General features: G+C 71.6%; 42 protein-coding genes and 1 riboswitch (1 of these 43 running past the window's edge). Of the genes, 20 read left to right on the plus strand and 22 right to left on the minus strand.

Annotated features, from left to right (window positions below; all coding sequences use genetic code 11):
* Positions 1-261, minus strand: the 5' end (the start) of a protein-coding gene (locus ACH4RC_RS33800) for an HAD family hydrolase (protein WP_398207675.1). The gene continues 375 nt to the left of window position 1, outside the view; the window shows 261 of its 636 coding nt (coding positions 1-261); its start codon is at positions 259-261; its stop codon lies beyond the left edge, outside the window.
* Positions 262-496: 235 nt separating this feature from the next.
* On the minus strand, positions 497-1,534 hold the full coding sequence (locus ACH4RC_RS33805) for a hypothetical protein (RefSeq protein ID WP_398207677.1): 1,038 nt from the start codon (positions 1,532-1,534) through the stop codon (positions 497-499).
* Positions 1,535-1,645: 111 nt separating this feature from the next.
* Between ACH4RC_RS33805 and ACH4RC_RS33810 the strand changes: the two genes are divergently transcribed.
* On the plus strand, positions 1,646-4,090 hold the full coding sequence (locus ACH4RC_RS33810; RefSeq protein WP_398207679.1) for a helicase-associated domain-containing protein: 2,445 nt from the start codon (positions 1,646-1,648) through the stop codon (positions 4,088-4,090).
* 108 nt (positions 4,091-4,198) lie between these two features.
* The gene (locus ACH4RC_RS33815) at positions 4,199-5,842 is read left to right on the plus strand and encodes a DNA repair helicase XPB (RefSeq protein WP_398207681.1); all 1,644 of its coding nucleotides are present in this window, start codon (positions 4,199-4,201) and stop codon (positions 5,840-5,842) included.
* Here ACH4RC_RS33815 and ACH4RC_RS33820 read toward each other — a convergent pair.
* Both ACH4RC_RS33820 and ACH4RC_RS33825 read right to left on the minus strand, forming a co-directional pair.
* The gene (locus ACH4RC_RS33820) at positions 5,794-6,936 is read right to left on the minus strand and encodes a glycosyltransferase 87 family protein (RefSeq protein ID WP_398207683.1); all 1,143 of its coding nucleotides are present in this window, start codon (positions 6,934-6,936) and stop codon (positions 5,794-5,796) included. The two genes, ACH4RC_RS33815 and ACH4RC_RS33820, sit on opposite strands and share 49 nt — an antisense overlap.
* Before the next feature lie 68 nt (positions 6,937-7,004).
* Complete coding sequence (locus tag ACH4RC_RS33825; RefSeq protein WP_398207685.1) at positions 7,005-9,227, minus strand: heavy metal translocating P-type ATPase; 2,223 nt, start codon at positions 9,225-9,227, stop codon at positions 7,005-7,007.
* A 192-nt stretch (positions 9,228-9,419) separates the two neighbouring features.
* Between ACH4RC_RS33825 and ACH4RC_RS33830 the strand changes: the two genes are divergently transcribed.
* Both ACH4RC_RS33830 and ACH4RC_RS33835 read left to right on the plus strand, forming a co-directional pair.
* On the plus strand, positions 9,420-10,274 hold the full coding sequence (locus ACH4RC_RS33830) for a hypothetical protein (RefSeq protein WP_398207687.1): 855 nt from the start codon (positions 9,420-9,422) through the stop codon (positions 10,272-10,274).
* 57 nt (positions 10,275-10,331) lie between these two features.
* Complete coding sequence (locus tag ACH4RC_RS33835; RefSeq protein WP_398207689.1) at positions 10,332-11,033, plus strand: copper homeostasis protein CutC; 702 nt, start codon at positions 10,332-10,334, stop codon at positions 11,031-11,033.
* A gap of 309 nt (positions 11,034-11,342) precedes the next feature.
* Here ACH4RC_RS33835 and ACH4RC_RS33840 read toward each other — a convergent pair whose 3' ends face one another.
* A complete protein-coding gene (locus tag ACH4RC_RS33840; protein ID WP_398207749.1) occupies positions 11,343-13,310 on the minus strand; it encodes a HelD family protein in 1,968 nt (655 codons plus the stop codon).
* A gap of 446 nt (positions 13,311-13,756) precedes the next feature.
* Between ACH4RC_RS33840 and ACH4RC_RS33845 the strand changes: the two genes are divergently transcribed.
* Entirely contained in the window at positions 13,757-13,945 is a 189-nt protein-coding gene (locus ACH4RC_RS33845; RefSeq protein WP_398207691.1) for a hypothetical protein, read from the plus strand.
* Positions 13,946-13,973: 28 nt separating this feature from the next.
* Entirely contained in the window at positions 13,974-14,618 is a 645-nt protein-coding gene (locus ACH4RC_RS33850; RefSeq protein ID WP_398207693.1) for a hypothetical protein, read from the plus strand.
* Positions 14,619-14,631: 13 nt separating this feature from the next.
* Here the strand turns inward: ACH4RC_RS33850 and ACH4RC_RS33855 are convergent, their stop codons facing one another.
* Together ACH4RC_RS33855 and ACH4RC_RS33860 are read right to left on the minus strand one after the other, a co-directional pair.
* Positions 14,632-14,895 (minus strand): DUF4031 domain-containing protein, encoded by a 264-nt coding sequence (locus tag ACH4RC_RS33855; protein WP_398207694.1) that lies wholly within the window; start codon positions 14,893-14,895, stop codon positions 14,632-14,634.
* 12 nt (positions 14,896-14,907) lie between these two features.
* The gene (locus ACH4RC_RS33860; RefSeq protein ID WP_398207696.1) at positions 14,908-15,288 is read right to left on the minus strand and encodes a hypothetical protein; all 381 of its coding nucleotides are present in this window, start codon (positions 15,286-15,288) and stop codon (positions 14,908-14,910) included.
* A gap of 54 nt (positions 15,289-15,342) precedes the next feature.
* On the opposite strand from ACH4RC_RS33860, the gene ACH4RC_RS33865 reads away from it, so the two are divergent.
* From ACH4RC_RS33865 to ACH4RC_RS33880, 4 genes are all read left to right on the plus strand, one after another.
* Positions 15,343-16,272 carry a MurR/RpiR family transcriptional regulator gene (locus tag ACH4RC_RS33865; RefSeq protein WP_398207698.1) on the plus strand — a complete coding sequence of 310 codons (930 nt, stop codon included), beginning with the start codon at positions 15,343-15,345 and terminating at the stop codon, positions 16,270-16,272.
* A gap of 283 nt (positions 16,273-16,555) precedes the next feature.
* Positions 16,556-17,500, plus strand: a complete 945-nt coding sequence (gene murQ / locus ACH4RC_RS33870) for an N-acetylmuramic acid 6-phosphate etherase (RefSeq protein ID WP_398207700.1) — start codon at positions 16,556-16,558, stop codon at positions 17,498-17,500.
* Between the two features lie 51 nt (positions 17,501-17,551).
* On the plus strand, positions 17,552-19,063 hold the full coding sequence (locus tag ACH4RC_RS33875) for a PTS transporter subunit EIIC (RefSeq protein ID WP_398207701.1): 1,512 nt from the start codon (positions 17,552-17,554) through the stop codon (positions 19,061-19,063).
* A 61-nt stretch (positions 19,064-19,124) separates the two neighbouring features.
* Positions 19,125-19,253 (plus strand): type II toxin-antitoxin system RelE/ParE family toxin, encoded by a 129-nt coding sequence (locus ACH4RC_RS33880; protein ID WP_398207703.1) that lies wholly within the window; start codon positions 19,125-19,127, stop codon positions 19,251-19,253.
* 18 nt (positions 19,254-19,271) lie between these two features.
* Here ACH4RC_RS33880 and ACH4RC_RS33885 read toward each other — a convergent pair whose 3' ends face one another.
* A complete protein-coding gene (locus ACH4RC_RS33885) occupies positions 19,272-19,475 on the minus strand; it encodes a hypothetical protein (protein WP_398207704.1) in 204 nt (67 codons plus the stop codon).
* Positions 19,472-19,690: a hypothetical protein gene (locus ACH4RC_RS33890; protein WP_398207706.1), complete on the minus strand. Its 219-nt coding sequence runs from the start codon at positions 19,688-19,690 to the stop codon at positions 19,472-19,474. Before ACH4RC_RS33890 ends, ACH4RC_RS33885 begins: the two co-directional genes overlap by 4 nt.
* Before the next feature lie 115 nt (positions 19,691-19,805).
* On the opposite strand from ACH4RC_RS33890, the gene ACH4RC_RS33895 reads away from it, so the two are divergent.
* From ACH4RC_RS33895 to ACH4RC_RS33910, 4 genes are all read left to right on the plus strand, one after another.
* Entirely contained in the window at positions 19,806-20,654 is an 849-nt protein-coding gene (locus ACH4RC_RS33895) for a helix-turn-helix domain-containing protein (protein WP_398207707.1), read from the plus strand.
* A complete protein-coding gene (locus tag ACH4RC_RS33900; RefSeq protein WP_398207709.1) occupies positions 20,626-20,838 on the plus strand; it encodes a DUF397 domain-containing protein in 213 nt (70 codons plus the stop codon). The genes ACH4RC_RS33895 and ACH4RC_RS33900 overlap by 29 nt, the downstream gene beginning before the upstream one ends.
* A 267-nt stretch (positions 20,839-21,105) precedes the next feature.
* Positions 21,106-21,933 (plus strand): hypothetical protein, encoded by an 828-nt coding sequence (locus ACH4RC_RS33905; RefSeq protein ID WP_398207711.1) that lies wholly within the window; start codon positions 21,106-21,108, stop codon positions 21,931-21,933.
* 83 nt (positions 21,934-22,016) lie between these two features.
* Positions 22,017-22,295: a hypothetical protein gene (locus tag ACH4RC_RS33910; protein WP_398207712.1), complete on the plus strand. Its 279-nt coding sequence runs from the start codon at positions 22,017-22,019 to the stop codon at positions 22,293-22,295.
* Between the two features lie 16 nt (positions 22,296-22,311).
* Here the strand turns inward: ACH4RC_RS33910 and ACH4RC_RS33915 are convergent, their stop codons facing one another.
* From ACH4RC_RS33915 to thrC, 8 genes are all read right to left on the minus strand, one after another.
* Entirely contained in the window at positions 22,312-23,475 is a 1,164-nt protein-coding gene (locus ACH4RC_RS33915; RefSeq protein WP_398207713.1) for a mannosyltransferase family protein, read from the minus strand.
* Positions 23,476-23,516: 41 nt separating this feature from the next.
* The gene (locus ACH4RC_RS33920; protein ID WP_398207715.1) at positions 23,517-24,014 is read right to left on the minus strand and encodes a hypothetical protein; all 498 of its coding nucleotides are present in this window, start codon (positions 24,012-24,014) and stop codon (positions 23,517-23,519) included.
* Positions 24,007-24,504: a SigE family RNA polymerase sigma factor gene (locus ACH4RC_RS33925; RefSeq protein ID WP_398207716.1), complete on the minus strand. Its 498-nt coding sequence runs from the start codon at positions 24,502-24,504 to the stop codon at positions 24,007-24,009. The genes ACH4RC_RS33920 and ACH4RC_RS33925 overlap by 8 nt, the downstream gene beginning before the upstream one ends.
* Before the next feature lie 110 nt (positions 24,505-24,614).
* Positions 24,615-25,313, minus strand: a complete 699-nt coding sequence (locus tag ACH4RC_RS33930; RefSeq protein ID WP_398207718.1) for a DUF6215 domain-containing protein — start codon at positions 25,311-25,313, stop codon at positions 24,615-24,617.
* A gap of 137 nt (positions 25,314-25,450) precedes the next feature.
* A complete protein-coding gene (gene groL / locus ACH4RC_RS33935) occupies positions 25,451-27,076 on the minus strand; it encodes a chaperonin GroEL (RefSeq protein WP_398207719.1) in 1,626 nt (541 codons plus the stop codon).
* A 330-nt stretch (positions 27,077-27,406) separates the two neighbouring features.
* A complete protein-coding gene (locus tag ACH4RC_RS33940; protein ID WP_109445992.1) occupies positions 27,407-27,616 on the minus strand; it encodes a cold-shock protein in 210 nt (69 codons plus the stop codon).
* A gap of 432 nt (positions 27,617-28,048) precedes the next feature.
* Entirely contained in the window at positions 28,049-28,324 is a 276-nt protein-coding gene (locus ACH4RC_RS33945; protein ID WP_164323599.1) for a MoaD/ThiS family protein, read from the minus strand.
* A 104-nt stretch (positions 28,325-28,428) separates the two neighbouring features.
* Positions 28,429-29,748 (minus strand): threonine synthase, encoded by a 1,320-nt coding sequence (gene thrC / locus ACH4RC_RS33950; protein ID WP_398207720.1) that lies wholly within the window; start codon positions 29,746-29,748, stop codon positions 28,429-28,431.
* A gap of 18 nt (positions 29,749-29,766) precedes the next feature.
* Positions 29,767-29,921, minus strand: a riboswitch (SAM riboswitch).
* 176 nt (positions 29,922-30,097) lie between these two features.
* Between thrC and ACH4RC_RS33955 the strand changes: the two genes are divergently transcribed.
* Genes ACH4RC_RS33955 through ACH4RC_RS33965 form a run of 3 tightly spaced genes read left to right on the plus strand, consistent with a single transcriptional unit; the run spans position 30,098 to position 32,808 of the window.
* Positions 30,098-31,045, plus strand: a complete 948-nt coding sequence (locus ACH4RC_RS33955) for a glucosyl-3-phosphoglycerate synthase (RefSeq protein WP_398207721.1) — start codon at positions 30,098-30,100, stop codon at positions 31,043-31,045.
* A 39-nt stretch (positions 31,046-31,084) separates the two neighbouring features.
* On the plus strand, positions 31,085-31,390 hold the full coding sequence (locus tag ACH4RC_RS33960) for a hypothetical protein (RefSeq protein WP_398207723.1): 306 nt from the start codon (positions 31,085-31,087) through the stop codon (positions 31,388-31,390).
* A gap of 29 nt (positions 31,391-31,419) precedes the next feature.
* Positions 31,420-32,808, plus strand: a complete 1,389-nt coding sequence (locus tag ACH4RC_RS33965; protein ID WP_398207724.1) for a trehalose-6-phosphate synthase — start codon at positions 31,420-31,422, stop codon at positions 32,806-32,808.
* Positions 32,809-33,081: 273 nt separating this feature from the next.
* Here ACH4RC_RS33965 and otsB read toward each other — a convergent pair whose 3' ends face one another.
* The 3 genes from otsB to ACH4RC_RS33980 form a co-directional block, all read right to left on the minus strand.
* Entirely contained in the window at positions 33,082-33,957 is an 876-nt protein-coding gene (otsB, locus tag ACH4RC_RS33970) for a trehalose-phosphatase (RefSeq protein WP_398207726.1), read from the minus strand.
* Between the two features lie 71 nt (positions 33,958-34,028).
* Complete coding sequence (locus ACH4RC_RS33975) at positions 34,029-34,256, minus strand: DUF3263 domain-containing protein (RefSeq protein ID WP_398207728.1); 228 nt, start codon at positions 34,254-34,256, stop codon at positions 34,029-34,031.
* A gap of 10 nt (positions 34,257-34,266) precedes the next feature.
* Positions 34,267-35,481, minus strand: coding sequence for an ABC transporter substrate-binding protein (locus ACH4RC_RS33980; protein WP_398207751.1), 1,215 nt, complete (start codon positions 35,479-35,481; stop codon positions 34,267-34,269).
* Between the two features lie 241 nt (positions 35,482-35,722).
* Here ACH4RC_RS33980 and ACH4RC_RS33985 point away from each other — a divergent pair, with 241 nt between their 5' ends.
* The 3 genes from ACH4RC_RS33985 to ACH4RC_RS33995 all read left to right on the plus strand — a co-directional run bounded on the left by ACH4RC_RS33985 (position 35,723) and on the right by ACH4RC_RS33995 (position 38,895).
* Positions 35,723-36,673: an ROK family protein gene (locus tag ACH4RC_RS33985; protein WP_398207729.1), complete on the plus strand. Its 951-nt coding sequence runs from the start codon at positions 35,723-35,725 to the stop codon at positions 36,671-36,673.
* The gene (gene nagA, locus ACH4RC_RS33990; protein WP_398207730.1) at positions 36,673-37,818 is read left to right on the plus strand and encodes an N-acetylglucosamine-6-phosphate deacetylase; all 1,146 of its coding nucleotides are present in this window, start codon (positions 36,673-36,675) and stop codon (positions 37,816-37,818) included. The genes ACH4RC_RS33985 and nagA overlap by 1 nt, the downstream gene beginning before the upstream one ends.
* A gap of 147 nt (positions 37,819-37,965) precedes the next feature.
* On the plus strand, positions 37,966-38,895 hold the full coding sequence (locus ACH4RC_RS33995; RefSeq protein ID WP_398207731.1) for a 1-phosphofructokinase family hexose kinase: 930 nt from the start codon (positions 37,966-37,968) through the stop codon (positions 38,893-38,895).
* A 27-nt stretch (positions 38,896-38,922) separates the two neighbouring features.
* Here ACH4RC_RS33995 and ACH4RC_RS34000 read toward each other — a convergent pair whose 3' ends face one another.
* Positions 38,923-39,894: a carbohydrate-binding protein gene (locus tag ACH4RC_RS34000; RefSeq protein WP_398207732.1), complete on the minus strand. Its 972-nt coding sequence runs from the start codon at positions 39,892-39,894 to the stop codon at positions 38,923-38,925.
* Positions 39,895-40,005: 111 nt separating this feature from the next.
* Positions 40,006-41,751 (minus strand): diguanylate cyclase CdgB, encoded by a 1,746-nt coding sequence (gene cdgB, locus ACH4RC_RS34005; protein ID WP_398207734.1) that lies wholly within the window; start codon positions 41,749-41,751, stop codon positions 40,006-40,008.
* Between the last annotated feature and the right edge of the window lie 365 nt (positions 41,752-42,116).

The raw sequence follows: 42,116 nt of genomic DNA on the forward strand, positions 1-42,116 counted from the left end.
CGCAAGGGTGGCCTCGATGGCGTACGCGGGATACATCCCACGGTAGAGCTCGGCCATCGCGGGAATCCGCTCCGCCGGAAACCACTCGGCGAGCTCGTCCACCAGCGGCGGCCCGAGCCGCGAGACGGCGAGATCGGCATCGACGTGGACGCCGGTCCGCTCGGAAAGAGCGAGCCACGTGGCCCGGATACCGGGACGCGAGTCGATCAGCGTCATATCGAGATCGAACCCGACGGTGGGACCTATGAGGGGAGCAGCCATGCCCCCAATTGTGCCCGCTACACGGACCGGCCGTTCAGCCGCGTACGAGACGGGAGGGGCCGCCCGGGGCATGTGCGCGCGCAGCACAGTTCACGCGGTGACAAGGCCCGAAGCAGCGGGCGAGGCCATCAAGATGGCGAGCACGGACATGCCCCGGGCGGCCCCGTACCCACCCCGACACCTGTCGGATCGAAACGGCCGGCCGCTGACGTGCCCTCAGGCGGCCACCCTCCCTTCATCGCGCGGCGCGCTGCGACCGCCACACGAGATACAGGGCGGAGGCAACGGCGGCACACCGCAGAACCCACGGCCAGGTCTCCCCGAACGCCCCGCTCATCTCGCCCTCACCGATGGCCGCGCCCCACTTCCCGGCGCTGCGCCCCCACAGCCAGGCGATACCGCCCGCGGCGGCGAGCCCCGGCAGCACGAAGACGGCGAGCTTCTTCTGCCCGAGGGTGAGCCGCCGGGACAGATAGACGACAGCCCACCCCAGCAGCAGAGCCAGCACGTTCCCGAGGACGGCACCGGCGACAAGAGCGGCAGCGGCAAGCAGGAGAAGCGGATTGACGAGCCCCCCTTCGGGCACGAACCGCCGCACCTTGGTCTCAGGAACCGGCTTCCCCGGCGCAACCGGCACACCCGGCACACCCGGCACACCCGGCACACCCGGCACACCAGGCTCGACCGCCTCGACAGAAGGCCCCGGCTTCCGCGGACCGGGCCCCCCACCGGCCTCCGGCGGCCTCAGAATCTCCGGAATCTCGATCCCCCCGGTGAACCCGGGCACGGAGTCCGTGTCGGCGAGCGACTGCCCGGCCCCGACCCGCCACCAGTCGGTCTCCCCGCCGGAGGCGCCGAGCTCGTCGGTCCCGGCGAGATGCGGCGGAGAGGGCGCGTCGGAAAGAGGCGCCTCACGCTGCTGGGGCGGCACTTTCCGAAGCAGCCTGCCCATACCGGGTCTACTCGGGGCCGGAGCCCCGGGCTGCTCGGGCACGGGCCGGGAAAGGGAGGCGGCGGGATCAGCACCGGCAGGGGAAGGGGCCGCCCCTCCCTGCGCCCCGCTGACGACCCGGTCGGGATCCCCGAGCCGGTCGATGATGCGACGCACGGCGGCGGGGCTGTCGACGGTGACCTTGGCGCGACGCCGGTCGATCTCCCCGCGCAACTCGCTGACGAGCCGCATCCGGGTGGCCGAGGGCAGCTGCCGCTGCTGGGCCAGGTCGCCGACGCGGCTCAGATAGTCGAAGACGAGCTGATCACTCTCGATCCCCACGAAGTCCCCTCCGGGGTGCAGCAGTTGTTGCGCCGACCGTATCGCGAATGCCGGGGCCCGTCAGAGCACGGGATCCCCGCCCCGGAGAACGGGCCCGCTACCGTGGGTCGAATGAGCCCGAACGAGCAGATCCCGGCGGCGCCGACGTCAGCCCCCCGCTCCTTGGCGGAGGCATTGCGCGCGAGGGACGACGCGTCTCTGGCCCGCCTGCTGCGCGCCCGCCCGGACCTGCTCGGCCCGGTCCCGAACGACCTGACGCAGCTGGCGACGCGCGCGGGCACGAGAGCGTCGGTGGTGAGGGCGCTGGACCGCTTGGACCGCTTCACGCAACAGGTGGCGCAGGCGCTGGCGGTGTCCCCGGAACCGACCACGTACGAAACGCTGGAAACACTGCTCCCGGCGCAGGAGGCGACCCGAGTCCTGCCGAAGGCGGTGGCGACCCTCCGCGAACAGGCGCTGCTCTGGGGCGGGGACGACCAGCTGCGCCTGGTGCGAACGGCGAGGGAACTCCTGGCCCCGACGCCCCAGCACCCGTCCCCCACGGGCCTGGGCCCGACGATCGCGGAGGCCACGGCGGGCATCTCGCCGACCCGCCTCCAGGAGATCATCACGTCAGCGGGTCTGCCCACCACGCACGACGGGGTGTCGGCGGTGGCGGAACTGCGGGAGCTGTTCACGGACGCGGAGCGGATGTCGGCGTTGCTGGACGAGGCGCCGATGGAGTCCATCGACGTACTGAACAGGCTGGTGTGGGGGCCGCCGTACGGGCAGGTGACGGCGCAGCCGGCGGCGCATCTGCGCTGGCTGCTCGACCGGGGCCTGTTGTTGCCGACGGCGCCCGGCACGGTGGTGCTGCCGAGGGAGGCGGCGCTGCATCTGCGCGGCGGGCGGGCGCACAGGGAGCTGGAGCCGGTGGCGCCGGAGGTGCGGGAGCGGGCGGCGCACCGTCCACAGGTGGTGGACGCGACGGCGGCGGCGCAGGCGTACACGGCGCTGTCGACGGTGGAGGAGCTGCTGAAGGACTGGGACGAGGGCGGCCCGGTGGTGCTGCGGGCGGGCGGCCTGAGCGTGCGGGACCTGAAGCGCACGGCGTCGGCGCTGGACTGCACGGAGCCGCAGGCCGCGTTCTGGGTGGAACTGGCGTACGCGGCGGGTCTGGTGGCGTCGGACGGTGAGGCGGACGAGCGGTACGCGGCGACACCGGCGTACGACGCGTGGCTGGAGCGCCCGCCGGCGGAGCGCTGGACGCGGCTGGCGCAGGCGTGGCTCGCGGCGACGCGCACGGCGGGGGTGGTGGGCGGCAGGGACGGCAAGGACAGGACGCTCTCGGCGCTGGGCCCGCACCTGGACCGCTCGGCGGCGCCGGAGGTCCGCCACCGCGTGCTCACCCTGCTCTCGTCGCTCCCGGAGGGCACGGCCCCGGAGCCGGAGTCGATCATGGAACGGCTGACGTGGGAGCGCCCGTCACCGGCGGCGCGGGAGCTGCGCACGAGGCTGGCGGAGTGGACGCTGTCGGAGGCGGAGTTCCTGGGCATGACAGGCCGGGGGGCGCTGTCGGCGCACGGCAGGGCGCTGCTGACGGACGTGGACGCGACGCCCGCCGAGAGGGCGGCGGCGACGGCGCGGGCGGAGAAACTGATCACGCCGTTGCTCCCCGACCCCTTGGACCACGTCCTGCTGCAGGCGGACCTGACGGCGGTGGCCCCGGGCCCGCTGGTCCGTCCGCTGGCGGACGCGCTCGCGGTCTTCGCGGACGTGGAGTCGAAGGGCGGAGCGACGGTCTACAGGTTCACCCCGGGCTCGGTGCGCCGCGCGCTCGACTCCGGCCGCACAGCCTCCGACCTGCACGTGTTCCTGACGGAACACTCCCGCACCCCGGTCCCCCAGCCCCTCACGTACCTGATCGACGACGTGGCGAGGCGCCACGGCCACCTGCGCATCGGAGCGGCATCGGCCTACGTCCGCTGCGACGACGACGCGGTGCTCGGCGAGATCCTCGCGGACAGCAGGGCGGCGGCCTTGCGCCTGCGCCGCCTCGCCCCGACGGTCCTGGCCGCACAGGTGGACCCGGGCAGCCTGCTCGAGGGCCTGCGCGCGATGGGCTTCGCCCCGGCGGCGGAGACACCGGAGGGCGACGTCCTGATCACCCGCGCCCACGCGCACCGCACGCCGCCGCGCACGGCCCCCGAGCCGGTGCCGGACGGCCCGGCGCTGCCCGACGGCACGCTGCTCGACGCGGCGATCAGGGCGATCAGGGCGGGCGACCTGGCGGCGACGGCGCCGCGCAGAACGGCGCCCGCGCACCCCGGAGGAGGCGAGCTGCCGCGTACGACGGCGGCGGAGACCCTCGCCACGATGCAGGCGGCGGTGATGACCGGCGACGCGCTGTGGATCGGGTACGTGAACGCGGAGGGCGCGGCGAGTCAGCGGGTGATCGCGCCGATCAGGGTGGAGGGCGGCTACGTGACGGCGTACGACCACACGGCGGACGAGGTCCGCACGTATCCGCTGCACAGGGTGACGGGAGTGGCGGAACTGGCGCCGGACGCGAGCTGACCCGCCCCGCTCGGGCAGCACTCCGCGCACCACCCGCCATGCGGCACACTGGACGTTTGGCCACACCGAGTCCGGGAGGCCTGGCCCATTGCAGAAAGGGTGCCGCGCGTGAACGGTCCACTCATCGTCCAGTCGGACAAGACCCTGCTCCTCGAGGTCGACCACGAGCAGGCCGACGACTGCCGCCGCGTGATCGCCCCGTTCGCGGAGCTGGAGCGGGCGCCGGAGCACATCCACACCTACCGTCTGACGCCGCTCGGCCTGTGGAACGCGCGGGCGGCGGGCCATGACGCGGAGCAGGTCGTCGACGCGCTGGTGCAGTACAGCCGCTATCCGGTGCCGCACGCGCTGCTCGTCGACATCGCGGAGACGATGGACCGCTACGGGCGGCTGACGCTCTCCAAGCACCCGGCGCACGGCCTGGTCCTGACGAGCACGGACCGCCCGGTCCTGGAGGAGATCCTGCGCTCGAAGAAGGTGCAGCCGCTGGTCGGCGCCCGGATCGACCCGGACACGGTGGCGGTGCACCCCTCGGAGCGGGGCCAGATCAAGCAGACGCTGCTGAAGCTGGGCTGGCCGGCCGAGGACCTCGCCGGGTACGTGGACGGCGAGGCGCACCCGATCGAGCTCGACGAGGACGGCTGGTCGCTGCGCCCGTACCAGAAGCAGGCGGTGGAGGGCTTCTGGCACGGCGGGTCCGGCGTGGTCGTCCTCCCCTGCGGCGCGGGCAAGACGCTGGTGGGCGCGGGCGCGATGGCCGAGGCCAAGGCGACCACCCTGATCCTGGTCACGAACACGGTGTCGGCGCGCCAGTGGAAGCACGAGCTGGTGAAGCGGACGTCGCTGACCGAGGACGAGATCGGCGAGTACAGCGGTACGAAGAAGGAGATCCGCCCGGTCACGATCGCCACGTACCAGGTGCTCACGACGAAGCGGAAGGGTGTCTACCCGCACCTGGAGCTGTTCGACTCCCGCGACTGGGGCCTGGTCGTCTACGACGAGGTGCATCTGCTGCCCGCGCCGGTCTTCAAGTTCACGGCGGACCTCCAGGCGCGCCGCCGCCTGGGCCTGACGGCGACCCTTGTCCGCGAGGACGGCCGCGAGTCGGACGTGTTCTCCCTGATCGGCCCGAAGCGGTTCGACGCGCCGTGGAAGGAGATCGAGGCGCAGGGCTACATCGCGCCCGCCGACTGCGTGGAGGTCCGGGTCAACCTCACCGACTCCGAGCGGCTCGCGTACGCGACGGCGGAGACGGAGGAGAAGTACCGCTTCTGCGCGACGACGGCGACGAAGCGGAAGGTGACCGAGGCGCTGGTCCGCAAGCACGCGGGTGAGCAGACCCTGGTCATCGGCCAGTACATCGACCAGCTCGACGAGCTGGGCGCCCACTTGGACGCGCCGGTCATCAAGGGCGAGACGACGAACGCGGTGCGCGAGAAGCTGTTCGAGTCCTTCCGCCAGGGCGAGATCTCGGTCCTGGTCGTCTCGAAGGTCGCGAACTTCTCCATCGATCTCCCCGAGGCGACGGTCGCGATCCAGGTGTCGGGCACGTTCGGCTCCCGCCAGGAGGAGGCGCAGCGGCTCGGCCGCGTACTGCGCCCGAAGGCGGACGGCCACGAGGCCCGCTTCTACTCGGTGGTCGCGCGCGACACGATCGACCAGGACTTCGCGGCGCACCGCCAGCGGTTCCTGGCGGAGCAGGGTTACGCGTACCGGATCGTGGACGCGGACGAGCTCCTCGCGGAGGGCTGACGGAGGCCGGCGGCGAGGAGAAGCCCGACGCCGAGAACCGGGTAAGGGGCGGCCAACGGCTGCTGCCACCAGGGAAGATGCAGATCGAGTCCGCCCTGGTGGGGCAGCAGCCACATGCTCCGAGCGGTGAAAAGGAAAGCGACGGCCACGGTCGTACGCCGATGACCGCCGGACCACAGGAGCGCGAGGAGCGGCACGCACCACACCCAGTGGTGCGACCAGCTGATCGGTGAGACGAGAAGACCGGTGAGCGCGGCGAGGACGACGCCGTGGGCGTCGTCGCGGGCGCGGACGGCGACGCAGAGCCCGCCGAGGGCGACGAGGCCGGCCGGAACGGCCCAGAGCAGCCCGGGTTCGGCGGTATGGAGCAGGCGGGCGACCGCCCCCTGCAGCGCCTGGTTGTCGACGATCCAGGCCTTCCCGACCCGCCCGGTCTCGAAGACCCGCCGGCCCCAGAACTCCCGGCTGGCGTACGGGAGAACGAGCGCGCCCAGTGCCGCTGTACCGGCAGCGCCCGCGACCGCGTACGAGGCCTCACGTCGCCGCCCGCGGAGGAACAGGTAGACGATGAAGACGGCCGGGGTGAGCTTGACGCCGGTCGCGATGCCGAGGGCGATCCCCTTGCCGCGGGCGCCGACGGGCCGCCCCAGGTCCCAGAGGATCAGGCAGGCCAGGCCGAGGTTGATCTGCCCGAACAGAACGGTCTGGAGAACGGGCTCGAACCACAGGGCTCCGCCCGTGACCGCGCACAGGGTGGCCGGGGCGGGCCGCAGCCCGGCCGCCCGGCAGGACAGTTGGACGAGGAGCCCGGTGAGGGCGATGTTGCCGAGGAGGAACGCCCCTTTGAGAAGGGTGAGCGGCACCCAGCCCAGGGGCACGAAGACAAGCGCGGCGAACGGCGGATAGGTGGCGGGCAGCCCCCACTCCGTGACCGTGAACCCGTACAGCCCACCGCCCCCGCTCGCGGCGGCGACGCCTTCGGCCCGGTAGACGAGGAGATCGGCCATCGGGACGTGCCGGGCGACGCAGAGGGCGAGGAGGGCGGTGACGGAGGCGCCGAGAAGGACGATCGCGTAACGGGTTCGCTTGAACACGGAGAGCAACACTAATTCAAGCCCCTCCGGCGATCGGGGAGCGGGGACCGGGGCGGAGCCCCGCGTCCTCAGCCGAAACGCCGCAGCCGCAGGCTGTTCCCCACCACGAACACCGACGAGAACGCCATCGCCGCCCCCGCGATCATCGGGTTCAGAAGCCCCGCCGCGGCGAGCGGCAGCGCGGCCACGTTGTACGCGAACGCCCAGAACAGATTGGACCGGATCGTGCCGAGGGTCCGCCGCGCGAGCCGAATGGCGTCGGCGGCGACCCGCAGGTCGCCCCGGACCAGAGTCAGGTCACCCGCCTCGATGGCCGCGTCCGTCCCGGTCCCCATGGCAAGCCCCAGATCCGCCTGCGCGAGAGCGGCCGCGTCGTTCACACCGTCCCCCACCATGGCGACGGAACGCCCTTCCGCCTGAAGCCGCTTGACGACATCGACCTTGTCCTGGGGCAGCACCTCGGCGACGACATCCTCCGCCGCGATCCCGACTTCGGCGGCGACGGTACGGGCCACGGCCTCGTTGTCCCCGGTGAGCAGCACCGGCCGGAGCCCCAGCCCCCGCAGCCGCCGCACGGCCTCCGCGCTGGTCTCCTTCACCGCGTCGGCGACTTCGAGAACGGCGCGGGCCTCCCCGTCCCAGGCCACGCAGACGGCCGTACGCCCGGCGGCCTCGGCGTCGGACTTGGCGCGGGCCAGCCCCCCGGGCAGCCGGATCTCCCACTCGGCGAGGAGCTCCTCCCGCCCGACGAGAACGGCGTGCCCGGCGACGACGCCCCGCACGCCGCGCCCGGCGACGTTCGCGAAGTCCTCGGGGACGGGGAGCGCCCCGACCCGCGCGGCGGCACCGTCCGCGACGGCGCGGGCGATCGGATGCTCGGAGGAGCGCTCCAGGGCGCCCGCGAGCCGCAGGACCTCGTCGTCGCGCGTGCTTTCGGCGGCATGCGTCGCGAGCAGCGTCATCCGCCCCGTCGTGACGGTCCCCGTCTTGTCGAGGACGATCGTGTCGACCGTACGCGTACTCTCCAGAACCTCCGGCCCCTTGATCAGAATGCCGAGCTGCGCCCCGCGCCCCGTACCGACCATGAGCGCGGTCGGCGTGGCGAGCCCGAGGGCGCACGGGCAGGCGATGATCAGTACGGCGACGGCGGCGGTGAACGCGGCGGTCAGACCGGCCCCGTTGCCGAGCCAGAAGCCGAGCGTGGCGACGGCGAGCGCGATGACGACGGGCACGAAGACGGCGGAGATGCGGTCGGCGAGCCGCTGGGCGGCGGCCTTGCCGTTCTGCGCGTCCTCGACGAGCCGCGCCATACGGGCGAGTTGCGTGTCGGCGCCGACGCGGGTGGCCTCGACGACGAGCCGCCCGCCGACGTTCAGGGTGGCCCCGGTGACCGCGTCACCGACGGCGGCCTCGACCGGTACGGACTCCCCGGTGAGCATGGACGCGTCGACGGCGGACGCCCCCTCGACGACGACACCGTCGGTGGCGATCTTCTCCCCGGGCCGCACGAGGAACCGCTCGCCGACCGTCAACTCGCCGACCGGCACGGTCACTTCCCGCCCGCCTTCCCGTACGAGGGTGACGTCCTTGGCGCCGAGTTCGAGCAGCGCCCGCAGCGCGGCGCCCGCCTTCCGCTTGGAGCGGGCCTCGAAGTAGCGGCCCGCGAGGATGAAGGCGGTGACTCCGGCGGCGGCCTCCAGGTAGATGTTTCCGGCGCCGTCGCCGCGCGCGATGGTGAGTTCGAAGGGGTGCGTCATGCCCGGCTCGCCGGCCGTGCCGAGGAACAGGGCCCACAGCGACCACAGGAACGCGGCCGACGTGCCGACGGAGATCAGCGTGTCCATCGTGGCGGCGCCGTGGAGCGCGTTCGTGAACGCCGCTTTGTGGAAGGGCCAGGCCGCGTAGGTGACGACGGGCGCGGCCAGGGTGAGCGAGAGCCACTGCCAGTACTCGAACTGGAGGGCAGGGGCCATGGCCATGGCGATGACGGGCACGGCGAGCACGACGGCGGTGATCAGCCGCTGCCGCAACGGCCGCGACTCGTCCGGCCCGGCGTCCGGGGCGTCCGTGGCCCGCGGCTCCGGCGGCGCGGGCTCCTGGGCGGTGTACCCGGTGGCCTCCACGGTGGCGATCAGGTCCGCGACCTGTACGTCACCGTCGACGGTGACCCGCGCCTTCTCGGTGGCGTAGTTGACGGTCGCCTCGACGCCGTCCATCCGGTTCAGCTTCTTCTCGATACGGGCGGCGCACGACGCGCAGGTCATGCCGCCGATGACGAGCTCCGCCTGCATGGTGGCCTCCTTGTGGAATCGATACCCGGGGCGGGTACCCCGGAACGGTTCCAACTTATACCCCCTAGGGGTATCCGCCGCAAGCGCGGACGGGCCTTGACTTGGTACCCCGGGGGGGTATCGTCACTCGGCACGCGGCAGTCAGCACCCGGCCGGCGCCCATGAGCCCGAAGAACCGACGGAGGAGTTCGCATGCACACCGGACTGAAGATCACCGCTTTCGCCGCCGGTCTCGCGACAGCGTTCGGCGCCGCGTACGGGGTGGGGACGGGCGTCACCCCCGTCACCGCGAAGGAGTCGCCGGCACCGGAGCACGGCGCCCACGCGGAGCCGGTCGCCGCCGCGACCCCGCCCGGCGGGCTCCAGATCTCCGAGCGCGGCTACACGCTCGCCCTGGAGCGCGACCGGCTACCGGGCCGCACCGGCGAGATCCGCTTCACCATCCGCAAGGACAGCACCGGCGCACCCGTGACCTCGTACAAGAAGGAGCACGACAAGGAGCTGCATCTGATCGTGGCCTCGCGGGACCTGACCGCGTACCGGCATCTGCACCCCGTGCGCGACGCCGACGGCACGTGGTCGACGCCCGTCTCGCTGCCCGGGGCCGGCGACTACCGGGTCTTCGCGGACTTCACGCCGAGCGGCGAGGAGGAGGGGCTCACGCTCGGCGCGGGCCTGGGGGTCGCCGGGCGGTACGCGCCCGCCGCGCTGCCCGCGCCGTCCGCGACGGCGCGCGTCGCCGACGGGTACGAGGTCCGGGTCGAGGGCGCGCTGCGACCGGGCAGGGCGAGCGAGCTGACGCTCGGTGTCAGCCGGAACGGGCGGCCGGTCACCGACCTGGAGCCGTACCTCGGCGCGTACGGGCATCTGGTCGCGCTGCGCTCGGGCGACCTCGCCCACCTCCACGTTCACCCGCACGACGGCGAGGCGGGGCCCGGGGTCGCCTTCACCGCGACGGCGCCCAGCGAGGGGACGTACCGGCTTTTCCTGGACTTCAAGCACGGCGGGAAGGTCAGGACGGCTGCGTTCACGGTGCACGCGGCGTAGGCTGAGCCACGTTATTGGACTAGACCTGTGTGACGAGATGACGAAGACGGGAGCCCGATGAGCGAGCGCGCAGTCCTGGAGGTGATCGCCCTCAACGCCCAGGACGCGACCGCGGCCCAGGCCGGGGGCGCGGACCGCCTGGAGCTGGTCACCGACATGGCGGCGGACGGTCTGACGCCGTCGGTGGAGACGTTCGCGGCGATCCGCGCCGCCGTGGACATCCGGCTGCGCGTGATGCTGCGGCTCACGGACGGTTTCTCGGCGGGGGGCTCCGCGCGGGTGGCGGAGCTGGTGGCGGCGGCGCGGGCGCTGCGGGCCGAAGGGGCCGAGGAGTTCGTGCTCGGGTTCCTCGACGAGCAGGGCGGGGTCGATCTCGCGGCCGTCGAGGCGATCGTGGGCGAGCTGGACGGGTGCCGGTGGACGTTCCACCGGGCCATCGACCGGGCCGCCGACCGGGATGCCCTGCGCAAGCAGCTGGCGTTCCTGCCCGGCCTCGACACGTATCTGACCGCCGGGTCCGCGGAGGGGGTCGACGCGGGTCTGGGCGTGCTCGTCGCCGAGGCGGCGCGGTCCGGGGAGCCCGGGTACGAGCAGCAGCTCCTCGTCGGTGGCGGGTTGCGGCTCGACCACGTCGCGGGGCTGCGGGCCGCAGGGGTCTCGGGGTTCCACATCGGCGGGGCGTCCCGGCCCGACGGGTGGGACGGCCCGGTCTCCGCGGAGGCCGTACGGACCTGGCGCGAGGCGCTCGACTCGGCCTGACAGCTGTCGCGCCGGGCCCCCCGCACCTCGCGTCGTGGCCGGCCGCGCAGTTCCCCGCGCCCCTGAAGCATGCGGCTCCGCCGCAGCCCCATCAGGACGCACGCCAGTGCTGGGCCTCTGAGATGCCGCACGAAGTGCGCATCCCAGGGGCGCGGGGAACTGCGCGACCAGCCACGACGAGCCCGCACCCAGCAACGGACCGACAAATGCCGCACGAAGTGCGCATCCAGGGGCGCGGGGAACGGCGCGACCAGCCACGACGAAACCCGCACCCGGGAACGGGCGAAGCCTCGTGGTGCAGGGGCGATGTCAGGTCAGCTGGAGCGGTAGCGGTCCCGTGTGGGTTACCACCAGCCCCGATACCGCCCGGGTCAGCGAGACGTACAGACGGCGCAGGCCCGTGCGATCGTCCGGCTCCCCGCTGACGATCGACGCGGGATCGTCCAGGACCACGTAGTCGTATTCGAGCCCCTTGGCCAGGGAGGCCGGGACGAGAGTGAGGCGGGCGTCGGCCGTCGTCTCCTCACCCGGGGCGAGGAACGACAGGCCCGCCTCCGTCAACGCCTCCGCCAGCGCAGCGCACCGCGCATCCGCCGCGATCAGCCCCACCGACCCCTCGTTCGAGAGGGACTCGACGCAGGCCGCCACCACCTCGCCCGGCTCCGCCACCTCCCGTACCTCGAACGCGCCCGGGTTCTCACGGACCGACTCCACCGGGGCCAGGCCCGGAGCGATGGACGGCAGGAGCCGGGACGCGTACGTGATGACATCCGTCGGAACGCGGAAACCGGCCGTCAGCTCCTCGATCACCGCGTCGGGTTTGCCGAGGTGGCCCAGCGCAGCGCCCCAGCTCCGCGTCGCCCACGGCGTGGTCCCCTGGGCCAGGTCCCCGAGGACGGTGACCGAGCCGGTCGTCGCGCGCCGCCCGACCGCCCGGTACTGCATCGGCGAGAGATCCTGCGCCTCGTCGAGGACGACGTGCCCGAGCGAATGCGTACGCGCGACGAGATCGCTCGCCTCGTCGATGAGCACCGCGTCCGCGACGGACCACTTGGCACTCTTGACGCTCCGCGCGGGCTTCACCCACAGCACGGACTTCTGCTCCTCCGAGCCCAGCACACCTTCCGCGTGCTCCGCCAGGAACTCCGCGTCCGACAGCAGGCGCAGCACCAGCTTCGCCGGGTCGACCGCCGGCCAGACCCGCTTCACCACGGCCTTGACCGCCGCGTTGCGCGCGACCGCGTCCTGCACCCGGTCGTCCGGCGCCTCCCCCGCCCGCTCCATCTGGACGAGCACAGCGTGCGCGATGCGCTGCGAGAGGGCGTCGCGCGCGGCCCCGTACCGCATGTCACGGCCCATCAGCTCGCGGACGATGTCCGCCAGTTCGTACGAGGCGACGCGCCACCGGCGCGAGCCGCGTACGACCACGACGCCCTCGGCCGGCATCGTGATGTGCGAGCGCAGCGCCCGCCGCACCACCTCCGCCATGCGGGCATCACCCTTCACGAGGGCCGCCTCGGCGCTGTCCGTACCCCGCACCTCCACCAGCGCTCCCACGAGTTCGTCGACGGTGGCCTGCTTCACCTCCAGCTCGCCGAGCGCTGGCAGCACTTGCTCGATGTAGTGGAGGAAGGACGCGTTCGGGCCGATGACGAGCGTGCCGGTGCGGGCGAGCCGCTCGCGGTGCGCGTAGAGGAGGTAGGCGACCCGGTGCAGGCCGACCGCCGTCTTCCCGGTCCCCGGCCCGCCCTGCACGCACACCGATCCGGCGAGCCCGCTGCGGACGATCTCGTCCTGCTCGGGCTGGATGGTGGCGACGATGTCGCGCATCGGGCCGACGCGGGGCCGCTCGATCTCCTGCTGGAGCAGCTTGCTGGTGCGCTCGGCCTCGGCCGGGTCGGAGAGGCGCTCGTCCTCGTACGCGCTCAGCTCACCCCCGGTGTAGCCGAAGCGGCGGCGCAGCGCGATGTCCATCGGGTCCTTCTTCGAGGCCCGGTAGAACGGCTGCGAGACGGGGGCGCGCCAGTCGATGACCATCGGGTCGCCCTCGGCGTCGTGCACGTGGCGGCGCCCGATGTAGAACTGCTCGCCCCCGGCGCCCTCGGCGAGGTCCGTGCCGGGTGCGTGCAGGTAGTCGAGGCGGCCGAAGAAGAGCGGGGTGTGGCTGAGGTCGGCGAGCGCCTTGATCCGGTCGTCGATCTGGCGCTGGAGCACCTCGGCGTTGACCCAGTTCGCGGTGACGTCGCGGATGTCGAGCGCCTCGGCGTCCTCGCGCATGGCGCGCAGGGCGGCGCGGGACGAGTGAAGATGCGCGCGCTCACGGTCGAGCGGCGTGGACGTGCTCACGGGTAGTGCCTCCGGCTCCAGATGCGCGAGTCCGCGGGTCCACAGGTACACAGGTACACAGGTATGCGGCTACGCGGCTACGAGGTCCGGCCGGTTTCCGTCCGGTCGGCGGCGCTCCGGCTTCGGCGACCGCTTGCGGAAGCGGTGAAGGGAGGCGGGCAGACGCGCGAGTGTACGGGACGGGTCGCTGCCGGGGCCAACGGTTTTCCCGCCCCACGCCGACCCCGCCCCATGCCGCCCCGCCCCGGCCCCGCGCCCCCGGTTCCCCACCCGTCGCACTCCCCGGGGTTCCTCAGGGTCGGCATCCCCCGCAGGTCGTACCCGGGTTCCCTCCCGGGACCGATGTGCGGGTATGCCCGGATTCGCATCATGGATACATGAGTACAGCGACCTACACCACGGCCCCCTCCGGCGCCACGGCGGCGACCGGAGTCCACCATCCGCACCCCGTCGGCGGCGCCGCGCGGGCCGTCCGGGCGTTCGCCTCGGCGGTGTTCTCGGTCGTCGTCCTGGGCGACACCGACAGCACCCTGTACCGGGACGCGGGCGTCGTCCGCCGCCACTGACACCTGCCCTGCCCTCTAGGGTCGGGGCATGACCAACCAGGAACTGCGTGAGCACTGGGCCCGCGCCCTGCGCGCGGCGAGCGGCGCGGCGACGGACGCCGACCCGTACCCGTACGCCGACAACCTGCTGTCCCGCTGGGCCGAACCCCAGCGCAGGTACCACACGACCCAGCACCTGGCCGCCGTCCTGGACCGCGTCGACCTTCTGGAGGACCACGCGGCCGACCCGGCGCTGGTGCGGCTCGCCGCCTGGTTCCACGACGCGGTGTACCGCCCGGACCGCTCGGAGAACGAGGAGCGCTCGGCGGCGCTCGCCGAACGCGCCCTGACGGAGGCCGGTCTGCCGGAGGCGGCGGTCACGGAGGTCGCCCGCCTGGTCCGCCTCACAACCGGGCACGACCCGGCCGGCGGCGACACCAACGGCGAGACCCTCTGCGACGCCGATCTGGCGATCCTGGCCTCGCCGCCGGAGGCGTACGCCGCGTACACGAAGGCGGTCCGCGAGGAGTACGCCTTCGTGCCGGACGAGGCGTTCCGCGAGGGCCGCGCGGCCGTCCTGCGTCAGCTCCTGGCCCTCCCCCGCCTGTTCCGCACACCGCACGGCGCGGCCCACTGGGAGTCCCCGGCCCGCGACAACCTGACGACGGAGCTCGACCTGCTGGCCTCGGACTGAACCCCCGGCCGTCCTACCGGGGGTGCTTCGGCCGCCGCAGCCCCGCCTCGGTGATCCTGCGGACCAGCTCCTTCGAGCCGATCGCCACGGCCCCGGCCCGCAGCGCGTCCTCGTAGCGGTGGGACGGGATGTCGTAGTGGTCGCGTTCGAAGGCGCGGCGCGGGGCGCCCAGGCGTTCGGCGAAGACGTGGAGTTCATCGAACGAGACGTCGCTGACCAGGTGGGACCACATGCGGCCGTGGCCGGGCCAGGTCGGCGGGTCGATGTACACGGTCATCGGGGCGGCCCGCTATCCCGTGACCGTGCCGAGCGACCCCACCGGGGCCACCACCACGCCCGCCTCCGAGCACACCCAGTGCGGGTCGGCGCCCAGCTCCGGCTCGACGTCCAGGGCGTGCGGCCCCTCGGAACCCGATCCCGGGCCGCACACCGGGCACAGCGGCCAGCGCCCGTGCCGCTCCAGCAGACCGTCCTTGACGTCCTGCGCGACGAGCCCGGAGACGTACTCCACGCCCTCCGGCCATTGCTCGACCCACCAGCGGCGGGACGCTATCGACTCCTCGACGAGCGAGACGACGTCCGGCTCGGCGACGTCCGCCGCCTTCAGATCCGCGAGCACGAGCGCGCGGGCCGCGTGCAGGGCCTGCTCCAGGGGGCTGATCGTGTCCATGTCTCTCATTGTGCGCCTCTTGACCCCTCACCCTTTTGAAAATATCTTTCAGCCGTGAGCAATGACGTGAAGGAAAGTTTCTCGAACGACGCGCCGCCCGCCCCCGCGGCCCTCGCCGCCAAGGTGCGCACCCTCGCGCCGTCGATGACCCGCTCCATGCAGCGGGTCGCCGAGGCCGTCGCCGCCGACCCGGCGGGATGCGCCGCCCTCACCGTCACCGGCCTCGCCGAGCTCACCAGCACGAGCGAGGCCACGGTCGTCCGCACCGCCCGCATCCTCGGCTACCCGGGCTACCGTGACCTGCGCCTCGCGCTCGCCGGGCTCGCCGCCCAGCAGCAGTCGGGGCGGGCGCCCGCCGTCACGGCCGACATCGCCGTCGACGACCCGATAGCCGACGTGGTCGCCAAACTCGCCTACGACGAGCAGCAGACCCTCGCCGACACCGCGGCCGGGCTGGACACCGTGCAGCTGGCCGCCGCCGTGAGCGCGCTTGCCGGGGCCCGGCGGGTCGACGTGTACGGGGTCGGCGCGTCCGGGCTCGTCGCCCAGGACCTCGCGCAGAAGCTGCTCCGCATCGGGCAGGTCGCGCACGCGCACTCCGATCCCCACCTGGCGATCACCAACGCGGTGACGCTCCGCTCGGGGGATGTGGCCGTGTCGATCACGCACTCCGGTGCGACGGGTGACGTCATCGAGCCGCTGCGGGTCGCCTTCGAGCACGGCGCCACGACGATCGCGATCACCGGGCGGCCCGACGGTCCGGTCTCGCAGTACGCCGATCACGTCCTCACCACCTCCATCGCCCGCGAGAGCGAGCTGCGTCCCGCCGCGATGTCGTCCCGGACGAGCCAGCTCCTCGTAGTGGACTGCCTGTTCGTAGGGGTGGCCCAACGCTCCTACGAGACAGCGGCCCCGGCGTTGTCAGCGTCCTACGAGGCCCTGGCCCACCGCCACCGCGTCTCACCGCGGGGTGCACGGTCATGAACCCGGACCGCCGCTCAGCCGCTTTCGTGACCGGCCGTCCGCCCCGCCGTCGTGGCTGGTCGCGCAGTTCCCCGCGCCCCTGGGGTGCGTCACGCACGACCCTCTGAGACGGCGCACGCAGTGCGCATCTCAGGGGCGCGGGGAACCGCGCGAGCGGCCACGACGGGACCCGCACCCGAGAACGGGCGGGGAACCGCGCGACCAGCCACGACGAGACCCGCACCCGGCAACACCGCCGAGCACACCCCTACCGACACCGCCGTACCGGAGAGAGCCGCCCGAGATGACGAACACCGACTACACCGCCCTCCAGGCCCAGCTCGCCACCCTCACCACAGAGGCCTTCCGGCCGGACCTCGCCGAGATCGACCAGCGCTCCACCCTGGAGATCGCCCAGATCATGAACGGCGAGGACGCCACAGTCCCCACCGCGGTGGCGGCCCAGCTCCCCCGGATCGCCGCCGCCATCGACGGCACGGCGGACCGCATGGCCCGAGGCGGCCGTCTGATCTACGCGGGCGCCGGCACGGCAGGCCGCCTGGGCGTCCTGGACGCCTCCGAGTGCCCGCCCACCTTCAACACCGCCCCGGACGAGGTCATCGGCCTGATCGCGGGCGGCCCCTCCGCGATGATCACGGCAGTGGAAGGCGCCGAGGACTCCAAGGAGCTGGCGGCCAAGGACTTGGCCGCGCTGAACCTCACCGAAAACGACATCGTCGTCGGCATCTCGGCCTCGGGCCGCACCCCGTACGCGATCGGCGCGGTGGAGCACGCCCGCACGAGCGTCGGCGCCCTGACCATCGGCCTGTCCTGCAACGCGGACAGCGCCCTCGCGGCGGCGGCGGACCACGGCATCGAGGTCGTCGTCGGCCCCGAGCTGCTGACCGGCTCGACCCGCCTCAAGGCGGGCACCGCGCAGAAGCTCGTCCTGAACATGCTGTCGACGATCACCATGATCCGGCTCGGCAAGACGTACGGAAACCTGATGGTCGACGTACGCGCGTCGAACGAGAAGCTGCGGGCCCGCTCCCGCCGCATCGTCTCCCTGGCCACGGGCGCCGAAGACGACGTCATCGAGGCCGCACTCGCCGCGACGGACGGGGAGGTGAAGAACGCGATCCTCGTCGTGCTCGGCGAGGTCGACGGGGAGACGGCGGCCCGTCTCCTGGCCGACTCCGGCGGCCACCTGCGCGCGGCGCTCGCCGCGGCGACCACCGCGACCCCCTGAACCGGACCACCCCTCCATCCGCACCACCCGCACAGCAAGGCAGCACGCACCATGGCTGAGAACAAGAACCGCGACGTGGCGGCCTCGATCCTCCCCCTTGTGGGCGGCGCCGCGAACGTCACCTCCGTCGTCCACTGCATGACCCGGCTCCGGCTGGGTCTGGCAGACCGTTCGCTGGTCCAGGACGAGGCGCTCAAGGCGCTGCCCGACGTCATGGGCGTGGTGGAGGACGAGACGTACCAGATCGTCCTCGGCCCGGGGAAGGTCGCCCGGGTGACGCCGGAGTTCGAGGCGCTCGTGGAGGAGGAGAGGGCGCAGGCCCCCGCCACGACGGCCGCCCGCACCACCACCACCGCTGATGAACTGGCCGCACAGGGCGCCGAGCTGAGGGCGGCCCGCAAGGCCAGGAACGCCACCCCCTTCAAGCTCTTCCTGCGCCGCATCGCCAACATCTTCGTGCCGCTGATCCCGGCCCTGATCGGCTGCGGCATCATCGCCGGCATCAACGGCCTGCTGATCAACCTGGAGTGGCTGCCCGGCGTGACCCCCGCGCTCGCCGCGATCGCCTCCGGCTTCATGGCGCTCATCGCGGTGTTCGTCGGCTACAACACGGCGAAGGAGTTCGGCGGCACCCCGATCCTCGGCGGCGCGGTCGCGGCGATCATCGTGTACGCGGGCGTCGCGAACATCTCGGCGTTCGGCCAGAAGCTGTCCCCGGGACAGGGCGGTGTCCTCGGCGCGCTCGGCGCGGCGGTCCTCGCGGTGTACGTGGAGAAGTGGTGCCGCAAGTGGGTCCCGGAGGCGGTGGACGTCCTGGTCACCCCGACCCTCACGGTCCTGGTCTCCGGCCTGGTCACGATCTTCGGCCTGATGTACGTCGCCGGTGAGGTCTCCACGGGTATCGGTACGGCGGCGAACTGGCTGCTCGACAACACGGGCGCGTTCGCGGGCCTGGTCCTGGGCGGCCTGTTCCTCCCCTTGGTCATGCTGGGCCTCCACCAAGCCCTCATCCCGATCCACACCACCCTGATCGAGCAGCAGGGGTACACGGTTCTCCTCCCCATCCTGGCGATGGCGGGCGCGGGCCAGGTCGGCTGCGCGATCGCGGTCTTCAAGCGCCTCAAGCACAACAAGTCGATCCGTACGACGATCAAGTCGGCGCTCCCCGCCGGTTTCCTGGGTGTGGGCGAGCCCCTCATCTACGGTGTCTCGCTCCCCCTGGGCCGCCCCTTCATCACGGCGTGCGTCGGCGGCGCGGCGGGCGGCGCGTTCGTCGGCCTCTTCTCGATGCTCGGCACGAAGGTCGGCTCGACGGCGATCGGCCCGTCCGGCTGGGCCCTCTTCCCGCTCCTCAAGGGCAACCACGGCCTGGGCACGACATGCCTGATCTACGGCGGCGGTCTCCTCATCGGCTACGCGGTCGGCTTCCTGGCCACGTACTTCTTCGGCTTCAGCAAGCAGATGCTCTCCGAGCTGAACCGGGACGTCGACGCGGGCGAGTCCCCGTCGGCCCGCGCGGAGGCCACCCCGGGCGCCCCAGCCCCGGAACCGGCGAAGGTCTGACCCGGCGCGCAGCCGTGGGTGGCGCCCTCAGGGCATGGCGCCACCCTCACTGTGTACACATGTGGGCGTACACAGCGGGCACGAGGGACTGTTCCGCCTCCGGATCGGCAGCTTCCGCGTCGTCTACGAGATCCATGACGACGTGGTGACCATCCTGGGTAACCGCAGGGATGTCTACCGCAACCTGTGACGTCCTGACCGAACCCGTTCACGGCAGCCGCCCCTCCTGATTGACCACCCGCACCCGCGCCCGCAGCTCATCGAGCACCGGCGCGGGTGACACCGCCTCCGGCGGACAGTCCCACTCCACGCCGCCGCCCGGTGGACGCAGTTGCACGAACCCGCCCTCGCGCGCCATCACCTGCCCGACACGCCCGTCGCGGATGTCGATCACGTACGGGCCGAGGCTCATCGCACGTTCCTCTCGTGCAGCACCGCCACCATCCGCAACGTCATGTCCAGGTTGACACACCCCAGGTTGACCAGCGGATACGCGGCCTCCCCCGCCGCCGACACGGGATCGACCCGCAGGGACGGCAGCGTCACGCCCAGCACCGCCAGCTCCGCCCGTAGCTGCTCGATCGCGTCCTCGACCACCCGCAAACGCTCCGCGTCCCGCACCACCATGCTCCGCTCCTTCACACCAAGTATCGCTTTCACCACACAGCGTGACGGCTACACCCTTACGGTGACCAGGGGGCATCCCCCAACAGCCGCACCTGCTGCACCGGAGCTGATGCAGATGACCGGACCGAAAGACCTCGACCCCACCGCGCGCCGCGTCATGATCGGCGAAGAACTCCGCCATGCCCGCGAGAGAGCGGACCTGACCCAACAGGCGCTGGGCGAGCGGCTGTTCGTCAGCGGCTCCTACATCGGCCAGATGGAGGCGGGCACCCGCAGAATCCTGCCGGACATGGCGCCACGCCTGGACGAGACGCTCGGAATGGGCACGTTCTTCGTACGCCATTGCGTCAAGGCGAACGCATCGAAACACCCCGAACACTTCGCCGAAGCCGCAGAAGCGGAGGCCTTGGCGGTCGAGATCAGGCAGTACGAGTCGCTGCTGATCCCCGGTCTGCTCCAGACTCCGGCCTACGCCCGTGCGGTCTTCCTGGCCTACCGGCCGACCGCTCCGGAGGAGGACATCGGCAACCTGGTGGCCACCCGCATGGAGCGCGCCCACCTCCTCGACGACCCAGCAAAGCCGTTGTTGTGGGCGGTCATTGACGAGGCTGCCCTACGGCGGCCTGTCGGCGGCGCCGCAGTCATGGCCGAGGCGCTGCGCCACGTCGCCGACCTGGCGCGCAAGCGGCGAATCATCGTGCAGGTGGTGCCATTCGCGGTGGGCGCGCACGCATCGATGGACGGCTCGCTCAAGCTCATGTACTTCGAGGACGCGCCCCCGCTGTCCTTCTTCGAAACGTCCGGCATCGGGCAGCTGACGGACGATCCGGCGACGGCGGCACGCCACCACCTGTCCTACGACCTCCTCAGGTCCGACGCACTCACTCCGAAACAATCCCTGGCCCTGATCTCCTCAGTGGCGGAGGATTACGCGCATGAAGATCACGGCAACCCCCGCACCTGACCTGGCCTCGGCTACCTGGCGAAAGTCCACCTACAGCGGCGGCAGCGGCGGCGACTGCCTGGAAGCTGTCACCGACCTCCCCGGATGGGTCCCCGTCCGGGACTCCAAGAACCCCAGCGGCCCGAAGCTCGTGCTCCGGGCGGAGACCTGGTCCGCGTTCGTCGCCGACCTGCGGCGGAGCTGACCCGGGGCTCAAGCCCCGAGGTCCGAGCGCTGCTAGTAGGGATTGGGAGGTGGGTCTCAACCCACCCTCCCTCCCTGCGCGTTCGCGACACCCGGCACTTTCCGGCACCGGCTTGCCACGCAGGGTGACGAAGCCCTAACGTGCCCGAATAACGAACAACCCCCGCGGTGCTACCAACACACGCGGGGGCCTAACCAACAAGATCTAACTCCAGGAGATCTCGTGGCTGAGGCCAAGTTTAGTGGCGCCCCCGTCCCGTCGCACCCAATGGCGAATCCGGGCTACGGAAAACGTTCCGCGCCCGACCAACTCCCCCGCACAGGACACGACTTCACGCACCTCCCGGAGAGGGAAGCGCACATCGCGGGGTTCATCGACCGGCTGCCCGACGGCTCGGAGATGTCGGTGAAGCTGCTGTCGCGCTGCCTCCCGTACGGCCAGGCGGCGATGCGCACGGCGCTCAACAACCTCCAGCGCGCCGGACACTTGCGGCGGGGCCGCGAACACGTGCACGGGTCGGGGAGCGCGCGCTGGGTGACGCGGACGTGGTTCTCCCGTACGGCGCGGGGCGACGCGTGGTGGGCGGCGTACGCGATGGGCGACGTGCCGGAGGAGACACCGGAAGAGGCCGAACCGACGCAACGCCCGACGCGGACCCGCGCGTTCCTGCTGCTCGCGGCGCTGGGGCGGCATGCCCCCTCGCTGGCGCTGTCGGCCGCCGAGTGCGCGCGGCTCGCGCCGGAGGCGGAGCGGTGGTTCACGCGCGGCGCGAGCGAGGACGACATGCGGCACGCGCTGACCGCCGGACTACCGGCACGGGTCCACAGCCCGGCGGCCCTGCTGCACCGCCGCCTCGTCGACAAGCTCCCGCCCCCGGCGCCCGTCTCGACCCGCCCGATCCTGCGCATGATCGAGTGCGGCAAGTGCGGCACCCCCGGCCACCCCGAAGTCCTGCCCGGCGGCTTCTGCTCCCTGTGCCGAGGCGCTGAACCCGCACCCACGCTTCTCACCACTCTCGCCCCCGAGACCGTCCGCGCCCACGCGGCAACGGTCCGCAGGGCGATGTCGTACGGCCGAGAAGGGACACGGGTATGACCTCCTCTCCAAGGACTGCGCCGACTGAACCACGTCGCCGCGCTCCACATGCGCCCCCGCCGCCCCTCCCGCATTCTGGCCCCATGGCTGACAGCACGTTTTCGAAGATTTCCTGGACGGAGTTCCGGCCGGACCAGCGGCGGCTCGTCACCGGGGCCACCCTGTGGGGCGCCGGACTGCTCGTCTCCGCCGTAGGCATGGGCGTACTCGCGTACGAGGTGGTGCGGGCCGGTCGCACGTGGACCGGCGGCTGGGAGGTACCGCCCACCGAGATGGCGTCGCGCGCCTTCCACCAGGCGCAGAGCGCGGCGCAGGCGGGCCGGGACGCCTGGCTGAGCTACCAGGAGACGCCGCTGCGCTAGAGCGCGCCGTGCGTCGCTACCCCGCCCAGCGGCCCGACAGGAACGTCACCGCGTACAGCGTCGACATCGGCGCGAGCACGCACAGGCAGACGTACATCACCCGCTGGCTGCGGAGCGTCCACGCGGCGAGGCCGATCCACAGCGGCCACCAGAGCAGCGTCGCGCGCGGCACGGACGTGTACCAGTAGGACGTGCCGAGCGCCCACAGGCTCAGCGCGACGTACGTCGCCTCGGCCCAGCGGCGACGGCGCAGCAACCAGCCGAGCAACCCGAGCCCGAGCAGCATCGCGAGGAGTTCGGCCTGGCACATGACGGCGTACCCGGTGGCGTAGCCGCCGTCGAAGGCGGCGTCCCACGTGTGCGACCACGCTTCCCACGGCGAGTGGAACGTGCGGTACCAGCCGCGCTCCTCCGCGTGCTTCCACGCCATCCAGTCGCCGGTTCTCGCGTGCAGGTACGCCGAGTAGGCGAGCGGGGGCACGGCGGGCAGCGTCAGCCACGGCAGCCGACGCCACCGCCGCCCGGGGCCGTGCGCCACGAGGAACTGCACGAGCAGCGCCGCCGCGAGGAAGAGCCCGCTGACCCGTACGGCCGTCGCGAACGCGGTGAGGAGCGCCGCGAAGGCCCACTTCTCGCGCCGCGCCGCGAGCCACGCGGGCAGGGCGAACGCGAGGAACAGCGACTCGGTGTACCCGGCGGCCAGGAAGACGGCGCAGGGCGACATCAGCAGGAGCAGCACGGCCCGCCCGCCGAGCACGGGACCGGCTGTGCGGGCGAGGGCGAGCACGGCGACGCCGCCCGACACGAGGGAGATGAGCAGCCCGGCCGCGTTCCAGTCGGGTACGACCACGTGCACGGCGCGCAGCACGAGCGGGAAGCCGGGGAAGAACGCCTCGGAGTTGTCCTTGGTGTGGAAGTAGCCGAACTCGGCTATGGACCGGTAGTGCGTCCAGTCCCACTGCTGGAACGCCGAGAGCAGCGGCCGCGCCTCCTTGGCGTCGGGGGACGCGGGGAAGAGCCGGGTCACGCAGTACGCGGTGAGGAGCAGCCCGAACCGGGTGAGCAGGTAGATCCGCAGCACCGTCCGGTCGAGCGGGTTCAGCCGCGGGCGTCTCGACCGGCGCTGCGGTACAGCGGGCGGGGTGGATATGGACGGCGCTTCCAGAAGGGCCGCGGGCATACGGGAGCTCCGTTCGGGTGGTGCGGGTGTGGGGGGATGCCTCAGCGTCGGCTGGGCGGCGTGGTGTCCGGCGGAGACGTCCGCTGCGGGTCGGAGGTGGGGGGCGACGAGGTCCGCTGGGAGGTCGGCGGCGCGGAGGAGCCGGACGAGGCCGACGAGGAGGAGGTCTCGTTCGAGGACGAGGTCTCGGTCGATGCAGCGGTCGCGTTCTCGGTCGAGGTCGGTGACGCGTCCGGTGGCGTCGTCGCCGTGGCCGGTGGCGTCGACGGCGGGCCCGAGGACGGCGCGGGCCGCGGCACCCCCGTCCGCGCGGGCCGCACCGTACCGGGCCCGTCCGCGAGGAGATTGGCGACGCCGCCGCCCGCCCCGGCGCACAGCACCGCGGCCGCGGCCGCCGCCACGGCGAGGCGGCGCCGCCGCAGCCGGTCGCCGCGGGCCCGGATCACCGCGCCCGGCGGGGGCACGGACCCGCGCCGGCCGGACGCGGCCAGTTCCTTGAGCGCCTCGGCGAGGCCGGGCTCGTCGCGGTGGTCAGTCACGGTGTGCCTCCTGCGCGCGCGGGTCCTGCATACGGGCGGCCAGGGCGGTACGGCCCCGGGACAGATGGGTCTTCACGGTGCCGGTCGCAAGACCGGTCTCGCCCGCTATCTGCTCGACGGAGAGATCGCAGATGTAGTGCAGGGCGACGACCCTGCGCTGTTGCGCGGAAAGCTCCTTGAGCGCTTCGACGAGAGCCACGGTGCCGGGGTCCGGCGCGCCCATGTGCGGCGCGCCGCCGTACCGCTGCCAGGCCAGTTCGCTGCGGCGCAGCTTCTTGGAGCGCCGTATCGCGAGCCGCCAGGCCACGGTCCGGATCCACGCCTCGGGCGCGGCCTCCCGGTCGAGGCGCCCGCGCCGGCTCCACGCCTTCACGAACGCCTCCTGCACGACGTCCTGCGCCTCCTGGGCGTCGCCGAGCATGACGTACAGCTGCCCGGTGAGCCGCCCGACCGCATGGGCGTAGAACTCCTCGAACTCCTCTGCGGTCAACGCCGTGCTCCCTGTGGTTCCCGACCGTGCTGACGTGCTGACGTGCGGTCGTGCTGTCGTGCTCTATAGACCTGGCGGCCGGACGCCGGTTGACACGTGCAAGAAGAAATTCAGGAATTCCACCCGGGGATCGACGGCAGGACGCGCTCGGCGACGTCGAAGAGCACCGTGTCGTCCGGCACCCCGCCGTCCTCGCGCCAGAGCGTCAGCTCGTAGGAGCCGCCCTTGTCCCTGGCGTCCTGCGCCACGGAGAGGACGCGGGCGGGCACGCCCGGAGCGCTGCTCGACTCACCGCCGTCGAGCCGGAAGCTGAAGCTGATGGTGCGGTCCGAGTAAAGGACCGCGCGGTGGCTGTGGAACGTCCGGTTCTTCTGCGGATCGTCGAAGAGGCCCGCGGTGAGCGCGACCGGACGGCCGTCGTAGGTCGCCTCGAGGTTCACGGTGTACGTGTCGAACTCGATCCGCGCCGAGGGCGTGGGGATGTCACGGCCACCGGCCGACCCGATCGAACTGTCGCCACCCGTCGCCGCCTTCGGGATCTCGGTGGGTGTGCCGAGCAGGGTGGCGAGGTCCTTCCGGTTGAGGGCCGCGCACAGCTCGGCCCCGGAGACCCGCCCCGCCGCCTTGTTCTTCTTCCCGTACTCGTCCTCGTTCGAGCACGTGGCGGGCTTCGGCGCGGCGCTGCTCCGCCCGCCCGGCTTCGCCATCACCCAGAACCCGAGGGCGAGCGCGGACACCAGGGCCACGGCCGCGATCGCCTGTCCCGCGGCCCCCGCGACGGTGCCGGATCTGTCGCTGCCGTCTTCCATACGTGCCCCCCGGTCATGCCGCGCCTTGTCATATGCCCGGGGACCTTAACCCGACAACGCCCGAGGGCGGCACCCCCTCCTGAAGAGGAAGTGCCGCCCTCGGAACGAACAGACGAGCTGAACCGGAACGAACCGGATCAGAAGTCCATGTCACCGCCCGGCATGCCGCCCGGAGCGCCGCCGGCGGCGGCCTTCTCCGGCTTGTCGGCGATGACGGCCTCGGTGGTGAGGAACAGCGCGGCGATGGAGGCGGCGTTCTGCAGAGCAGAGCGGGTCACCTTCGCCGGGTCGAGGATGCCCTCGGCGATCATGTCGACGTACTCACCCGTGGCGGCGTTCAGACCGTGGCCGACGGCCAGGTTGCGCACCTTCTCCACGACGACGCCACCCTCGAGACCACCGTTGACGGCGATCTGCTTGAGCGGGGCCTCCAGGGCGAGCTTCACGGCGTTGGCGCCGGTCGCCTCGTCACCCTCGAGCTCCAGCTTCTCGAAGACCGCGGAGGCCTGGAGCAGGGCCACGCCACCACCGGCGACGATGCCCTCCTCGACGGCCGCCTTCGCGTTGCGAACGGCGTCCTCGATGCGGTGCTTGCGCTCCTTGAGCTCGACCTCGGTGGCGGCACCGGCCTTGATGACGGCCACGCCGCCGGCCAGCTTCGCCAGACGCTCCTGGAGCTTCTCGCGGTCGTAGTCCGAGTCGCTGTTCTCGATCTCGGCACGGATCTGGTTGACGCGACCCTGGACCTGGTCGGTGTCACCGGCGCCGTCGACGATCGTCGTCTCGTCCTTGGTGATGACGACCTTGCGGGCGCGGCCGAGCAGGTCGAGACCGGCGTTCTCCAGCTTGAGGCCGACCTCCTCGGAGATGACGGTGCCACCGGTGAGGATGGCGATGTCGCCGAGCATGGCCTTGCGGCGGTCACCGAAGCCCGGGGCCTTGACGGCGACGGACTTGAAGGTGCCACGGATCTTGTTGACGACCAGGGTCGACAGGGCCTCGCCCTCGACGTCCTCGGCGATGATCAGCAGCGGCTTGCCCGACTGCATGACCTTCTCCAGGAGCGGCAGCAGGTCCTTCACGTTGCCGATCTTGGAGTTGACGATGAGGATGTACGGGTCGTCGAGCGACGCCTCCATCCGCTCCATGTCGGTGGCGAAGTACGCCGAGATGTAGCCCTTGTCGAAGCGCATACCCTCGGTGAGCTCCAGCTCCAGACCGAAGGTCTGGGACTCCTCGACGGTGATGACGCCTTCCTTGCCGACCTTGTCCATGGCCTCGGCGATGAGCTCGCCGATCTGGGTGTCGGCGGCGGAGATGGAGGCCGTGGAAGCGATCTGCTCCTTGGTCTCGACATCCTTGGCCTGCTCGAGCAGGGCGGCGGAGACGGCCTCGACGGCCTTCTCGATGCCACGCTTGAGGGCCATCGGGTTGGCACCGGCGGCCACGTTGCGCAGACCCTCGCGCACGAGGGCCTGGGCCAGGACGGTCGCGGTCGTCGTGCCGTCACCGGCGACGTCGTCCGTCTTCTTCGCGACCTCCTTGACCAGCTCGGCGCCGATCTTCTCGTACGGGTCCTCGAGCTCGATCTCCTTGGCGATGGACACACCATCGTTGGTGATCGTGGGGGCGCCCCACTTCTTCTCGAGGACGACGTTGCGACCCTTGGGGCCCAGGGTCACCTTGACGGCGTCGGCGAGCTGGTTCATGCCGCGCTCGAGGCCGCGCCGTGCCTCCTCGTCGAACGCGATGATCTTGGCCATGTGAAGTGGTCCTCCCGGACGGGGTGGAAAAGCAAGCAAACGGACCGTGCTGGTGCCCGCGACGGACGGACCTCGAGCCCTGTGGTTCCTTGCCCCACCGGCCCTCGGACCTCACCGACCCGATCCAAGTTCTGTCACTCTCACTGGGAGAGTGCTAAGCCCAATGATTAGCACTCGACCCATGCGAGTGCAAGCGGCTACCACACATCCGGCGGGGGCGCGCGCAGCGCGGAGCGCGGTGCGAGCGCCCCGAGCACGACGAAGGGCCCGCGCCCCCTCGGGGAACGCGGACCCTTCGTCTCGTACGAAGCCTGTCAGTCGCGACGCGCTTCAGCCGGCGGCGGCCAGACGGACCATGTCCGCCTGCGGCCCCTTCTGGCCCTGCGAGATCTCGAATTCAACTCGCTGACCCTCTTCGAGGGTGCGGTAGCCGTCCATCTGAATCGCGCTGTAGTGGACGAATACATCCGCACCACCGTCGACCGCGATGAAGCCGTACCCCTTCTCCGCGTTGAACCACTTGACGGTGCCCTGAGCCATGCCTAACTCCCCTATTACTGGCCCTTGCACAGACCCGCACTTCGCGGATCCGGGTCAGACCTCACCCTCCCCAATGGGTGGGGGTGTGCGCCGGAACGCGTCGACCGCGGCTGAATGTATCTGCCCAACTGCCGTCTGCAACAGGTCAATCGGACGAGAAATCTGGGCACCCTCGAACGGGGAAACCGGGCCAACTCACCGGATCCCAGGGCAAGTCGGGCCGGGTAAATGCCATAAAAGGCCCGAAGGGGCTGGACACTTTGGCTGCTTCTTGTCGCGTCGCGAGCGGAAACTCATATGCGCCCGTCATGCACCACACGGGGAAACGAAGCAACTTCCCCAACTGTACCGCGCTCAACCAAGCAGAATTGCCCCCTCCGTTTCTCTCGCGGAGGGGGCAATCGGGGTAACTCAGCGTGCAGCGGGGGAAGATCAGCCGCCGGCGACGGCGGGAATGATCGATACTCCGGCGCCGTCCGGCGTAGCGGTCTCCAGACCCTGCTCGAAGCGGACGTCGTCGTCATTGACGTAGACATTGACGAAGCGGCGCAGCTTGCCCTGGTCGTCGAGGACGCGGGCGGCGATCCCGGTGTGGTTCTTCTCCAGATCGGCGATGACCTCACCGAGCGTGCCGCCTTCGGCGGCGACTTCGGCCTGCCCGCCGGTGTAGGTGCGGAGAATGGTCGGAATCCGGACGTTGACGCTCATGCGGTCACCTCAGCTGTCAGCCCCTCCGGCGTTCGCGTTCGAGGAGCGGGGGTCCGGGGGCAGAGCCCCCGGTTTCGGGAAGGGGCGGGGCGGGGCGGGGGAACCTACTGGGCGAGCCCAGCGGCCCGGAACGCGTCGAGAGACGGCCGGATGGTCGCCGTGGCCTGCGAGGACTCGGCGACGGCGTCCAGCGTCTTCAGACCGTCACCCGTGTTGAGCACGACCGTGGTGAGCGCCGGGTCGATGAGCCCCGCCTCGATCAGCTTCTTCGTGACGCCGACCGTCACACCGCCCGCCGTCTCCGCGAAGATCCCCTCCGTCTGCGCGAGCAGCTTGATCGCCTCGACGACCTGCTCGTCGTCGACGTCCTCCACGGCGCCACCGGTGCGGCGCGCGATGTCGAGCACGTAAGGACCGTCGGCCGGGTTGCCGATGGCGAGGGACTTGGCGATGGTGTTCGGCTTCTGCGGCCGGACGACGTCGTGGCCGCCCTTGTACGCGACCGACACCGGCGAGCACCCCTCGGCCTGGGCGCCGAACAGCTTGTACGGCTTGTCCTCGACGAGCCCGAGCTTGATCAGCTCCTGCAGCCCCTTGTCGATCTTCGTGAACTGCGAGCCGGACGCGATCGGGATGACCAGCTGGTCCGGCAGCCGCCAGCCCAGCTGCTCGCAGATCTCGTAGGCCAGAGTCTTGGAGCCTTCGCCGTAGTACGGGCGCAGGTTCACGTTGACGAAGCCCCAGCCCTCGCCCAGCGGGTCACCGATCAGCTCGGAGCAGAAGCGGTTCACGTCGTCGTAGTTGCCCTCGATGGCGACGAGGTCACCGCCGTAGACACCGGCCATGACGACCTTGCCCTGCTCCAGGTCGTGCGGGATGAACACGCAGGAGCGGAAGCCGGCGCGGGCGGCGGCGGCGCCGACGGCGCCGGCCAGGTTGCCTGTGGAGGAGCAGGACAGGGTGGTGAAGCCGAAGGCGCGCGCGGCCTCGATGGCCTGGGCGACGACGCGGTCCTTGAAGGAGTGCGTGGGGTTGCCGGAGTCGTCCTTGACGAACAACTTGCCCTGCTCGACGCCGAGTTCACGGGCGAGGTTGTCGGCCTTGACGAGCTTGGTCCAGCCGGGGTTCAGGTTCGGCTTCTCGGCGACGTCGGCCGGGACGGGCAGCAGCGGGGCGTAGCGCCACACGTTGGCCGGGCCCGCCTCGATCTTCTTGCGGAGCGCCTCGGGGTCGCCGACGGGAAGGTCGTACGCGACTTCCAGAGGCCCGAAACACTCGACGCACGCGAAGATCGGGCCGAGGTCGAAGGTGGTGCCGCACTCGCGGCAGGAGAGCCCGGAAGCGGGGCCGAGATCGACGGCCTTGGCGGTGGTGTCCGCGGCGGCGGCGGTGGCGTCCGTGGTGGCGACAGTCTGTACAGCCATGAGAGGCGAGGCCCTTTCTCCTCATCTTCCTCGCGGCGCATCTCGCCGCGAGACGGATTTGGCACCTTCCCTAGCCGGGAGCCTCGCGAGCGCACTGCGGTGTGCGTACGAGACCGGCTGGAGGGTTGCCGGGGCTTCAACGGGCCGTATCCCTCTGCCCCTCTGGATGAGCGGTATTCGGTTGTGTGTGGCAGTTATGCGGGCGGCGACCCCGGCATGCGATGGTCACCGGCCTTGTTCAAGACTGTAACCGAAGGCCCGGACCCTTGAGATAGTCGTCCGCACCGCGAGATGGATCACATCCCCGGACCGACCCGCCCCGTACACGTCCATGAAGGAGCCCCAGACCGTGCTGGAAGAAGTCGAACGCTGGCTTGAGCGGCGCTCCTGGTCGGTGGCCGACCGCCCGCCGCACCAGCTGGTCGCGGCGAAGCGCGCGTCCGGCCTGACGGTGAGCGTCGTGCTGCCCGCGCTCGACGAGGAGGCGACGGTCGGCGAGATCGTCACGGTCATCCGGCGCGAGCTGATGACGGAGGCGGTGCCGCTCGTCGACGAGCTGGTGGTCCTGGACTCCGGCTCCACGGACCGCACCGCCGAGGTCGCGGCGGCGGCCGGGGCGCGCGTCGTGCACCGGGACACGATCCTGCCGCGCATCCCGGCCAAGCCCGGCAAGGGCGAGGTGCTGTGGCGCTCGCTGTACGTCACGAGCGGCGACATCGTCTGCTACGTCGACGCCGACCTGAAGGACTTCTCGGCCGACTTCGTCTCCGGGATCGTCGGACCGCTCCTGACCGACCCGGGCGTCAGCTTCGTCAAGGCGATGTACGACCGCCCGCTGGGCGGGGCGGCGGGCCAGGGCGGCCGGGTCACGGAGCTGATGGCGCGCCCGATCCTGAACCTGCACTGGCCGCGCCTGGCCGGATTCGTGCAGCCCCTGGGCGGCGAGTACGCGGCGCGCAGGTCGCTCCTCGAACGCCTCCCGTTCCCCGTCGGCTACGGGGTCGAGCTCGGGCTGCTCGTCGACGCGCTGCACACCGTGGGCCTGGACGCGCTCGCCCAGGTCGACGTGGGCGTCCGCATCCACCGCCACCAGGACGGCCTGGCGCTCGGCCGGATGGCGGCGGCGATCTACCGCACGGCCCAGCTGCGACTCGCGCGCGGCCATCTGGTGCGGCCCGAGCTCACGCAGTTCGAGCGGGGCGAGGGCGGTTTCGTCCCACGGACGTACGCGGTGGACACGGTGGAGCGGCCGCCGATGGCCGAGATCGGTGAGTATGCGGAGCGTCGCGTCGCATAGCCGTGGGTTAATCATGCTTTCTGTCTACATTGCCCCTTTATGTGGCACAGACTTTCTTTGCGGGGCACGGCGGCGCTCGCCGCGACGGTGACCGCGGCGGCGACGCTGATCACCGTCGCCGCCCCCGCCTCCGCCGTCGTGGAACCCTTCGCCGAGCGCTACGCGGTGGTGGAGAAGGCGCCGCGGGCACCGGTGCCCGCGGCATCACCGGCGTCACCCCCGGCGCCCACCGCGTCCGGACGCCGACAGGGCTCACGCCTGTGGCTCTACGGCGGGCTCGGTATCTCGCTGTGCGGGCTCGGCGCGCTCGCCCTCGCGGCGGCACGCAGCCGTCGGCGCGTTTGAACCCTCCCCGACCGGGCTAGCGTGCCCATATGGCTTCCACGCAAGGTGCTGCTGAGGTTCTCGTCGCGTCCAACCGCGGCCCCGTCTCGTACGTCCTGACGGACGGTGCCGACGGGGCCGGCATCGAGGCGAAACGCGGCGGTGGCGGACTGGTCTCCGCGCTCAGCGTCGTCAAGGACAAACTGTGGGTCTGCTCGGCCCTCACCGACGGCGACCGGGAAGCCGTACGGCGGGGCGTGTCGGAGCCCGGCGTGCGCATGCTGGACATCGACGCGGAGATCCACGCGGACGCGTACAACGGCGTCGCCAACTCCGTGCTGTGGTTCGTGCACCACATGCTGTACCAGACGCCTCTCGAGCCGGCGTTCGGCCCGGAGTTCCGGCGCCAGTGGGCCTCCTACGAGGCGTACAACCGGGCCTTCGCCGAAGCGCTCGCCGAGGAGGCCGCGCCCGGCGCGACCGTCGTCGTGCAGGACTACCACCTCACGCTCGTCCCCGGCATGCTCCGCGAACTCCGCGACGACCTGCGCATCGGGCACTTCTCGCACACGCCCTGGGCGCCCGTCGACTACTTCCGGATGCTGCCGGACGACATCGCCGAGCGCATCCTGCAGGGCATGCTCGGCGCGGACCGGCTCGGCTTCCTGACCCGGCGCTGGGCGGACGCGTTCACCGACTGCGCTACGCGCATCCTCGGTGGTACGTCCGGAACGCGGATCGGGGTGCACGGGCTCGGCGCCGACGCGGACTTCCTCCGGGAGCGGGCGGGCCGTCCCGACGTGGACGAGCGGCTGGCCGCGCTGCGGGAACAGGTGGGCGCGGACCGCAAGGTGATCGTCCGGGTGGACCGCACGGAGCTGTCGAAGAACATCGTGCGGGGCCTGCAGGCGTACGAGCTTCTGCTGGAGACCCGGCCGGAGCTGCGCGAGAAGGTCGTCCACGTCGCCTTCGCGTACCCCTCGCGGCAGGATCTCGCCGTGTACCGCGACTACACCGCCGAGGTGTCGCGCGTCGCGGAGTCCATCAACGCGCGCTTCGGCACGCCTGGCTGGACGCCGGTCGTCCTCCACGTGAAGGACGACTTCGCGCGGTCGCTGGCGGCGTACCGGTTGGCGGACGTGGCCCTGGTCAACCCGATCCGTGACGGCATGAACCTTGTCGCGAAGGAGGTGCCTGTCGTCTCCGACGAGGGGTGCGTACTGGTTCTGTCCCGGGAGGCGGGGGCTTACGAGGAGCTGGGCGATGACGCGCTCGTCGTGAACCCGTACGACGTGAGCGGCACGTGTGAGGTTCTGGCCGCGGCGCTGTCGATGTCCCTCGACGAGCGGGCGGAGCGTACGAAGCGCTTGGCTTCGGCGGGCACGGCCCTCCCCCCGGGTCAGTGGTTCCTGGACCAACTGTCGGCCCTGCGGGACTGAGCGCCTGGTCTGGCCGGGTGCGGGTCGCGTCGTGGCTGGTCGCGCAGTTCCTCGCGCCCCTGGAACGCGCACTCCGTGCGCCACTCCATCGCTCTCGGGTGCGGCTCTCGCCGTGGTTGCTCGCGCAGTTCCCCGCGCCCCTGAGATGCGCACTTCGTGCGCCATCTCAGGGGGGCGTGCGTGACGTGCGCCCTATGGAGCTGCGGCGGAGCCGCATGCTTCAGGGGCGCGGGGAACTGCGCGAGCAGCCACGGCTTACGCGCGCCCGGCCCGTCAGTGCGCGATGTTGCGGGCCAGATGTGCGAGCAGGGACGCCACTTCGCCCGGGCCGTCCACCACCAGGTCCGCCCGGTCCGCCAGCTCCGGGACCTCCGCGCTGCCGCTGCAGACCAGGACGCCCGGGACGCCGTCCAGGCGGAGTTTCTCTACCGCCGCGAAGGCCGGGAGGTCGCCGAGGTCGTCGCCCGCGTACAGGACCGACTCCGCGCCCACCTCGCGGACGTACTCCGACAGGGCCACCCCCTTGTCGACCCCCGGGGGGCGCAGCTCCAGGACCATTCGGCCGGGCTCGACCACCAGACCGTGGCGCGCCGCCAGCGCGGTGAGCGGGGCGCGCAGGGTCTCGAACGCACCCTGCGGATCCGCCGCACGCCGCGTGTGGACCGCGACGGCCCGCCCCTTCTCCTCGACGTACGTGTCGTGCCAGAGCCCGGCCTCGTGGAGGACGCCGGGGAGTTCGGAGCGGACGGCGGCGACTCCGGGGTGCGGCGCGGGCGCGCGCACCGTACCGCTGACCGCGTCCCAGCGCTCCGCGCCGTAGTGCCCGAGGACGACGAGGTGTTCGAGGCCGGGCACACCGGCGAAGCCACCGTGGCGGACCGCGACCCCGGCGGGCCGCCCCGTGATGACGGCGACGGAGGCCACCCGGGGGGCGAGCGCGGCGAGCGCCGGGACCGCGTCGGGGTGGGCCCGGGCCTGCTCGGGGTCGGCGACGATGGGCGCCAGCGTTCCGTCGAAGTCGACGGCGATGACGCTCCGCCCGGGGCGGGCGACGATGGCGGCGAGGCCGTCACGCCCGGCGGCGGTGGAAGGGGTCGGAAGGTCGTCCGGGTGATCGTCCCGGTGGTCGTCCGTGCGATGGCTGCCCATGCGGTCGACTTTATCCACAGGCGGCCCCGCTAATCATGGCCCGCGACACACCCGGCACACCCCGGAGGGTCTCAGCGTTCGCGCCGCCGGCTCTCCCGTACCCGCCGCAGCCTGTTCACCGTCACCGGCGCCAGTTCGAGCGCCCGCGGATCGTCCAGGAGGGCGTTGAGGAGCTGGTAGTAGCGGACCGGCGCGAGGTCCAGCTCTTCGCGGATCGCGCGCTCCTTCGCGCCGGGCGTCTCCCAGCCGCGCCCCTCGAACGCGAGCACCGCCCGCTCACGTTCGCCGAGGGAGTCCATGCCCGCCACGCTACTCGGCGGCTTCCGCCGCCGCCGCCTGGTTCTGGATCCGGCCGAGGACCGCGCCCGCGCTGTTGTCGGGGGAGACAGCGGTGCCGATCCGGTCCTTGATCTCGGCGCTGACGGAAGCCCAGGACGTCTTGCCGACGGGGTAGATCTCGGCGTTGGCGAGGCTCTCCAGGAACGGCCAGAGCTTCTTGTCCCGGTCGGCGGCGGACATGGCCTCGGAGGCGCTGTTGGTGACGGGCAGGAGGTCGTACTCGCGGGAGAACTCCAGGACGTTCTTCTCGCTGTAGACGTAGTTGAGGAAGTCGCCGACCTCCTTGCGGTGGCCGTTCTGCTTGAACGCCATCATCCAGTCGGCGACGCCCATGGTGGACGCGGCCTGCCCGTCAGGTCCCGGCAGCGGCACGGTGCCGTAGTCGACGCCCTGCTTGGCGGCCATCCGCATCAGCGTGGGGTGGCCGTTGAGCATGCCGACCTCGCCCTTGGCGAACGCGGCGAAGGCACCGGCCCGGTTGAGGTCGGCGGGCGCGGTGGGCCCGGTGAGGCCCTTGCCGACGAGGTCGTTCTTCAGCCATTCGAACGTGGCGACGTTCTGCTTGGAGTCGATGGTGTACGAGCCGACGTCGTCGGTGTAGCCGTCGCCGCCGCTCAGCATCCAGATCATGGTCTCGGCCTGGGCCTCCTCCCGGCCCAGCGGCAGCGCGTAGGGGATCTTCACCCCGTCCGCCTTGAGCGCCTTGGCGTCGGCCTCCAGCTCGTCCCAGGTGGTGGGCGGGGTGAGGCCCGCGTCCTTGAAGAGCTTCTTGTTGTAGAAGAGGAGGCGCGTGGAGGAGGCGAACGGCATGCCGTACTGGATGCTGTCGACCTTGCCCGCGTCGGCGAACTGGGCCAGGTAGTCGGCCTGGGTGGGCACGTTGAGCAGCTCGCTGACCGGGTAGAGCTTGCCGGCGGCGGCGTAGTCGGCGTAGGCGCCGATCTGCGCGAGGTCGGGGGCGCGGCCCTCGTCGACCATGGTCTTGACCTTGGCGTCGACGTCGTTCCAGGAGTAGACGTCGACGTCGACCTTGGTGTTCGGGTGGTCCTTCTCGTACGCGGCGGCCAGCTTGTCCCAGTACTTCTGGCTGCTGTTGGCCTTGGAGTCGCCGTAGTCGGCGGCCACGAGCTTCAGGGTGACGTCGCCGGAGCCGGAGCCGCCGCAGGCGGTGAGCGTGCCCGCCATACCCAGAGCGACCGCTGCCGCCGTCAGACCGGTGATGTACCGCTGCACCGCTGTTCCCACCCTCGTATGTGTGTCACGTCGTGTGTCACGTGTCGTACGTTGCATCGGTGCCGGGGGTCACCCGGCATCGAACATAAGGTCTACACCACCCCGCGCCCGGGCCGGAAAACAGGGCCGTTCGCGCGCAAGATCGTGCGAATGGACTAGACCTCTCAAGGGTGTTCGCGCGACACTGTGCCCCGTGGAACATGTCATCGCCCTGGACGTGGGCGGCACCGGGATGAAAGCCGCCCTGGTCGGGGCGGACGGCACGCTGCTGCATCAGGCGCGCCGGGCGACCATGCGCGAACGCGGCCCCGACGCGGTGGTCGAGTCGATACTCGGCTTCGCCGCCGACCTGCGCGCGTACGGCGAGAAGCACTTCGGCGAGCCCGCGGTGGCCGCCGGTGTAGCGGTGCCGGGTGTCGTCGACGAGGCGAACGGGATCGCCGTGTTCGCCGCGAACCTCGGCTGGCGGGACGTGCCGATGCGGGCGCTGCTGAGCGAGCGGCTCGGCGCCATCCCCGTCGCCCTCGGCCACGACGTGCGCACCGGCGGGCTCGGCGAGGGCCGCCTCGGCGCGGGCAAGGACGCCGACCGGTTCCTGTTCATGCCGCTCGGCACCGGGATCGCCGGAGCCATCGGCATCGAGGGCCGCATCGAGCCCGGCGCGCACGGTTCGGCGGGCGAGATCGGCCATGTCGTCGTACGGCCCGGCGGCGTGCCCTGCGGCTGCGGCCAGCGCGGCTGCCTGGAGCGGTACGCCTCCGCCTCCGCCGTCACCCTGGCCTGGCAGGCGGCGAGCGGCGAGAAGGAGGCCACGGCGGCGGACTGCGCCCGCGCCGTCGACGCCGGGGACCCGATGGCCGTCAAGGTGTGGCAGGACGCCGTGGACGCGCTCGCCGACGGGCTCGTCATGGCGCTCACTCTCCTGGACCCGCGCACCATGATCGTCGGTGGCGGTCTCGCCGAGGCCGGGGAAACGTTGTTCACGCCCCTGCGGGCGGCGGTCGCGGAGCGCGTCACGTTCCAGACCCTGCCCAGAATCGTCCCGGCCGTCCTCGGGGACACCGCCGGCTGCCTGGGCGCGGGTCTGCTCGCCTGGGACCTGCTCGACAACACATCCACCGATAGCGCGGAGGTAACCGCCTGATGGCCACAGCAAAGGTGCTCGCCGGTGCCCGGGTGGTACTGCCCACCGGGACCGTCACCGACGGACGCGTCATCGTCGACGGCAGGACGATCGTGGGGAGCGCTCCCGCGGACGCCGAGGCCGTCGACCTGTCCGGCCACTGGGTGGTGCCCGGCTTCGTCGACATGCACAACCACGGCGGTGGCGGCGCGTCCTTCACCTCCGGCACCGTCGAGGAGATCCTCAAGGGCGTCCACACCCACCGCCTGCACGGCACGACGACGGTCGTCACCTCGTTCGTGACCGGCGAGAGCGACTTCCTCGTCCAGCGCGCGGGCCTGCTCTCCGAACTGGCCGAGCAGGGCGAGATCGCGGGCATCCACTTCGAGGGCCCGTTCATCTCGCCGTGCCGCAAGGGCGCCCACGACGAGACGCTCCTGCGCGACCCCGACCCGGCCGAGGTCCGCAAGCTGATCGACGCGGCGCGCGGCAAGGCCAAGATGGTCACCCTCGCCACGGAACTGCCCGGCGGGCTCGACTCCGTACGCCTTCTGGCCGAACAGGGCGTGATCGCCGCGATCGGCCACACCGACGCCACGTACGAGCAGACCGTGGAGGCCATCGACGCGGGCGCCACCGTCGCCACGCACCTCTTCAACGCGATGCCCGCCCTCGGCCACCGCGCGCCGGGACCGATCGCCGCGCTCCTGGAGGACGAGCGGATCACCGTCGAGCTGATCGACGACGGTACGCATCTGCACCCGGCCGCGCTCGAACTGGCCTTCCACCACAAGGGTGGTGAGCGCGTCGCGTTCATCACCGACGCGATGGACGCGGCCGGCTTCGGCGACGGCCGCTACATGCTCGGCCCGATGGAGGTCGAGGTGAAGGACAGCGTGGCGCGGCTCGTCGAGGGCGGCTCCATCGCGGGCTCGACCCTGACCCTGGACCGCGCGTTCAAGCGGGCCGTGACCATCGACAGGCTGGCGGTCGAGGACGTCGTCCGCGCGATCTCCGCCAACCCGGCCCGGCTCCTCGGCGTCGACGACAAGGTGGGCTCCCTGGAGCCCGGCAAGGACGCCGATCTCGTCGTCCTGGACGCCGAGTTCGACCTCAAGGGCGTCATGCGCAAGGGCGAGTGGATCGTCGAGCCCCAACTGGGCTAGAAGGCGGGGCGGTTGGTCCGCGGGCTGGGCCAACCGCCTTGACTTTGGCATGATCAACCCCCGTAACTGAAAGCGACACCGTACGTACGCGTGCCTGTCGCGCCAGAACCGCGTCTCCGCCGCGTCTTTCCACTGGGGGGAGGTCCTGTGATCCTCACAGTCACCTTGAACACCGCGCTCGACATCACCTACCGGGTCGACGCCCTGCGTCCGCACGCCTCGCACCGCGTCCGCGAGGTCACCGAACGGCCCGGCGGCAAGGGGCTCAACGTGGCCCGGGTGCTCGCCGCCCTCGGCCACGAGGTGGCGGTCACGGGCTTCGCCGGCGGCGCCACGGGACGTACGCTCCAGGACCAGCTGCTCGGCGCCGACGGCATCCGCGACGCCCTGGTCCCCGTCAGCGGTCCGACCCGCCGCACGATCGCGGTGGTCGACGCGGCGAGCGGTGACACCACCCAGCTCAACGAGCCGGGCCCGCTGATCTCCCCCGCCGAGTGGACCGCCTTCCAGGAGGCGTACGAGCACCTCCTCGCCTCCGCCTCCGCGGTGGCCCTGTGCGGCAGCCTGCCGCCCGGCGTCCCCGTCAACGCCTACGCGACCCTGATCCGCGCGGCGCGGTCCGCCTCCGTGCCCGTACTCCTGGACACCAGCGGCGAACCCCTGCGGCGCGGCATCGCGGCCCGCCCCGACATCGTGAAGCCGAACGCGGACGAGCTGGCCGAGCTGACCGGGTCGCACGAACCGGCGCAGGCCATGAAGGACGCCCGCAGGCGCGGCGCGCACGCCGTCGTCGCCTCGCTCGGCGCGCAGGGGCTGCGGGCGCTCACCCCGGACGGCACCTGGCAGGCGCCCGCCCCGGACCGGCTCAGCGGTAATCCGACGGGCGCGGGCGACTCGGCGGTCGCGGGCCTGATCTCCGGCTGCGTGGAACACCTGCCGTGGCCCCAGCGGCTCGCCCGCGCGGTGGCGCTGTCGGCGGCGACGGTGGTGGCGCCGGTGGCGGGCGAGTTCGACGGCCCGACCTACGAACGGCTGGTGCGCGAGGTACGAGTGACGGACCAGGCCAGCGCGGCCTGATCCGTCACGAGGGGTCCAGCGGGGGCGTCAGCCGTTCTGCAGCCACATCTGGTCGATGTTGGCGTCGCACTTGTTGCCCTCTTCGCAGGAGACGGTGATCGCGTTCGTCCCCTTCGTGAGCTGGACTATGGCCCACGTGTTCGTCCAGCCCTTCTCCCAGTCGCCTTCCTTGGCGTGGGCGAAGTTCGTCATGTTGAGCGGCCGGGTCTGCTTCGTGCCGTTCACATTGATCGTGGCGTCGGAGTCCTTGCCGGGCACGCCGTAGTTCACGTACAGCTTGTACGAGCCGTCCTTCGGGATGTCGTTGACGGTCCAGGTCAGGCTCGCGCCGACCTTGTTGAACCCCGCGACGTAGATCCCGCCGGCCGCCTTCGCGCCCTGCACGTCGGACGCCGTGCTGGTGCCGCCGTCCAGCTTCAGCGCCTTCGCGTCGGTCTTCGGCAGATCGGCCGGCGCCTCGGCCGTGGCCGACTTCGACGGCGTCGCGCTCGGCTCCACCGTCTGCGAGTCCGCGGACGGGGTGCTGCCCGCGTCGTTCTTCCGGTCGTCCTCCGAGCCATTGCTCAGCATGGCGACGCCGATGCCGATCACCACGGCCGCCACCACGGCGACCGCGCCGATCAGCAGCGCCTTGGTGTTGGGCCCACGGCCCCGGCCGCCACCGCCGCGCGCGGCCTGCGGCGAACCCGGCTGCGCGGGCGCGCCACCACCGGGCAGCGTCTCCGGCGCCTGGTAGTAGGCGTTCGGCTGGCTGTAGGCGTTCGGCTGCTGGTACGCGGCGGTCTGCTGTTGCTGCTGCTGCGGCACCTGCTGCTGCCCGTACTGGCGCTCACCGACCGCGCGAACGTGGTGGTGCGAGGAGCGGGTGTGCGGGTAGCCGTAGCCGCCGCCCCCGCCGCTGGGCGGGGTCGCCCCGGCCGCCTGTCCGTCGGCGTACAGATAGCCGAACGGATCGTCGTCCTCGGGCGTGGTGCTCGCGCCGTTGTTGCCGGGCGCCATCCCTGATCACTCCTCACGCGTTTGCCTACCGGGCGAGCGTACCCGCTGCGGGGACCCCGAAGACGTGGCCTTGACCTCACCGGAACCTGTGGAATCAGCCGTTCTCGCCGGTCAGCCCGCCCGCCGGTGCTGCTTGGCACGTGATCTTTTCTCTACGTACATGCGCTGGTCGGCCGAGCTGAGGACTTCTTCGGCCGTCATGCCGCAATGGGCCCAGCCGATGCCGAAACTCGCCCCTACCCGCACCGCCCGGCCGTCCACGCGGATCGGCGGAATGATGGCGTTCCGCAACCTGACGGCGAGATCCTGCGCGTCCGCGGCGCCGAGCCCGTCGGCGAGGACCACGAACTCGTCGCCGCCGAGCCGGGCGACCGTGTCCCCGTCCCGCACCCCGTTGGTCAGCCTGCGGGCCACCTCGATGAGGACGGCGTCGCCCGCGTTGTGCCCGAACCGGTCGTTGATCGACTTGAAGCCGTCGAGGTCGCAGAAGAGGACGGCGAGGCCCTTGGTGCCGTCGTCGACGCCGGTTCCGCCGCCGTCGGGCCCGTCCGGGGAGGTCAGGTGCACGTGGTGGTCGAACCCGTCCAGGCCGCCGAAGCCGTCGCCGCTCTCGAAACCGTCGTAGAGGCCGGACTGGTTCGGGACGGCGGGGACCGACCCGACGGACCCGATCGCGCCGTAGTCGAAGTCGTGCCCGTGCGGGCCGTGCGGGCCGTGATCGCCGTAGGCGGCGTCCAGCGAGTCGATCGCGCTCGGCCTGCCGGTCTCCAGCGGGCGCTGGCACAGCCGGGCGGAGAGCCGCGAGCGCAGCTCCGCGGAGTTCGGCAGGCCGGTCAGGGAGTCGTGCGAGGCGCGGTGGGCGAGCTGCAGCTCGCGGCGCTTGCGCTCCTCGATGTCCTCGACGTGGGTGAGCAGGAAGCGGGGCCCGTCGGTGGCGTCGGCGACGACGGAGTTGCGCAGGCTGACCCAGACGTAACTGCCGTCGCGCCGCGCCAGCCGCAGCTCGGCCCGCCCGCCCTCGGCGGAGGTGCGAAGGAGGGTGCCTATGTCCTCCGGGTGCACGAGGTCGGCGAAGGAGTAGCGGCGCATCGCGGTGGAGTGCCGGCCGAGGAGGCGGCACAGCGCGTCGTTGGTCCGCAGGATCAGCCCGTGCTGGTCGCCGCCCATCTCGGCGACGGCCATGCCGGAGGGCGCGTACTCGAAGGCCTGGCGGAAGGATTCCTCACTGGCCCGCAGCACCTGCTGCTCCCGTTCGAGACGGACCAGGGCGCGCTGCATGTTGGCCCGCAGACGGGCGTTGCTGATCGCGATGGCGGCCTGGAACGCGTACATCTGGAGCGCCTCGCGGCCCCAGGCACCGGGCCTGCGGCCGTTGCGCGGGCGGTCCACGGAGATCACGCCGAGCAGTTCACCGCCGGAGCCGCCGGTCGCGTACATGGGCGCGAAGAGGCGGTCGGAGGGGTGCCACTCGTCCTCGAAGCGGGGCGGCGGCCCGTCGGTGAACCACTGCGGCACGTCGTCCTCGTCGAGGATCCAGCCCTCCGTGTACGGGATGAACCGCAGGTCGCCCCATGCCTCGCCCATGCTCAGGCGGCGCTCCCAGGACTCCTTGGAGCCGACGCGGCCGGTGATGAGCGCCTCGGCGGCGGAGTTCCCGGCGAACGCGGCGACGACCAGGTCGCCGTCGGGCCGTACGAGGTTCACGCACGCCAGCTCGTAACCGAGCCCGGTGACGACGCCGTCGGCGACCGTCTGCAAGGTGTCGGCCAGGCTGCGGGCGGTGTTCATGTCCGCCATCACCTGGTGCAGCTGATGCAGGGTCGCAAGACGGACGTAGGGCTCCGACTCGGTCTCCATGCTCAGTTCTCCCCGAGACCTCGACAGCACTCCAGAATTCTGATCGGCTCTCTACGCGCACGTGCATGAGCACGCTCATATCGCAGCGTCAACGCCACTGAATCACAGCGAGCTGCCCACTCGGTACACAGGGTCAACAAAATATGGCGCCTGTGACTCAAGTCACAGGGTGTGCAAGGGGATTGAACCGGTTACCTGGGGGAACCCTGTGAGTTTGCTTACTTTCCGGTCGCGTCCTGAGCGGGCCTCGTGACGGTCCCCCGGGTCCTAGTAGGGCTTGGTCAGGTCGGTTGTTGTGGTGCGTGTCCTTTCAGCGCGGTGTGGCGTTGAGAGTGTGTGACTCCGGACGAGATTGCTGTAGCACG

Origin of the sequence: Streptomyces sp. NPDC016845 (assembly GCF_044332585.1) — a bacterium.
In the GTDB taxonomy this organism is placed as follows: Bacteria; Actinomycetota; Actinomycetes; order Streptomycetales; family Streptomycetaceae; genus Streptomyces.

Excerpts from the sequence above, each read along its gene's own strand:
- ACH4RC_RS33825 (WP_398207685.1), bottom strand. The coding sequence starts at position 9,227 with ATGCAGGCGGAGCTCGTCATCGGCGGCATGACCTGCGCGTCGTGCGCC.
- ACH4RC_RS33810 (WP_398207679.1), top strand. The coding sequence starts at position 1,646 with ATGAGCCCGAACGAGCAGATCCCGGCGGCGCCGACGTCAGCCCCCCGC.
- cdgB (WP_398207734.1), bottom strand. The coding sequence starts at position 41,751 with ATGGAGACCGAGTCGGAGCCCTACGTCCGTCTTGCGACCCTGCATCAG.
- ACH4RC_RS33940 (WP_109445992.1), bottom strand. The coding sequence starts at position 27,616 with ATGGCTCAGGGCACCGTCAAGTGGTTCAACGCGGAGAAGGGGTACGGC.
- ACH4RC_RS33965 (WP_398207724.1), top strand. The coding sequence starts at position 31,420 with ATGGCTTCCACGCAAGGTGCTGCTGAGGTTCTCGTCGCGTCCAACCGC.
- murQ (WP_398207700.1), top strand. The coding sequence starts at position 16,556 with ATGACGAACACCGACTACACCGCCCTCCAGGCCCAGCTCGCCACCCTC.
- ACH4RC_RS33890 (WP_398207706.1), bottom strand. The coding sequence starts at position 19,690 with ATGGTGGTGCGGGACGCGGAGCGTTTGCGGGTGGTCGAGGACGCGATC.
- ACH4RC_RS33960 (WP_398207723.1), top strand. The coding sequence starts at position 31,085 with ATGTGGCACAGACTTTCTTTGCGGGGCACGGCGGCGCTCGCCGCGACG.
- nagA (WP_398207730.1), top strand. The coding sequence starts at position 36,673 with ATGGCCACAGCAAAGGTGCTCGCCGGTGCCCGGGTGGTACTGCCCACC.
- ACH4RC_RS33980 (WP_398207751.1), bottom strand. The coding sequence starts at position 35,481 with ATGGCGGGCACGCTCACCGCCTGCGGCGGCTCCGGCTCCGGCGACGTC.
- ACH4RC_RS33840 (WP_398207749.1), bottom strand. The coding sequence starts at position 13,310 with ATGCGCGAGGACGCCGAGGCGCTCGACATCCGCGACGTCACCGCGAAC.
- ACH4RC_RS33905 (WP_398207711.1), top strand. The coding sequence starts at position 21,106 with ATGGCGAATCCGGGCTACGGAAAACGTTCCGCGCCCGACCAACTCCCC.
- ACH4RC_RS33885 (WP_398207704.1), bottom strand. The coding sequence starts at position 19,475 with ATGAGCCTCGGCCCGTACGTGATCGACATCCGCGACGGGCGTGTCGGG.
- ACH4RC_RS33830 (WP_398207687.1), top strand. The coding sequence starts at position 9,420 with ATGCACACCGGACTGAAGATCACCGCTTTCGCCGCCGGTCTCGCGACA.
- ACH4RC_RS33835 (WP_398207689.1), top strand. The coding sequence starts at position 10,332 with ATGAGCGAGCGCGCAGTCCTGGAGGTGATCGCCCTCAACGCCCAGGAC.
- groL (WP_398207719.1), bottom strand. The coding sequence starts at position 27,076 with ATGGCCAAGATCATCGCGTTCGACGAGGAGGCACGGCGCGGCCTCGAG.
- ACH4RC_RS34000 (WP_398207732.1), bottom strand. The coding sequence starts at position 39,894 with ATGGCGCCCGGCAACAACGGCGCGAGCACCACGCCCGAGGACGACGAT.
- ACH4RC_RS33895 (WP_398207707.1), top strand. The coding sequence starts at position 19,806 with ATGACCGGACCGAAAGACCTCGACCCCACCGCGCGCCGCGTCATGATC.
- ACH4RC_RS33850 (WP_398207693.1), top strand. The coding sequence starts at position 13,974 with ATGACCAACCAGGAACTGCGTGAGCACTGGGCCCGCGCCCTGCGCGCG.
- ACH4RC_RS33915 (WP_398207713.1), bottom strand. The coding sequence starts at position 23,475 with ATGCCCGCGGCCCTTCTGGAAGCGCCGTCCATATCCACCCCGCCCGCT.
- ACH4RC_RS33875 (WP_398207701.1), top strand. The coding sequence starts at position 17,552 with ATGGCTGAGAACAAGAACCGCGACGTGGCGGCCTCGATCCTCCCCCTT.
- ACH4RC_RS33900 (WP_398207709.1), top strand. The coding sequence starts at position 20,626 with ATGAAGATCACGGCAACCCCCGCACCTGACCTGGCCTCGGCTACCTGG.
- ACH4RC_RS33975 (WP_398207728.1), bottom strand. The coding sequence starts at position 34,256 with ATGGACTCCCTCGGCGAACGTGAGCGGGCGGTGCTCGCGTTCGAGGGG.
- ACH4RC_RS33845 (WP_398207691.1), top strand. The coding sequence starts at position 13,757 with ATGAGTACAGCGACCTACACCACGGCCCCCTCCGGCGCCACGGCGGCG.
- ACH4RC_RS33930 (WP_398207718.1), bottom strand. The coding sequence starts at position 25,313 with ATGGAAGACGGCAGCGACAGATCCGGCACCGTCGCGGGGGCCGCGGGA.
- ACH4RC_RS33855 (WP_398207694.1), bottom strand. The coding sequence starts at position 14,895 with ATGACCGTGTACATCGACCCGCCGACCTGGCCCGGCCACGGCCGCATG.
- ACH4RC_RS33860 (WP_398207696.1), bottom strand. The coding sequence starts at position 15,288 with ATGGACACGATCAGCCCCCTGGAGCAGGCCCTGCACGCGGCCCGCGCG.
- ACH4RC_RS33945 (WP_164323599.1), bottom strand. The coding sequence starts at position 28,324 with ATGAGCGTCAACGTCCGGATTCCGACCATTCTCCGCACCTACACCGGC.
- otsB (WP_398207726.1), bottom strand. The coding sequence starts at position 33,957 with ATGGGCAGCCATCGCACGGACGACCACCGGGACGATCACCCGGACGAC.
- thrC (WP_398207720.1), bottom strand. The coding sequence starts at position 29,748 with ATGGCTGTACAGACTGTCGCCACCACGGACGCCACCGCCGCCGCCGCG.
- ACH4RC_RS33910 (WP_398207712.1), top strand. The coding sequence starts at position 22,017 with ATGGCTGACAGCACGTTTTCGAAGATTTCCTGGACGGAGTTCCGGCCG.